Annotated in this window: 47 protein-coding genes and 1 pseudogene (1 of these 48 only partly in view); 30 read left to right on the top strand and 18 right to left on the bottom strand. The window is 71.1% G+C overall.

Features of this window, described 5'->3' with window-relative positions; genetic code table 11:
* Positions 1-54 precede the first annotated feature (54 nt).
* On the bottom strand, positions 55-759 hold the full coding sequence (locus AB0M30_RS18870) for a hypothetical protein (RefSeq protein WP_364585281.1): 705 nt from the start codon (positions 757-759) through the stop codon (positions 55-57).
* A 275-nt stretch (positions 760-1034) separates the two neighbouring features.
* On the opposite strand from AB0M30_RS18870, the gene AB0M30_RS18865 reads away from it, so the two are divergent.
* Together AB0M30_RS18865 and AB0M30_RS18860 are read left to right on the top strand one after the other, a co-directional pair.
* On the top strand, positions 1035-1823 hold the full coding sequence (locus AB0M30_RS18865; protein ID WP_364585280.1) for a hypothetical protein: 789 nt from the start codon (positions 1035-1037) through the stop codon (positions 1821-1823).
* Complete coding sequence (locus AB0M30_RS18860; RefSeq protein ID WP_364585279.1) at positions 1820-3976, top strand: serine/threonine-protein kinase; 2157 nt, start codon at positions 1820-1822, stop codon at positions 3974-3976. Before AB0M30_RS18865 ends, AB0M30_RS18860 begins: the two co-directional genes overlap by 4 nt.
* Here the strand turns inward: AB0M30_RS18860 and AB0M30_RS18855 are convergent.
* On the bottom strand, positions 3954-4376 hold the full coding sequence (locus AB0M30_RS18855) for a hypothetical protein (RefSeq protein WP_103338383.1): 423 nt from the start codon (positions 4374-4376) through the stop codon (positions 3954-3956). The two genes, AB0M30_RS18860 and AB0M30_RS18855, sit on opposite strands and share 23 nt — an antisense overlap.
* A 261-nt stretch (positions 4377-4637) precedes the next feature.
* Between AB0M30_RS18855 and AB0M30_RS18850 the strand changes: the two genes are divergently transcribed.
* From AB0M30_RS18850 to AB0M30_RS18830, 5 genes are all read left to right on the top strand, one after another.
* Positions 4638-5192 carry an AAA family ATPase gene (locus AB0M30_RS18850; protein ID WP_364585278.1) on the top strand — a complete coding sequence of 185 codons (555 nt, stop codon included), beginning with the start codon at positions 4638-4640 and terminating at the stop codon, positions 5190-5192.
* A 702-nt stretch (positions 5193-5894) separates the two neighbouring features.
* Positions 5895-7661, top strand: coding sequence for a glycoside hydrolase family 18 protein (locus tag AB0M30_RS18845; RefSeq protein ID WP_364585277.1), 1767 nt, complete (start codon positions 5895-5897; stop codon positions 7659-7661).
* A gap of 48 nt (positions 7662-7709) precedes the next feature.
* Positions 7710-8462: an IclR family transcriptional regulator gene (locus AB0M30_RS18840; RefSeq protein WP_364585351.1), complete on the top strand. Its 753-nt coding sequence runs from the start codon at positions 7710-7712 to the stop codon at positions 8460-8462.
* Between the two features lie 73 nt (positions 8463-8535).
* Positions 8536-9687, top strand: coding sequence for a 4-hydroxybenzoate 3-monooxygenase (locus AB0M30_RS18835; RefSeq protein ID WP_364585276.1), 1152 nt, complete (start codon positions 8536-8538; stop codon positions 9685-9687).
* A 431-nt stretch (positions 9688-10118) separates the two neighbouring features.
* A complete protein-coding gene (locus AB0M30_RS18830; protein WP_364585275.1) occupies positions 10119-11174 on the top strand; it encodes a LacI family DNA-binding transcriptional regulator in 1056 nt (351 codons plus the stop codon).
* Between the two features lie 43 nt (positions 11175-11217).
* Here the strand turns inward: AB0M30_RS18830 and AB0M30_RS18825 are convergent, their stop codons facing one another.
* Genes AB0M30_RS18825 through AB0M30_RS18815 form a run of 3 tightly spaced genes read right to left on the bottom strand, consistent with a single transcriptional unit; the run spans position 11218 to position 15564 of the window.
* Positions 11218-13200: a HAMP domain-containing sensor histidine kinase gene (locus tag AB0M30_RS18825; protein ID WP_364585274.1), complete on the bottom strand. Its 1983-nt coding sequence runs from the start codon at positions 13198-13200 to the stop codon at positions 11218-11220.
* Positions 13190-13885 (bottom strand): response regulator transcription factor, encoded by a 696-nt coding sequence (locus AB0M30_RS18820; RefSeq protein WP_364585273.1) that lies wholly within the window; start codon positions 13883-13885, stop codon positions 13190-13192. The genes AB0M30_RS18825 and AB0M30_RS18820 overlap by 11 nt, the downstream gene beginning before the upstream one ends.
* 53 nt (positions 13886-13938) lie before the next feature.
* On the bottom strand, positions 13939-15564 hold the full coding sequence (locus tag AB0M30_RS18815) for a DUF885 domain-containing protein (RefSeq protein ID WP_364585272.1): 1626 nt from the start codon (positions 15562-15564) through the stop codon (positions 13939-13941).
* Positions 15565-16117: 553 nt separating this feature from the next.
* On the opposite strand from AB0M30_RS18815, the gene AB0M30_RS18810 reads away from it, so the two are divergent.
* Together AB0M30_RS18810 and AB0M30_RS18805 are read left to right on the top strand one after the other, a co-directional pair.
* A complete protein-coding gene (locus AB0M30_RS18810; protein ID WP_364585271.1) occupies positions 16118-16378 on the top strand; it encodes a hypothetical protein in 261 nt (86 codons plus the stop codon).
* Positions 16379-16482: 104 nt separating this feature from the next.
* Positions 16483-16989: a hypothetical protein gene (locus AB0M30_RS18805; RefSeq protein ID WP_364585270.1), complete on the top strand. Its 507-nt coding sequence runs from the start codon at positions 16483-16485 to the stop codon at positions 16987-16989.
* Positions 16990-17043: 54 nt separating this feature from the next.
* Here the strand turns inward: AB0M30_RS18805 and AB0M30_RS18800 are convergent, their stop codons facing one another.
* The gene (locus tag AB0M30_RS18800) at positions 17044-19635 is read right to left on the bottom strand and encodes an exo 1,3/1,4-beta-D-glucan glucohydrolase (protein ID WP_364585350.1); all 2592 of its coding nucleotides are present in this window, start codon (positions 19633-19635) and stop codon (positions 17044-17046) included.
* A gap of 249 nt (positions 19636-19884) precedes the next feature.
* Here AB0M30_RS18800 and AB0M30_RS18795 point away from each other — a divergent pair, with 249 nt between their 5' ends.
* Positions 19885-20292 (top strand): GNAT family N-acetyltransferase, encoded by a 408-nt coding sequence (locus AB0M30_RS18795; RefSeq protein WP_364585269.1) that lies wholly within the window; start codon positions 19885-19887, stop codon positions 20290-20292.
* 211 nt (positions 20293-20503) lie between these two features.
* Here AB0M30_RS18795 and AB0M30_RS18790 read toward each other — a convergent pair whose 3' ends face one another.
* Positions 20504-20980, bottom strand: a complete 477-nt coding sequence (locus AB0M30_RS18790) for an Lrp/AsnC family transcriptional regulator (protein WP_364585349.1) — start codon at positions 20978-20980, stop codon at positions 20504-20506.
* A 134-nt stretch (positions 20981-21114) separates the two neighbouring features.
* Between AB0M30_RS18790 and pdhA the strand changes: the two genes are divergently transcribed.
* The 5 genes from pdhA to AB0M30_RS18765 are packed head-to-tail and all read left to right on the top strand — an operon-like array spanning position 21115 to position 25938.
* Positions 21115-22191 (top strand): pyruvate dehydrogenase (acetyl-transferring) E1 component subunit alpha, encoded by a 1077-nt coding sequence (gene pdhA, locus AB0M30_RS18785; RefSeq protein ID WP_364585268.1) that lies wholly within the window; start codon positions 21115-21117, stop codon positions 22189-22191.
* Positions 22191-23186 (top strand): alpha-ketoacid dehydrogenase subunit beta, encoded by a 996-nt coding sequence (locus AB0M30_RS18780; protein WP_103338373.1) that lies wholly within the window; start codon positions 22191-22193, stop codon positions 23184-23186. The genes pdhA and AB0M30_RS18780 overlap by 1 nt, the downstream gene beginning before the upstream one ends.
* Positions 23179-24363, top strand: a complete 1185-nt coding sequence (locus AB0M30_RS18775) for a dihydrolipoamide acetyltransferase family protein (protein WP_364585267.1) — start codon at positions 23179-23181, stop codon at positions 24361-24363. Before AB0M30_RS18780 ends, AB0M30_RS18775 begins: the two co-directional genes overlap by 8 nt.
* Positions 24364-24418: 55 nt before the next feature.
* Complete coding sequence (locus tag AB0M30_RS18770) at positions 24419-24967, top strand: hypothetical protein (RefSeq protein WP_364585266.1); 549 nt, start codon at positions 24419-24421, stop codon at positions 24965-24967.
* A complete protein-coding gene (locus AB0M30_RS18765) occupies positions 24964-25938 on the top strand; it encodes a hypothetical protein (RefSeq protein ID WP_364585265.1) in 975 nt (324 codons plus the stop codon). Before AB0M30_RS18770 ends, AB0M30_RS18765 begins: the two co-directional genes overlap by 4 nt.
* A 162-nt stretch (positions 25939-26100) precedes the next feature.
* Here AB0M30_RS18765 and AB0M30_RS18760 read toward each other — a convergent pair whose 3' ends face one another.
* From AB0M30_RS18760 to AB0M30_RS18735, 6 genes are all read right to left on the bottom strand, one after another.
* Positions 26101-26607, bottom strand: a complete 507-nt coding sequence (locus tag AB0M30_RS18760) for a putative immunity protein (protein ID WP_364585264.1) — start codon at positions 26605-26607, stop codon at positions 26101-26103.
* A gap of 38 nt (positions 26608-26645) precedes the next feature.
* Positions 26646-27779 (bottom strand): FAD-dependent oxidoreductase, encoded by a 1134-nt coding sequence (locus AB0M30_RS18755; protein WP_364585263.1) that lies wholly within the window; start codon positions 27777-27779, stop codon positions 26646-26648.
* Complete coding sequence (locus AB0M30_RS18750; protein WP_360179084.1) at positions 27776-28096, bottom strand: bifunctional 3-phenylpropionate/cinnamic acid dioxygenase ferredoxin subunit; 321 nt, start codon at positions 28094-28096, stop codon at positions 27776-27778. The genes AB0M30_RS18755 and AB0M30_RS18750 overlap by 4 nt, the downstream gene beginning before the upstream one ends.
* Positions 28097-28279: 183 nt before the next feature.
* Positions 28280-29938 carry a choline dehydrogenase gene (gene betA, locus AB0M30_RS18745; RefSeq protein ID WP_364585262.1) on the bottom strand — a complete coding sequence of 553 codons (1659 nt, stop codon included), beginning with the start codon at positions 29936-29938 and terminating at the stop codon, positions 28280-28282.
* A 9-nt stretch (positions 29939-29947) separates the two neighbouring features.
* On the bottom strand, positions 29948-31516 hold the full coding sequence (locus AB0M30_RS18740; RefSeq protein WP_364585261.1) for an amino acid permease: 1569 nt from the start codon (positions 31514-31516) through the stop codon (positions 29948-29950).
* A 46-nt stretch (positions 31517-31562) separates the two neighbouring features.
* Positions 31563-33029, bottom strand: coding sequence for an aldehyde dehydrogenase family protein (locus AB0M30_RS18735; protein WP_364585260.1), 1467 nt, complete (start codon positions 33027-33029; stop codon positions 31563-31565).
* Positions 33030-33126: 97 nt separating this feature from the next.
* Here AB0M30_RS18735 and AB0M30_RS18730 point away from each other — a divergent pair, with 97 nt between their 5' ends.
* Together AB0M30_RS18730 and AB0M30_RS18725 are read left to right on the top strand one after the other, a co-directional pair.
* A complete protein-coding gene (locus AB0M30_RS18730; RefSeq protein WP_103338364.1) occupies positions 33127-33705 on the top strand; it encodes a TetR family transcriptional regulator in 579 nt (192 codons plus the stop codon).
* A gap of 272 nt (positions 33706-33977) precedes the next feature.
* Positions 33978-35099, top strand: coding sequence for an aromatic ring-hydroxylating dioxygenase subunit alpha (locus AB0M30_RS18725; RefSeq protein WP_364585259.1), 1122 nt, complete (start codon positions 33978-33980; stop codon positions 35097-35099).
* Here AB0M30_RS18725 and AB0M30_RS18720 read toward each other — a convergent pair.
* Positions 35096-35743, bottom strand: coding sequence for a GntR family transcriptional regulator (locus AB0M30_RS18720; RefSeq protein WP_364585258.1), 648 nt, complete (start codon positions 35741-35743; stop codon positions 35096-35098). The two genes, AB0M30_RS18725 and AB0M30_RS18720, sit on opposite strands and share 4 nt — an antisense overlap.
* Positions 35744-35800: 57 nt before the next feature.
* Here AB0M30_RS18720 and glyA point away from each other — a divergent pair, with 57 nt between their 5' ends.
* The 8 genes from glyA (at position 35801) to AB0M30_RS18680 (ending at position 46375) form a co-directional block, all read left to right on the top strand.
* Complete coding sequence (gene glyA / locus AB0M30_RS18715) at positions 35801-37063, top strand: serine hydroxymethyltransferase (RefSeq protein WP_364585257.1); 1263 nt, start codon at positions 35801-35803, stop codon at positions 37061-37063.
* Positions 37060-38271: a sarcosine oxidase subunit beta family protein gene (locus AB0M30_RS18710; protein ID WP_364585256.1), complete on the top strand. Its 1212-nt coding sequence runs from the start codon at positions 37060-37062 to the stop codon at positions 38269-38271. Before glyA ends, AB0M30_RS18710 begins: the two co-directional genes overlap by 4 nt.
* 10 nt (positions 38272-38281) lie before the next feature.
* Positions 38282-38560 carry a sarcosine oxidase subunit delta gene (locus AB0M30_RS18705; protein ID WP_364585255.1) on the top strand — a complete coding sequence of 93 codons (279 nt, stop codon included), beginning with the start codon at positions 38282-38284 and terminating at the stop codon, positions 38558-38560.
* Positions 38557-41094 (top strand): 2Fe-2S iron-sulfur cluster-binding protein, encoded by a 2538-nt coding sequence (locus AB0M30_RS18700; protein WP_364585254.1) that lies wholly within the window; start codon positions 38557-38559, stop codon positions 41092-41094. The genes AB0M30_RS18705 and AB0M30_RS18700 overlap by 4 nt, the downstream gene beginning before the upstream one ends.
* The gene (locus AB0M30_RS18695) at positions 41084-41554 is read left to right on the top strand and encodes a sarcosine oxidase subunit gamma family protein (RefSeq protein ID WP_364585253.1); all 471 of its coding nucleotides are present in this window, start codon (positions 41084-41086) and stop codon (positions 41552-41554) included. The genes AB0M30_RS18700 and AB0M30_RS18695 overlap by 11 nt, the downstream gene beginning before the upstream one ends.
* The gene (gene purU, locus AB0M30_RS18690) at positions 41551-42393 is read left to right on the top strand and encodes a formyltetrahydrofolate deformylase (protein WP_364585252.1); all 843 of its coding nucleotides are present in this window, start codon (positions 41551-41553) and stop codon (positions 42391-42393) included. Before AB0M30_RS18695 ends, purU begins: the two co-directional genes overlap by 4 nt.
* Positions 42394-42402: 9 nt before the next feature.
* On the top strand, positions 42403-44877 hold the full coding sequence (locus AB0M30_RS18685; protein ID WP_364585251.1) for an FAD-dependent oxidoreductase: 2475 nt from the start codon (positions 42403-42405) through the stop codon (positions 44875-44877).
* Between the two features lie 94 nt (positions 44878-44971).
* The gene (locus tag AB0M30_RS18680) at positions 44972-46375 is read left to right on the top strand and encodes a trypsin-like peptidase domain-containing protein (protein WP_364585250.1); all 1404 of its coding nucleotides are present in this window, start codon (positions 44972-44974) and stop codon (positions 46373-46375) included.
* Here AB0M30_RS18680 and AB0M30_RS18675 read toward each other — a convergent pair.
* A complete protein-coding gene (locus AB0M30_RS18675) occupies positions 46372-46746 on the bottom strand; it encodes a MarR family transcriptional regulator (protein ID WP_364585249.1) in 375 nt (124 codons plus the stop codon). The genes AB0M30_RS18680 and AB0M30_RS18675 overlap by 4 nt on opposite strands.
* Positions 46747-46832: 86 nt before the next feature.
* Between AB0M30_RS18675 and AB0M30_RS18670 the strand changes: the two genes are divergently transcribed.
* Positions 46833-48290 (top strand): MFS transporter, encoded by a 1458-nt coding sequence (locus tag AB0M30_RS18670; protein ID WP_364585248.1) that lies wholly within the window; start codon positions 46833-46835, stop codon positions 48288-48290.
* 85 nt (positions 48291-48375) lie between these two features.
* Positions 48376-49146, top strand: coding sequence for an aminoglycoside phosphotransferase family protein (locus AB0M30_RS18665; protein WP_364585247.1), 771 nt, complete (start codon positions 48376-48378; stop codon positions 49144-49146).
* 66 nt (positions 49147-49212) lie between these two features.
* Here the strand turns inward: AB0M30_RS18665 and AB0M30_RS18660 are convergent, their stop codons facing one another.
* Positions 49213-50613, bottom strand: coding sequence for an MFS transporter (locus AB0M30_RS18660; RefSeq protein WP_364585246.1), 1401 nt, complete (start codon positions 50611-50613; stop codon positions 49213-49215).
* Positions 50610-51071: a carboxymuconolactone decarboxylase family protein gene (locus tag AB0M30_RS18655; RefSeq protein ID WP_103338351.1), complete on the bottom strand. Its 462-nt coding sequence runs from the start codon at positions 51069-51071 to the stop codon at positions 50610-50612. The genes AB0M30_RS18660 and AB0M30_RS18655 overlap by 4 nt, the downstream gene beginning before the upstream one ends.
* A gap of 47 nt (positions 51072-51118) precedes the next feature.
* Here AB0M30_RS18655 and AB0M30_RS18650 point away from each other — a divergent pair, with 47 nt between their 5' ends.
* Positions 51119-52519: a PLP-dependent aminotransferase family protein gene (locus AB0M30_RS18650; protein WP_364585245.1), complete on the top strand. Its 1401-nt coding sequence runs from the start codon at positions 51119-51121 to the stop codon at positions 52517-52519.
* A gap of 238 nt (positions 52520-52757) precedes the next feature.
* Here AB0M30_RS18650 and AB0M30_RS18645 read toward each other — a convergent pair.
* Positions 52758-53524: pseudogene (locus AB0M30_RS18645) on the bottom strand (hypothetical protein).
* Positions 53525-53784: 260 nt separating this feature from the next.
* Here AB0M30_RS18645 and AB0M30_RS18640 point away from each other — a divergent pair.
* Both AB0M30_RS18640 and AB0M30_RS18635 read left to right on the top strand, forming a co-directional pair.
* On the top strand, positions 53785-55365 hold the full coding sequence (locus AB0M30_RS18640) for a substrate-binding and VWA domain-containing protein (protein ID WP_364585244.1): 1581 nt from the start codon (positions 53785-53787) through the stop codon (positions 55363-55365).
* A 79-nt stretch (positions 55366-55444) separates the two neighbouring features.
* A protein-coding gene (locus AB0M30_RS18635; RefSeq protein ID WP_364585243.1) for a hypothetical protein crosses the window boundary here: on the top strand, positions 55445-57152 show its 5' portion. The gene runs 32 nt beyond the window's last position; only the first 1708 of its 1740 coding nucleotides appear in the window; it begins with the start codon at positions 55445-55447; the stop codon falls past the right edge of the window.

The raw sequence follows: 57152 nt of genomic DNA, 5'->3' as shown, positions 1-57152 counted from the left end.
TGTCCGGCTGCCTTTTGACGATAGGCAGCCGGACGGGTGCATGTCAACCGGGGTTCAGCGGAAGCGGATCACCGTGATGCCGGCGAGGACGAAGAACACGAGGATGACCAGCGTGCCGGTCTGCCCGCCGGAGGAACGGGTCACGACCTGGTCGACGGCGCCGGTCAGCCGCACGCCGCACTCGGCGACGACGGTGTGCCGCCCGGCCTCGATGCGGGTGAACTCGACGGGCGCGGTGAAGGCGCCGGAGCCGTCGGTGTAGGCGCTGCCGACCTCGGTGCCGTCCGACATCAGCGTCACCATCCGGCTCGGCAGGCAGCCCGTCCCGGACGCCGAGAGCGGCTCGCCGGGCTTGATGCTCGGCCGGTCGAGCACCAGGTCGCCGGGCTTCGGCGCGGTGCCGGACGTCGTGGGGGTGCCGGGCGTGGCCGGTGGGGTTTCCGGGGTTGTCGTCGGCGGCGTCGTGCTCGTGGCCGGCGTCGGCGGAGTGGGGGTGATCGTCGGTTTGCCCGCGGTCGGGGTCCCCGGCCGGGCCGGGGGCGTGGTCACCGGCGTGGGCGGCGTGGTCGTGGTCGGCGGCGGGGGCGTGGGGGTGGGCGACGCGGTCACGGTGAACCGGCTGCCCGCGCTGAGCGGTCCGCCGGTCCGGGCGTTGGTGCACGTGCCGGTGACCGGGTAGGTGCCGGCCGCGGCACCGCCGGGCACGGTCGCCGCGACCGTGCCGCTCGTTTGCTCGAGGGTCGCGTTCGCCGACCACATCGGCGTGCCGTTCCAGGAAAAGGTGACCGGCCCTTTGCACGGGTAGAAATTCCAGGAAATGGTGAAGGAGCTTCCGGCCTGGCCGCTCGACGGTTTCAAACCAACCGACGATGTGTATTGTGCGTTCGCCGTGCCCGCTCCCGCGAGCAGAAGCAACGTTCCGGCCACGGCGCCGAAAACCAGCCGAACCACGAATCGCATTGGGACGTCCCTCCCCGGTGTGTGCTCGCTGTAGCATTCCGGACCAGTCGGATAACGCAAGTAGGGGATGCCCAATGGGACGTGTCATCGCGGCGGGGGTTGCGTTGGGTTTGTGCGCGGTGCTGCTGGGCGCCCCACCCGCCTCGGCCGCATCCGGCTCGCTCCAGCTGCAGGTGTCGATCGACAAGCGGCCGATCGAGGACGCCACGGTCCCGATCGATCCGGCGAATCAGGTCGAGCTGCAGGTCGTGGCGACCAACTCCGGCAACGCGCCGGTGAAGGTCCGCAGCGTGCGGCTCTCGGGCGTCGCGCTCGCGCTGACGTTCTTCGCCTACGACACGACCGCGCCCTTCGAGGTCCCGGCCCGCGGCTCGGTGTCCCGGACGTTCGTCCTCGACCTCGGTGACCTGGCCGGGCAGGCGACCGGGCTGCTGCCGTCGTCGGTCGAGCTGCTCGACGCCGGGCGCGGCACGCTCGGCGAGGCGACGACGGTCGCCGACGTCCGCGGCTCCTTCTGGTCGGTCTACGGCGTCTTCGGCCTGGCGATGCTGGTGCTGACCATCCTCGCCTGGGTGACCGCGCTGCTGGCGCTGGCCCGGCACCGGCTGGCGCCCAACCGCTGGCGCCGCGGCGTGCGGTTCCTGCCCGCCGGGTTCGGCACCGGCCTGGTCGCGGTGATCAGCCTGTCGGTGCTGCGCCTGGTCCCGCCCGAGCCGGCGATCGAGATCCCGGTGGTGCTCGGGGCGGCGGCGATCGCGTTCCTGCTCGGCTACCTGACCCCGCACCCGGCGCCACCCGCGGTGACCGAGAGTGACGCCACGGTGCAGCTCCCGCTGCCGTCAACGCAGGAATTCACCCGATGAGCGCACCGGCCGAACTGGTCGCCGCCCTGCCGCAGTACGACATCGGGGAGTCGATCGGCGAGGGCGGCATGGGTGTCGTGTTCGCCGGCGTGCACCGGACGCTGGGCCGCAGCGTCGCGATCAAGCAGCTGCCGTGGGACGTGCTCAACCACGCGGCGAGCAGCGAGCTCTTCGACCGCGAGGCGCGGGTGCTCGCCAGCCTGGACCACCCGCACATCGTCCCGGTGTACGACTACGTGCGGACGGGCCGCGAGCACCTGCTGGTGATGGAGCGGCTCGACGGCGGAACGGTGCACAGCCGCTTCCACGGCGGCGGCGTCAGCGGCGAGCAGGCGTGCGCGATCGGGCTGGCGATGCTGGCCGGGCTGCACGCGGCGCACCGGGCGGGCGTGCTGCACCTCGACGTCAAGCCGCGGAACCTGCTGTTCAGCACGCAGGGCGTGGTGAAGGTGGCCGACTTCGGCATCGCCAGGGTGATCAGCGAGGGCGCCACGTTGGTGACGCACGGTGGCGAGATCCTGGGAACACCGGCGTACATCGCCCCGGAGCAGGCCATGGGCAACGCGCTGAGCGCGGCGGCCGACGTGTACGCGGCGGGCACGGTGCTCTACGAGCTGCTGTCGGGCCGGCTGCCGTTCGACAACACCCGCGGCGCGATCAGCATGATGCGCCAGCACATGTTCACCGACCCGCAGCCGATCGCCGGGGTGCCGGCCCCGATCGCCGGCGTGGTGATGCGCAGCCTGGCCCGCGAGCTGGACGCGAGGTACCGCGAGGCGGAGTCGTTCGCGGCGGACCTGGCCGCGGCGGCGACGGTGGTGTACGGCTCGGGGTGGCTGGAGCGGGCTGGGGTCCCGGTGCTGCACCTGACACCCCGGATGATCGCCGGCCTCAATTCGGTGACCGCCCCGGTGCTGCCGGCGGACGCCCGGACGCGGCCGGTGGCCCGGCCCGGGGCCACGCTGGTGGGAGCGCCCGCCGAGGTGGGTGATCCGGGGTGGGCCGGTGGGCCCGGCGCTGGTGCGGCCGGCCCGGGTTCGCCCGGTGGCGGGCCGGATGGGGCCGGCGGCGGGTGGCCCGGTGGTGCGGCCGGCGCCGGAGTGAACGGCTCCGGGAGGCCCGGTGGGCAGGCCGGGCCGGGAGACGCGGCTGGTTCGGGGTGGCCCGGTGGTGCAGGCGGCGCCGGAGTGGCTGGTGCCGGAAGGCCCGGTGGGCCAGGCGGGCCGGGAGACGCGGCTGGTTCGGGGTGGCCCGGTGGTGCAGGCGGCGCCGGAGTGGCTGGTGCCGGAAGGCCCGGTGGGCCAGGCGGGCCGGGAGACGCGGCTGGTTCGGGGTGGCCCGGTGGTGCAGGCGGCGCCGGAGTGGCTGGTGCCGGAAGGCCCGGTGGGCCGGGCGGCGAAGCCTCAAGTGGTTGGCCCGGTGGTGCGACCGGCGCTGCGGCGGACGGTTCCGGCGCCTCTCAAGCCGCCGTGGTGTGGTTGCGGCTGGCCGCCGGAGCTGCCGCGATCGTCCTCGTCGTGCTCGCCCTGCTCAACCCCGCTCGGCTGCCGCACCAAGCTTCCACTCTGGTCCTCGGAGGCGCCTCCGACTCGGCGCCGGTCGAGGTGGATCTCAGCAAGCCGCTGGTCCTGACCGGTCCCGGCAACCCCGGCCACGTCGCGCTCGACCTGTCGGCCGCCGGGATTCCGCTCGGGTCCGCGTCCGCCGAAGCGAAACCCGGCGGCAACGGCTTCACCGCCGAACTCACCCTGCCGGGGATCGCCCGGTGGATCGTCGGCGGCGCCGTCACCGCCGACGTGCGGACCGGTTCGGCCACCCAGACGTTCACGCTGCTCACCAGCCAGCACCCGCTGGCCAGCGCGATGGGCGCGGGCAGCCTCATCCTGGCGCTGTTCGCCCTCGCCTACCTCGAATCGGGGCTGCGCACGATCCGCAACGGCCACCGCTGGCGGGGCGCGGCGGTCGGCGGGCCGGTGCTGGGCCTCCTGTTCGGCGCCGCGGTGTGGCTGTGCGTGACGGTGCTGCGCGTGCACGAGCCGTCGCCGGGGTTCGGGGCCGGGTGCGCCGTGGCGGGCGCGGTCGCGGCCGGGCTGGTCGTCGCGGCGGCGCGGCGCCGGGCGTCCACAGTGGTCAGTCGACCATCCGGACGGTGACGTGCGGGCTGTAGCTCTTGCGCCGGCTCCACCCCTGTTCGGCGCACAGGCTCAGCTGGATCGCGCGGTCGGCGGGCGCCCAATAGCCGGTGCGGACGAAGTAGCCCTCCATCGTGTTCAGCGCGCCGAGGCTCTTGCGCGCCGAGCACATTTCCCAGCCCCACTGGCGCCCGGTCTTCTCGACGCCGTTGCGGCGCACGGAGATCCGCGGGTTGCCGACCGCGCGGATGTCGGCGTCGCCCTCGGTGACGTAGACGACGCCGTCGATCTTGTAGAACCGGTTGTTGTCCAGCAGGGCCACCTGACCGGAGAGGGTGATCCCGACGCGGGCGCCTTCCTCGCCCGTGAGTGTCCAATCGAGACAGAATTCCTGGACCGGAAGTTCCAGCGACTGGGTCATGACGAGTTTCCCCTGTTCTCACTGAGCGTCCCTTTCAGAAGATAGGGATTTTCCGGGCGCCGGGAAGGGGTCGGCGCGATCTTCACCCGAACCGGTTCCGGACTCGGATGGCTTGTGGCGCAGGGGTTTTCCGCCGGCGAGTACGGCGGGTGACAGCGACAGTTCCGGGCGGGTGGTCTTCGGTGCACGGATGGTTACTTGTTACTGTGCGTGAGTCGAAGGTAAAGGAACCATTACCTTCGCCGGGGCGTTGGACGGGACATGAGCGAGCCCACTGTCATCGAGCTCGGCCCGCGCGACCTGCTCGTCGTGGCGGGGCTGCCCGGAGCGGGCAAGACGACCATGCTCCGCCACGCCGCGGCGGGGCTGCCGGTGCTGGACTCCGACCAGGTGCGGGAGCGGCTCGGAGCGGTGGTTCCGCCGGTGGTGCCGTACCGCTGTTACCGGTTGGTCGTGCACGCCTGGCATCGGCTGCGGATAGTCGGGCGGGCGCTCGGTGATGGCCCGATCGTGGTTCATGAGCCTTCGACGCGGGCGTCGACTCGGGTGCTGCTGGCGCTGGTCGGGGTGGTGAGCGGGCGGTCGGTGCGGTTGCTGTTCCTCGATGTGCCGGCGGAGGAGGCTCTGGCGGGGCAGCGGAGCCGGGGGCGGGTGGTGCGGGCGCGGTCGTTCGCGCGGCATGTTCGGCGGGTGGGGAAGTGGCGGGAGGAGTTGCTGGCGGATCGGGTTCCGGTGGGGTGGCGGAGTGTTCAGGTGATCGATCGGGCGCGGGCGGCGCGGACTCGGGTGGTGGCCGAGGTTCTGGTGGGGTGTTGAGGGCTCTTTCGGTTCTTTTGGTGAGGTGCCGCTCTTTTGAGGAGCCGCCGCTCTTTGGGGAGTTTTACTGACTTCCACCGACCCGAACGCCGGATTGTTCAACGGCCGTCACGCCGCGTCAAGGCGGGAAAGCGTGCCTTGACCCGGCGTGCCGGCCGCTGAGGCGGCTGCGTATCGGGTCGGCAGGGGGTGTGGTCGTGGGCTTGGGCCGGTGGGCTCCTCACCTTTGGCATGGCTTTCCGGCGGCAGCCTGCCGTGGCTCGCCGGTGCCGGTGCCGGTGCCGGTGCCGGTGCCGGTGCCACGCCTCCGGCAGCGGTGGCTCGCCCGGCTGCCCGCGCAGCCTGCAGGGCTTACCTTGGCCAGTGCCGCCTCGCCGGTGCAGCTCAGCCGGCCGGCCGCGCCCACTCACCTCAGCTGGCGCCGGGGTCCCATCGGCGCAGTCCATCGCGCCCTCGGCGCTGCCCGCCGGCGCTGCCCGCCGGCGCTGCCCGCCGGCGCTGCCCGCCGGCGCGGCCCGCCGGCGCGGCCCAGCGACCCGCGTCAGCGCTCACGGGCGCCCCCAGCCCCCGGAGCCGGCCCCATGGGAGGCCGGGGAGCATCCGCTGCGGCACAACCATCACCGCCGCCGCAACCCTCCTTTTGGTCTGGACAATTTACATATTGGTCTAGACAATAAGGTCTCTCCCTGACTGGAGGACCCGATGAGGCGTTCCCGACTGTCCGTCACCCTCGCCGCCTTCCTGCTTGCGCTCTCCGGGCTGCTCGCCGTCCCCGCCGAGGCCGCCAACCTCCTCACCAACCCCGGCTTCGAAGCCGGGTCGCTCTCCGGGTGGGCCTGTGCCAACGCGACCGCCGTGAGCACGCCCGTGCACTCCGGCGGCTACGCCCTCTCCGGTACTCCCGTCGGTGCCGATTACGCCCAGTGTGCGCAGACCGTCTCCGTTCAGCCCAACACCACCTACACCGTCTCCGCCTGGGTGCGGGGGAACCCCGTCTACCTCGGCGTCACCGGCGGCCCCTCGACCTGGTCCGGCAACTCGAGCGCCTACAACCAGCTGTCCCTCAGCTTCACCACCGGCAACCAGACCTCCGCCCAGCTCTACCTCCACGGCTGGTACGGCGCCGGCACCTACTACGCCGATGACGTCGTCCTCGATGGTCCCGGTGGCAATACCCCTGGTACGCCCGGTGCTCCCGGTACGCCGCAAGCGACCGCCGTCACCGCCGGCTCCATCGCCCTGAGCTGGGGCGCCAGCGGCGGTACCGTCACCGGGTACCGCGTCTACGAAGGCGGCACCGCCGTCGCCACCGTCACCGGAACGAGTACCACCGTCAGCGGACTCGGCGCGTGCACCACCCACAGCTACACCGTCGCCGCCTACAACAGTGCCGGTGAGTCGCCCAAGAGCGGGACCGTCACGGCCAGCACGAGCGGCTGCGTTGACACCGGCCTGCCCAAGCACGCCCTCGTCGGGTACCTGCACGCCAGCTTCGCCAACGGGTCCGGGTACGTCCGGATGGCCGATGTGCCCGCAGCCTGGGACATCATCGATCTCGCCTTCGGGGAACCGACCTCCGTCACCTCCGGGGACATCCGCTTCACCCGGTGCCCCGCCTCCGAATGCCCGAACGTCGAAAGCGACGCCGACTTCGTCGCCGCGATCAAGGCCAAACAAGCGCAGGGCAAGAAGGTGCTGATCTCCATCGGCGGGCAGAACGGCCAGGTCCAGCTGACGACCACCGCCGCCCGGGACAAGTTCGTCAGCTCCGTCTCCGGCATCATCGACAAGTACGGCCTCAACGGGCTCGACGTCGACTTCGAGGGGCACTCGCTGTCGCTCAACGCCGGCGACACCGACTTCCGCAACCCGACCACGCCCGTCATCGTCAACCTGATCTCCGCGCTGAAGACGCTCAAGGCCAAGTACGGCTCCGGGTTCGTGCTCACCATGGCGCCCGAGACGTTCTTCGTACAGGTCGGCTACCAGTTCTACGGCGGCACGAGCGCCGGTGACGCGCGGACCGGTGCCTACCTGCCCGTCATCCACGCCCTGCGGGACTCGCTCACCGTGCTGCACGTCCAGGACTACAACTCCGGCCCGGTCATGGGGCTCGACAACCAGTACCACAACATGGGCGGCGCCGAGTTCCACATCGCGATGACCGACATGCTCAAAGCCGGCTTCAGCGTGGCGAACACCGGGCAGTTCTTCCCCGGCCTGCGGCCGGACCAGATCGCGATCGGGCTGCCCGCCGCCGTCAGCGCGGGCAACGGCTACACCTCGCCCGCCGACGTCCAGACGGCGGTGAACTGCCTGGTCAAGGGTAGTGGCTGCGGTTCGTACACCCTGCGCGGCGGGACCTCGCCCGGCTTCCGCGGGCTGATGACGTGGTCGATCAACTGGGACAAGTACTACGGCTGGGAGTTCCAGAACAGCCACGAGCCGTTCCTGAACGCCCTGCCGTGACCGTCGGCGGTGTGCCCCGCCGCTTCCGTGGGGCACACTGCTGGCGTGGTGAAACCGCTGCTGGGCGAGTCCGTGCTCTCGCGCGTGGTCCGCATCTTCGAGACGTTCGGGCCGGACGCGCCGGCGTTGCGCGTCACCGATATCGCGCGGGGGGCGAACCTGCACGTCGCGACGGCGTCGCGGCTGGTCGAGGAGCTGGTCGGGCACGGCTGGCTGTGGCGGGACCCCGACCGGAAGATCCGGGTCGGCGTCCGGCTTTGGGAACTGGCGTCCCGCGCCTCGCCGACGCTCGGGCTGCGCGAAGCGGCGATGCCGTTCATGGAAGACCTGCACGCCGTCGTCGGGCACCACACGCAGCTCGCGGTGCTCGAGGACCGCGAGGTGCTGTTCGTCGAGCGGCTTTCGGCGCCCGGGGCGACGCTCAACGTGACGCGGGTGGCCGGGCGGCTGCCGCTGCACGCGTCGTCGTCCGGGCTGGTGCTGCTCGCCCACGCGCCCGCCGACCTGCAGGAACAGGTGCTGGCCGGCCCGCTGGAAGCCTTTCGCCGGACGACGCTGACCGAGCCGGTGCGGCTACGCCGGTTCCTCGCCGACGTCCGGCGGAACGGGTACGCCTTCTGCGCCGGCTTCATCGACGAGGAGACGACGGGGATCGCCGTGCCGCTGCGGGGGCCCTCCGGCGAGGTCGTCGCGGCGCTTTCGGTGATCATGCCCAACGACCGGAACGCGCGCATGCAGATCCCGGCACTGCGGGCCGCGGCGCGCGGGATCTCACGGGCGATGGGGAATTCCTCTCACTGAATGAGAATATACTGGTGGCGGGTGGTGCCGCCGATCCATGCTCGGGCTCTGTCGCGGGAAAGGACGTCCTCCAGTGCGCACCCAAGTGGTCATCGTCGGCGCCGGCCCGGCCGGGCTGCTGCTGTCCCACCTGCTCGGTCTCGAAGGCATCGACTCGGTGCTGCTCGAACGGCAGACCGCGGAGTACGTCCAGGCGCGCATCCGCGCCGGCATCCTCGAGGCGGGGACCGTGGAACTCCTGCGGGACGTCGGCCTCGGCGCCCGCCTCGACGTCGAGGGCATGGAACACCGCGGGATCCACCTGCAGTGGCCGGAGCACCGGCACCACGTCGACTTCACCGGCCTGATCGGACGGTCGGTGACGGTCTACGGGCAGACCGAGGTGACCAAGGACCTGATGGCGGCGCGGGAAAAGGCGGGCCGCCCGGCGTACTACTCGGCCGCCGACGTCACGCTGCACGACGTCACCGGGCAGCCGTCGGTGACCTTTGTGGACGATTCCGGCGTCGCGCGGCGGGTCGAGGCGGACGTCGTGGTCGGCTGCGACGGCTTCCACGGACCGAGCCGGGCGTCCGTTCCGGAACCGCGGGTCTGGGAGCGGGCTTACCCGTTCGCGTGGCTGGGGGTGCTGGCCGACGTCGCGCCGTCGACGGACGAGCTGATCTACGCCTGGCACCCGGACGGGTTCGCGATGCACAGCATGCGCTCGCCGCGGGTGAGCCGGTTCTACCTGCAGGTGGCGCCGGACGAGGACATCGCGCAGTGGAGCGACGACCGGATCTGGACGGCGCTGTCCGAACGGCTCGGCGTGCCGGGGTGGACGCTCGAGACCGGGACGATCACGGAGAAGAGCGTGCTCCCGATGCGGAGCTTCGTGACGACCCCGATGCGGCACGGAAACCTTTACCTGGCCGGGGATGCGGCGCACATCGTGCCGCCGACGGGGGCGAAGGGGCTGAACCTGGCGGTGGCCGACGTCGCCCTGCTGGCGCGGGCCCTGACGGCGTCGTTCGGCGGTGACGACCGGCTCGTGGACGCGTACTCGGAGACGGCGTTGCGGCGGGTCTGGCGCTGCACGCACTTCTCGTGGTGGATGACGTCGATGCTGCACCGCCACGGCGACGACTTCGACGCCCAGCTCCAGCTCTCCCAGCTCCAGCGCACGGTGACGTCGACGCCCGCGAAGACCGAACTGGCCGAAAACTACGCCGGCCTGCCCCTGTAACCGTGTGACGGAAGGGCCGGCACGCGTGATTGAGGCGTCGACACGCGTGATTGAGGGGTCGACACGGCGCGGGTGGCGGCGGGCGGGTGTCGACCCGGCAATCACGCGTGTCGACCCTCCAGGCACGCGTGTCGGCCCTCTGATCACGCGATCTGTCCGGTGGTGACTCTTGACGCCCGGGGGCGGGCGGGCGCACCGTACCTGCGTAGTAATTCGAATTAGCAGCGCGGGGATGGTTCATGCGGGAACTGGGCACCGAGATTTTTGTGGTCGGCGGGGTGGCTGCCGCGCTGGCCGCGGCGAAGCGGGCCGGCGGGTCGTGCTCAGCGAGGAGACCGGGCCGCTCGCCGCGTTCGCCGTGGACGAGAAGTGCGGGGTACTGACCGTGCCGCCGGTAAGGTCTGCCGGACAGCGGCGGGAGGGAGTCACCGATGACGGCGGGTTCGGGCCGGGTCACGCAGGCCCAGGTGGCGCGCCTGGCCGGCGTCTCCCAGGCCGTCGTGTCCATGGTGCTCAACGGCTCCGACAGCCTGCGCATCACCCCCGAGACCCGCGACCGCGTGCAGCAGGTGCTGCGCGAAACCGGGTACACCGTGGACATCATGGGCCGCCGGCTACGCGGCAAGTCCAACCGGATCCTCGGCGTGTTCACCTACGAGTCGGTGTTCCCGTCCGGGGTGGCGGACTTCTACCGGCCGTTCCTGCTCGGCATCGAGGAGGAAGCCGAGGAGCAGGGCTTCGACCTGCTGCTGTTCACCAGTGGTGGCCGCCGCGACGGGCGCCGCCGGATCTACGAGTCCGGCACGAACCGGCTGCGCATCGCCGACGGTTCGATCCTGCTGGGCCGGCACAACGATCCCCAGGAGCTCGCGCAGCTGGTCGACGAGCAGTTCCCGTTCGTGTTCGTCGGCCGCCGCGAGTCGCCGACCGGGCCGATCAGCTACGTCGGCGCCGACTACGTCGCGGCCACCCGTGAGGTCCACGAGTGGCTGTGGGGGCTCGGGCACCGCCGGATCGGGCTGCTCAGCGTGACCGAGGAGAACGAGCCGACGCTCGACCGCCGCGCCGGCTACGAGGCCGCGGCGCGCAAGCACCGGCGGACCCCGCTGGTGTTCCTGGAGGAAGACCCGGCGCTCGCGCTGCGGCAGGTGCGCGACGAGGGTGTCACGGCGTTGCTCGTCGAAAGCTCCGCGATGGCCGACGGCATCCTGGCCTGCGCGCACGACCTCGGCCTCGGGGTGCCCGAGGACCTTTCGCTCGTGGTGCTGGGGGACGCCGACCCGTCGCAGCAGCCGCCGGTGCACGCGGTGCCGAGCACGGTCACGGACTGGTCGATGTTCCGCATCCCGCGCCACGAAATGGGGGTGCACGCCGTGCGCCTCCTCGTCGGGCTGCTGGCGAACCCGAAACCCCGGCAGCTGCTGCTGCCCTGCCTGCTCCACGAGGGTGCCACCACGGCGGGACCCTCCACAAAGCACTCTCGCTGATGGCACCCCGGTCGCGCACTTCGGGAGCGCCGCCGCGACCGCGTCAGGACTGACGATCCGCCGTGGCTCCACGACGATCGCGATCGGCTGGGGCACCGCGCTCGGCGCGACCGTCACGGCCACCGGCGTCACCTTCCTCCGCGACGGGGCCCGGCGGCTGTACGTCCTGCGCGTCCCCCACGGCGGCGTCCTCACCACCGGGACCCGCCTTCGGTAGCCGGACGGTGAACGTCGATCCGGCGTCCACTTCGGACTCGACGGTGACCGTGCCGCCGTGCGCCGCGACGAGGTGGCGCACGATGGCGAGGCCGAGCCCGCTGCCGCCGGTCTGGCGGCTGCGGGACTTCTCGGCCCGCCAGAACCGGTCGAACACGTGCGGCAGGTCCTCGGCGGCGATGCCGGAGCCGGTGTCCGCCACGGCGAGCGTCACCTCGTCCACAGTGGACGAGATCCGGATGGTCACCCGGCCGCCGGGCGGCGTGTGCCGGATCGCGTTCGTCACCAGGTTGCCGGCGACCTGCCGGAGCCGGACCGGATCGGCCGCCAGAGTGGCTTCGCCGAGCGCTTCGACGGTGAGCGTGACACCGCCGGCGGCGGCCCGGTCGGCGTGCGCGGCGGCGACGTGGCCGGCCAGCTCCGCCGCGTCGAGGGGCTCGGGGTGCAGGCGCAGCTGCCCGGCGTCGGCCGCGGCGAGGTCCTGCAGGTCGTCGACGATGTGCTGCAGCAGCACGGTCTCCTCGAGCAGCGACGCGCTCAGGGCCCGGTCGAACGGCAGGTGCCCGTCTTCGGCGGCCTCCAGCCGGCCGCGGATGACGTTGAGCGGGTTGCGCAGCTCGTGGGCGATGTCGCTGACCATCGCCTTGCGCTGCTCCTCGATGCGCTCGCGCCGGGCGGTGAGGTCGTTGAACGCGGCGGCGAGGTACCCGACCTCGTCGCGGGACTTCACCGGGGCCGGCCGGTCCTGCTGCGCGGCCTCGGTCAGCGCCCGCAGCGGACGGGACAGCCGCCGCGCGACGAGCGCGGTGAGCGCGACGGCCAGCGCCAGCACGCCACCGGTCACCGCCAGGATCCGGGTGAGGTTCTCCCGCGACAGCGTGAACGTCGGCAGCGGTGACCCACCCGGGCCGAGCGTGAACAGCAACGCGGGCGGCGCGACGTACGGCGCGAGCTGCTCGCGGCGGGCCGAGTCGAGGCAGCCCTGGACCGGCCGCTGATCGGGGACGTCGAGCACCTCCAGGTCGCGGTCGATCTTCACCGGGTCGCCGCCCTGGTTCTGCACGCAGCGGTTGACGGTCTCGTTCAGGCTCGTCAGCGCGGCCTGCTCGGTCGGGGTGGGGGCGGCCAGCTCGAAGAGCCCGCACTTGCCCGCGTAGTAGCGGACGGAAAGCGGGTCGAGCCCGGTGAGCTGGGGCCGCCCGCTCGGCGAGTCGTGGACCTGACCGGGCAGGCCGACCGCGGCGAGGCAGGCGGTGGCCTTGTGGGCCAGCACGGTGAGCTCCTCGCGTTCGGACGGGGGCAGCTTGAACGGGCCGGTCGCGCGCGGGTCGATGCCGCTCGTCCCGGCCTCGGGCAGCAGCACCGGGTCGACGTGCAGGGGATCGACCGACGCGGTCGCCTTGACCGGCAGGGTGACCGGCGCGCCGCCGGAATCGCCGAGGACGCGCCGGTCGAGGGTGGTCAGCACGACCCGGCGGCCGGTCTGTTCCGACAGCGTCCGCAGCCGGGGGCCGACCTGGTCCCACGTGTGGTTCGCCGCGGCGAAGCCGAGCAGCTCGGTGTAGATCGTCGCGTCGCCGGAGAGGGCCTGGCCCTGCTCCTGCTGGATCGCGCGGGTGGTGGTCTGCACGGCCAGCCACGCGGTCGCCGCGATGGAGGCGAGCGCGATGAGCAGGGAGACGGCGCTGAGCCGGACGACCAGGCTGCGCCGCCTCGGGAAGCTGCGCTTCTGCGCCTTCGGCCGAGAAGCGCGCCTCGGGCTGTGCTGATGCGCCCTCGGCTGAGAAGCGCGCCTCGGGCTAGGCGTCATTTTCCGCCGTCAGCTTGTAGCCGACCCCGAAGACGGTCCGCAGGTGGACGGGCTTCTGCGGGTCCGGCTCGATCTTCTTCCGCAGGTTGAGCACGTGGACGTCGATGATCCGGGTGCTGACGAACCGGTCGTCGCCGCGGGTCAGTTCGAGCAGCTGCCGGCGGGTGAACACCCGGCCCGGCTGCCGGATCAACGTCTCGAGCAGCTGGAACTCGCCCGGAGTGGTCTCCACCGGCCGGTCGCCGACCGAGACTTCGTGCCGCACCGGGTCGAGCCGCAGGCTGCCCGCGCGCAACGCGGTGTCGGGCGGTTCGCGGCGCCCGGCGGTCCGCCGCAGCAGCGTCCGGACCCGGGCCATCAGCTCGCGCGGGCTGTACGGCTTGGTCAGGTAGTCGTCGGCGCCGAGGTCGAGGCCGAGCAGCAGGTCGTCCTCGGTGGCGCGGGCGGTCAGCATCAGCACCGCGACGTCGGACTCCTGCCGCAGGATCCGGCAGACGTCGAGGCCGTCGACCTTCGGCATCATCACGTCGAGGACCAGCAGGTCGGGGCGGTCGCGCCGGGCCTCGTCGAGCGCCGCCCGGCCGTCCGGGGCCAGCACCACGGTGTGCCCTTCGCTTTCGAGGTAGAGCCGGAGGACCTCGGCCTGCTTCTCGTCGTCTTCCGCGACCAGTACACGTGCGCACACGGCGTCGAGGGTAGGCGTCCTGACACGGTGGTCACCCGATCCTGACCGGATCTTCACACCTTGGGGCCGCCGGCCCAGGCCCGCACGACGTCCTCCAGCACCTTCAGCGGCAGCTGCCCGCCGCCGAGCACCACGTCGTGGAACTCCTTGATGTCGAAGGCGGCGCCGAGCCGTTCCTCGGCGAACCGGCGCAGGCGCACGATCTCCAGCCGTCCGGTCATGTAGGCCAGGGCCTGGCCGGGGCTTTCGATGTACCGGTCCGTTTCGGACTGCACTTCGACCTCGCTGAGCACCGTGTGCGCCCGCAGGAACTCGACGCACTGCTGCCGCGTCCAGCGCAGGGCGTGGAGACCGGTGTCGACGACCAGGCGCGCGGCGCGGACGGAGTCTTCGACCACCATGCCGAGCCGCATCACGTCGTCGGAGAACAGGCCCATCTCGTCGGCCAGCCGTTCGGTGTAGAGGGCCCAGCCTTCGCTGAAGGCGGAGATCACGGCGATGCGCCGCAGCCGGGGCAGCTCGGTCAGTTCCTGCGCCAGCGATTCCGCGAAGTGGTGGCCGGGAACGGCTTCGTGGAACGCCACGGTCTCGGCGATGAACCGGTCGCGCGTGTGCACCTCGTGCGTGTTGGTGTAGTAGGTGCCCGGCCGCGAGCCGTCGAGCGCGGGCGGCATGTAGTACGCCGCCGCGGCGACGGGCGCTTCGGCTTCCGGCACCGCCCGGACGACGCACTCGGCGTCCGGCACCCTGTCGAACCAGCCCGGCGCCGCGGCGGTCGCGCGGGCGACGGCGTTCCGGGCGGTTTCGAGCATCTCCCCGGCGTCGCGCCAGCGGAGGCTTTCGTCGCTGCGCAGCCGCCGGCGCACCTCCGCCGGGTCGATCGACCCGAACACGCGGCCGCCGATCTCGGCGTACTCGGCTTCGAGCCCGGCCAGCACGTCGAGGCCCAGCTGGTGCAGTTCGGCGGGGGTGTGGCCGGTGGTCGTGTGCGTGCGCGCCAGGGCCGCGTAGTGCGTTTCGCCGTCTTCGAGCCAGCAGAGCCCCGGCTGGTCGTCGGACCGGCCCCGCCCGGCGACTTCGGTGGCGAGGAACTCGCGGTAGCGCTTGAGGGCCGGCCGGACGGCCCCGGCCACCAGCTCGTCCCGGCGCGCACCGCGGTCTCCGGTGAACGGGCTGTCCTGCGCCAGGAAGCGGTCCAGGAAGCCGAGAGCGTTGTGCGCCATCCGGTCCACCGGCGTCCGCCCGGCCCGCAGCCCGGCGCGTTGGCGTTCGGCGAGTGCTTCGTAGAAGGCGGGGAACGCGGCCAGCCGGGTCAGGAAGTCGTCTTCGGCCTGCTCGCCGGCGGGCGCCAGCTGCGGCAGGAAGATCGGGAGGGACATGCCGACGGCGAACATCGGATCGGCGAGGGTGAATTCCACGTCGTTCGCAGCCAGCCGGGCGAGCACGGCTTCCGCCTGCTGGACGACGACGCCCAGGGTGACGCGGTCGGGGTCCGTCGAGGTCTTCGCCCGGGCGAGGATGCCGGCGGCCCGGGCGCGGAGGCGTGCGTGGCCGGCTTCGCTCGGATCGGGCAGGTCGGCGTCGTGGCCGGGGATGCCGACGAAGGTCGCTTCGAGCGGGTTCCAGGCGCCCAGGACGTGGAGGAGTTCGTCGGCGAGGGTGGTCGCTTCGGAGGTCATTCGTCCATCGTGCCGGAACGGAACCGGGCCAGGAGCGTGCGCGACGGGATGGCTTGGACGCAGGTGGCCGTCAAGTCTTGAAGGTTCACGCGGAACCTTCAAGACTTGGACGATGAGACGTCGTGCCACCGACGCTCTCTCAGGTTCCGTGCTCCGACTTCACCATCTCGACCGCGGAACCGTGCGCCGAACTGGTCGGCACACCGCCTGCACGGTAATCGGGTTACGCCCCGAGGACAATACTGGTCTATACCGAAAAGGGCTGCCGTGCAGGCTCGAACATACTCTGAAGTGCGGAAACATTGTCGGAGTTGCCGCGTTGTGTGGACAACGGCTTGGACACTCCGGGCTCTTTGGACGCGTTCTTCGATCGATAGGTGCGTCGGGTCGGATCCAGGTGCGAGTATCGAGACGTTCCTGCCGTGCGGTGCCGTTCAGGCAGGAAACGTCCGGCGTCGAGTGCCACCTCGCGTCCGACGTGGGACCCGAGTCTCCGACTTCACCTACTCGACCGTAGCTCTCGGCACCTGAGGGCGACACTGGAGAATCGATCATGCGGAAGAATCAGTTCTGGCCATGTATGGTCGTCGCGGGTGACAGGCTTGGTTCGGTGTCCCGTGGTGCCGTCTTCGTGATCATGATTTTGATCTGGCTGGTGGGGTGCTCGGTCGGCAAGGAGCTGGTGCCGGCCTTTTTCATCACCGTTGCCGGTGTCGGTGTCTCGATCGATTGCGGCGCTCGCGTATCGCTGGCGCTGCAGTGGGATCTGCGGCTTTCTCCGGTACCCGGCGACGGCCCGGCGGGCACCGAGTGAGCCTCGGGATGGCGCAGGGATGGCGGCGCCCGTTGCGATCGACCAGGCTTGAGCTGCGCCGTGACGCCACAATCGCCCTTCAGCGCGGTCCGGATACTCTCCGGGTGTCGGAAAGGGTGGCGTTGGAGCCGGGAGAATTGGCCCTCGCCACCGTGCCGGAATTCCTCGCGGTCCTGCGAATTGTGCTCGAACGGTCCGGCCTGACGGCCGGGCAAGTAGCAGCCAAGACATCGATCGCCCGGAGTTCCGCGTACAACCTGGTGGCGAGCTCCAGGACCGGCTTGCCGGTCGATCCGGACCAAGTTTGGCTGTTCTTGGGGGGCTGCGGCCTCCGGCTGGAGCAGATCCACACGATCATGCAGGCTTGGCAGCGGTTGAAGGTCGAGCGTCGCAGGCACAGCGCGGTGACCGACCTCAAGCCGGACCGAACCGGAACGGCGACGCGCCTCTGTGGTGCGGATGTCGGGGTCGACGGATGCATCGAACACCTCCAGCTCGCCCGGGCGGCCGGCGACCTGGATGACGCGGTCGTATGGGCACGGAAGCTCAAGCTGGCCCTGTTGGCCGAGCGCGCTGACTCGGGGAGGGGAGCAGCGGTAGTCCTTGAGTGAACCCTGCCGGAACGGAACCGGGCCGGGAGCGGATCGCTCCCGGCCCGGTCGCCGTCAGGTCAAGCTCGAACAGGATCTCGCGTCCGGATCCTGAGCCCCCTTCGGTACCCACCGCACGTTCGCGAACGAAGCCTGGAACGTGCCGTCGGTGTAGACCAGGAACGGGGTGTTGATGTGCTCGAAGTCCAGCCCGTTGTTGAAGCAGGACACCGGGATCTTCACCGTCGTCTTCGGGCCGCCCGCCAGGTCGGTGAACAGCTTCGTCGCGTTCACCTCGGAGAAGCACGGGTAGACGCAGTGCATGCTGATCACCGCCCGGTTGGCCGGTGCCTGCTGCACGACCGTGTCGAACTCCAGAGCGGCGTCGGCGTTCAAATAGCCGCGCAGGTCGTTCGTGCCCGCCGTGTTCTGCATGTACAGCTGGGCCGCACCCGCGCCGGTCCAGGTCGCCTTGAGCCCGTCGGCCTGCACGTTGACGTCCGCCGGGACGACGTTGATCTCGCTGTGCGCCGCCGTGCCGTCCGGGCCGATCACCGTGCCGCCCCAGTTCTCCGCCGAGCCGATCTGGCTCGTGTACGGCGGGACGTCGGTGCGGTCGAAGATCGACAGGTCCTGGGTCGCCGTCCCGCCGCCGCCGGTCGAGGTGCAGGACGCCGGCCCGGAGGTCTCGTCCAGCTGCCCGACCGTCACGCGCTGCCCGGATTTGAGGCCGTAGCCGAGCTTGAACAGCGGGTCGTAGCCCGGCGACCACGGGTTGAGCGGCGACTGGCACGCGCTCTTCGGCCACGAGTACGACAGCGTGCCCTGGTAGCCGGTGCCGTCCTTGCCCTTGACCAGCATGTCGGCGACGCCGCCGCCCTCGGTGCCGGGCAGCCAGGCCGCCACGAACGCGTCGGAGCGGTTGATCTCCTTGTTCATGTACAGCGGGCGGCCGCCGACGTACACGGTGACGACCGGCGTGCCCTTGCCGCTGACCTTGTCCAGCACGGCCAGGTCCTCGGGGTAGAGCTTCGACGCCTCGAGCGACTTGCGGGTCAGGTCGCCGACGCCCTCGGCGTACGGCGTCTCGCCGATGACGGCGATGACCGCGTCGAAGCCCTTGGGGTCGACGGTCCCGGTGGCGTCGAAGGTGACGTTCGCGTCGCCGAGGTCCTGCTTGATGCCCGTCAGGATCGAGGTGGCGTTCGGGAAGTCGGCGTTGGTGTTGCCGGTGCCCTGCCAGCTGAGCGTCCAGCCACCCGTCTGGTTCGGGATGTTGTCGGCGCTCTTGCCGACCACCAGGACCTTCGACGCCGGCTTGAGCGGCAGCACGTTGCCGTTGTTCTTCAGCAGCGTCTGCGACTCGCGGACGGCGTCGCGGGCCAGCCAGTTGTCCTTCAGCGCCTCGTCGGAGTTGGCGTAGGAGCGGTCGGACGGCTTCTGCGACTCGAACAGGCCGTCACGCAGCTTGACGCGCAGGATGCGGGTGACGGCGTCGTCGATGCGCGCCATCGGGATCTGGCCGCTCTGCACCTGGGCGACGGTGTTGGTGATGAACGCCTTCCAGTCGTTCGGCACCATCACGATGTCGATGCCGGCGTTGATCGCCTGCGGGCACGAGGAGTTCGTGCAGCCGGTGACCTGACCGATGCCGTTCCAGTCGGAGACGACGAGGCCGTCGAAACCGATCTTGCCCTTGAGGATCTGGTTCAGCGCCTTGTCGCTGCCGTGCAGCTTGCCCTCGGTGATGCCGAGGTCGGCGTTGGTCCAGCTGTTGAACGACACCATCACGGTCTGGGAGCCGGCGGCGAGCGCGCCGTAGTAGCCCTGGCCGTGGATGTTGATCATGTCCGCTTCGGACGAGGGGTTGACGCCCTGGTCCTGGCCGTTGATCGTGCCGCCGTCGCCGATGAAGTGCTTGGCGGTGGCGATCACGCCGTTGTAGCCGATGCGCTTGGTGGCGCCGTCCTGGAGGCCGTCGATGGCTTCGAAGCCGTACGCGCGGGTGATGCGCGGGTCCTCGGAGAAGCCTTCGTACGTGCGGCCCCAGCGGTCGTCCTGGACGACGGCGAGGGTGGGCGAGAAGGCCCAGTCCTGGCCGGTGGAGCGGATCTGCCGGGCGGTGGCGCCGGCGACGTCGCGGACCAGGCACGGGTCGTGCGCGGCGCCGAGGCCGATGTTGTGCGGGAAGACGGTGGCGCCGTAGACGTTGTTGTTGCCGTGCACGGCGTCGATGCCCCAGATGACGGGGATCTTCGTGCGGCTGGTCTTGGAGGCGTCCCAGTAGGAGTCGGCGAGGTTCAGCCAGTCCTGCTGGGTGGCGTACTTCTTCCCGCCGGGCCACGAGCCGCCGCCGTTGAGGACCGAGCCGATGGCGTACTGGCGGACCTCGTCGGGGGTGATGGCGGCGATCTCGGGCTGCGTCATCTGCCCGACTTTTTCTTCCAGGGTCATGCCCTTGAGGATTTCGGCGATCCGCTGCTCGTCGCCGGCCTTGCCCTTGAGCCGGCTGTCGACCTTCGGCCAGTCCGCCAGGGTCGGCAGGCTCTTTTCGATCTTGGCGCAGCCGTCCTTGTCCTTGGCCGGCTGGCCGATGACCGGCTGGGGCACTTCGGCGGCCTGGGCCGGCGTCGCCTGGGCGATCCCGCCCAGCAGGCTCAGGCTCATCAGCGTGACGAGCGAACTTCGGCGCGCACGAGACCACGCGCGGGATCTTCTGGCCATGGACTGGTCCATTCTGCGATGAACGGCGGACCGGCCGATCCTCACCGCGCGACGGGGAGGGCGTCAAGGGTTTCGATTATTTGCAGGGCGTGTTAATTCTCGACATAAACTAAGAGTCGCTCGGTGGTGGGGTCACTCCTATCGCGTAATGCGCTTGCGGTCAAGAGCACTGAGGGGCAAGGGTTTTGCCCCATGGACATCCGCCGTGTGGTCTCACTCGATCCGCTCCTGGCGGCCGGGCACCTGTTCGACGAGCCCCCGCGGCGGGACGCCGCCGAGCGCTTCCTCGCCGCGGAAGGCCACCACCTGCTGGTCGCGTACGTGGACGACGTCCCGGCGGGCATGGTGACCGGCGTGGAGATGACCCACCCGGACAAGGGCACGGAGATGTTCCTGTACGAACTGGGCGTCGACGACGGCTTCCGCGGGCAGGGCCTCGGCCGGTCGTTGGTGACGGCGCTCGGGGAACTGGCTCGCGAGCGCGGGTGTTACGGCATGTGGGTCGTCACGGAAGGGGACAACGCGCCGGCGAAGGCGACCTACCGCGCGGCCGGCGGAGCCGCCGAGGAAGGGCAGGTGGTGCTCACGTGGACGTTCTGAGAGCCCCGCCGGCCGGATGAACTTCGCGGCGCGGCCGGCATCCGGGGCGATCCTGGGACGACGGCGGACCAGGCCGGGGCGGTGACGGCAGTGGTGGCCGGTTCTGGCCGGATCTCGATCTCGACCTCGGCGGCGCGATCTCGATGGACCTGAAGCTGCACGACTGAGGCCTCCGCAACGCCGGCTTCGCCCGGGCCCGGCAGCCGACGGCTCAGCTCAGCACCGAGCCCGGCAGTTCCTCGAAGATCAGCCAAGTCCGCGTCGACCGCACGCCCTCCAGCGCCTGCAGCCGCTCCAGCACCACGTCCCGCAGGGTCGAGTTGTCCGGCGTCCGGACCAGCAGCAGGATGTCGAAGTCGCCGCCCACCAGGGCCACGTGGTCCACGTACGGGATCTCGTGCAGGTCCGTCGCCATCGTGCGCCAGGACGTCTGCTCCACCGTCACCATGATGTACGCCGACGTGCCCAGGCCCGCCCGGCGCGGGTCGATCCGCGCGCCGAAGCCGGTGATCACCCCCTCCGTCATCAAGCGCTCCAGCCGCGCGTACGCGTTCGTCCGCGAGATGTGGAGTTTTTCCGCCAGCGCGCGCACCGCGAGACGGCCGTCCGCGGACAGCTCCGCCAGCATCGCCCGGTCGACGTCGTCCAGGGCCGGGACCGTTCGTCCCGGCAGACCCCCGTGAGCCAGGACACCGGTGGACGTTTGGGCGCCCGATGGCCCTCCTGGAGACAGTTTGTCGCTCATTTCCGCCAACCCTTGAACAGAACACCGCCGAGAACGACCATTTCAGCATCATATGTCTGGGAGAGGTGGTGTGCGCCATGGCTGTGGAGACCCTGCTGCCGTCCGCTACCCCGGTGCGGTTCGTCGCCGAAGACGGGAGCCGGGCCGGCGAGCACGGCGCGTACGGCGAACCCGCGGGAGAACGGCTCAAGGAGGCCTACCGGCTGATGGTCCGGGGCCGCCGGTTCGACGTCCAGGCGACCGCGCTCACCAAGCAGGGCCGGCTCGCCGTCTACCCCTCCAGCGCCGGCCAGGAGGCCTGCCAGGTCGCCGCGGCGCTCGCCCTCGAAACCCGGGACTGGCTCTTCCCGACCTACCGCGACTCCGTCGCCCTCGTCGCCCGCGGCCTGAAGCCCGGCGAAGTCCTTACGCTCCTTCGCGGCGACGCGCACTGCGGCTACAACCCGGTCGAGACGCGCGTAGCGCCTCAGTGCACTCCGCTCGCGACGCAGACGCTGCACGCCGTCGGCCTCGCGCACGCGATGCAGCGACGCGGCGAAGACGCCGTCGCGCTCGCGCTCATCGGGGACGGCGCCACCAGCGAAGGCGACTTCCACGAAGCGCTCAACTTCGCGGCCGTCTTCAAGGCGCCCGTCGTGTTCTTCGTGCAGAACAACCGCTTCGCCATCTCGGTGCCCTTCGAGAAGCAGAGCGCCGCCGCCGCGCTGGCGTACAAGGGCATCGGCTACGGCATGCGCTCGGAGCAGGTCGACGGCAACGACGCCGTCGCCGTCCTGGCCGTCCTCGACGACGCGGTGAAGCACGCGCGCGAAGGCAAGGGGCCGGTCCTCGTGGAGGCCCACACCTACCGCATCGACGCCCACACCAACGCCGACGACGCCACCCGCTACCGCGACGCCGAAGAAGTCGCGAAGTGGCGCGAAGCGGACCCGCTCAAGCGGCTGGAAACGTTCCTCAAGAGCCAGAACCTGCTGCAGGACAGCGAAATCGACCGGTTCGCGGCCGACGCCGAGGTGTTCGCCCAGTCCGTCCGCGACACGCTGAACGCCGAGCCCGAGCTCGACCCGCTGTCGCTGTTCGACCACGTCTACGCCGAGCCGACCCGCCAGCTGGAAGCCCAGCGGGCCGCGCTCGAAGCCGAACTGGAGGCCTGATGACGACCACCATGGCGCAGGCCCTCAACGCGGCCCTGCGAGACGCGCTCAAGGACGACGACCGCGTCCTCGTGTTCGGCGAGGACGTCGGCACGCTCGGCGGCGTCTTCCGCGTCACCGACGGCATCACCGCCGACTTCGGCGAGGACCGCTGCTTCGACACGCCGCTCGCCGAGTCCGGCATCGTCGGGTTCGCCGTCGGGATGGCGATGGGCGGGTTCCGGCCGGTCGTCGAGATGCAGTTCGACGCCTTCGCCTACCCGGCGTTCGAGCAGATCACCTCGCACGTGGCGAAGCTGCGCAACCGCACCCGCGGCGCGCTCTCGCTGCCGATGGTGATCCGCGTGCCCTACGCCGGCGGGATCGGCGGCGTCGAGCACCACTGCGACTCCAGCGAGGCCTACTACACGCACACGCCGGGCCTGCGCGTCGTCACGCCGGGCACCGCGCAGGACGCCTACGACCTGCTCCGCGACGCCATCGAGTCGCCCGACCCGGTGGTCTTCCTCGAACCGAAGTGCCGCTACTGGTCGAGCGAAGAGGTCACCTTCACCCGCTCCGGCCCGGCCATGGACCGGGCCGTGGTCCGCCGCCACGGCAAGGACGTCACGCTCATCGCGTACGGCCCGATGGTCGCCACCGCGCTGGAAACCGCCGACGCGGCGAAGGCCGAGGGCTGGGACGTCGAGGTCGTCGACCTGCGCTCGCTGTCGCCGTTCGACGACGAGACCGTGACGGCTTCCGTGCGCCGCACCGGGCGGGCCGTGGTGGTCCACGAAGCCGCGGGCTTCGGCGGCTACGGCGCCGAGGTCGTCGCGCGCGTCACCGAGCAGTGCTTCCACCAGCTCCACGCGCCCGTCCTGCGGGTCACCGGGCTCGACATCCCGTACCCGGCGCCGAAGCTCGAGCGCCACCAGCTGCCCGACGTCGACCGGATCCTCGACACGATCGCGCGCCTGCAGTGGGACGACACGCCGGTGGTGGCCGGTGCCTGACTTCCTGCTGCCGGACCTCGGCGAAGGCCTGACCGAGGCGGCGATCGTGGACTGGCGGGTCAAGGTCGGCGACACCGTCGACGTCGACCAGGTCGTCGTCGAGGTGGAGACGGCGAAGGCGGCGGTCGAGGTGCCGGTGCCGTTCGCCGGCGTGGTGTCCGCGCTGCACGGCGAGCCGGGACAGCTGCTGCCGGTCGGCGCGCCGCTGCTGAGCGTCGGCGGGTTCGCCGAACCCGGGGTCACGACGTCTTCGGGCAGCGGCAACGTCCTGATCGGCTACGGCACCGCGCCGACGACGCGGCGCAAGCGCGCGCGGCGTCCGGTGAGCACCACCGCGCCCACGCGGCCGAAGCAGGCGCCCGGCGTGATCTCGCCGTTCGTCCGGAAGCTGGCCGCGGACAACGGGATCGACCTCGCGAAGGTCACCGCCACCGGCGCGGACGGGATCATCCGCCGCGCCGATGTCGAAGCGGCGTTGAAGAAGCCGGTCGCGAAGGGCGAGCGCATCCCGCTGACCGGGGTTCGCAAGGCCGTGGCCGACAAGCTCACGGCGTCCCGGCGGGAGATTCCCGAGGCCACGGTCTGGGTGGACGTCGACGCGACCGGGCTGGTCGCCGCCCGCGCGGCGTTGAACGCCAAGACCGACCGGCCGGTCAGCCTGCTCGGGCTGATCGCGCGGTTCGCCGTCGCGGGGCTTCGCCGGTATCCCGAGCTGAACTCGCGCGTCGAAGGCGGCGAAATCGTCCTGCTCGACGAGATCCACCTCGGGTTCGCCGCGCAGACCGACCGCGGGCTGGTCGTGCCGGTGGTGCGGGACGCGGGGGAGCTGTCCACCCGGGACCTGTCGGCGGCGATCGGCGAGCGCGCCCGCACGGCCCGGGACGGCAAGCTCGCGCCCGCGGACCTCACCGGCGGCACCTTCACGGTGAACAACTACGGCGTCTTCGGCGTCGACGGCTCGGCCGCGATCATCAACCACCCCGAGGCGGCCATCCTCGGCATCGGCCGGATCATCGACCGGCCGTGGGTCGTCGACGGCGCGCTGGCGGTGCGGAAGATCTGCGAGCTGACGCTGGCCTTCGACCACCGCGTCTGCGACGGCGGCACGGCGGGCGGGTTCCTGCGGTTCGTCGCCGACTGCGTGGAGTCACCGGTCACCGCGCTCGGAGACCTCTGACGACTCACCGGCCGCCTTGGCCGGTGGTGACGGTGGTCGCACTTAAAGTGGTCGCGTGACGACACCGGCCCAGCACGACCGCGACCTGGCGGAGGGCCGCGTCGCCCGGCTCAAGCAGGACCTGCGGGACGGCCTCGCGACCCCGCCCGCGGACGTCGAGGAGATGGACGGGCTCGTCGCGACGGCCCACCGGCTGCTCGACGCCGAGCTGGCGTTCGACGAGGCCAGGCGGCGCCTCGCCGACGCCGAGCTCGAGTCCCGTCACGCGGCGACGCAGCGCGCGGTCGTCTGGTTCGCGGCCGCGCCCGTCCTGGTGCCGCTGGCCGCCGCGGCGCTGGTGCTGTTCGAGGTGCTTTCGCCGGTCTGGCTGCTGGTTCTGGTGCCGCTGTTCGGCGCGGGCCTGTGGATCGGCTTCGCCCCGGTCCGCCGGGCCGGAGCCGTGATCCGCGAGCGCACGCGGGCGGCGTGGGCGGGCACGGTCACGGCGCTGGCGCTGGCCGGTGCCTTGCTCCCGTGGACCGCGGCCGCCGTCTTCACGATCCTGGCGGCGCTGGGTGCCGCGGGCACGATCGCGCTGCTGTGGCGGGAAAGCCGGCTCCCGTGAGCCACGGCTACGCGACCTACGGCGACGATCCCGAGTTCTCGGACGAGTACCTCGAGACCGCCGATCCGGCGCGCCGCGACCTGGACGAGCTGTTCGCGGCGGTCGACGGGCTGCGCGCGGCCGACGACCGCCTGGGTCAGGACGTCGCCGAACTGACCGAGCGGCTCGAAAGCGGCGGCCCGGACCGCCAGGACGACCGGATCGACCTGCTCGCCCGGCAGCTGGAGCGGCTGCGGCAGCAGGTCCGGGTCCTGGAGCGCGCGGTGCGCGTGGCCGACGGGGTGCCGCAGGCGGACCTGGACGACGTCGGCGCGGAGACGCGGGCGCTCGCGGCCGAGGCGGCGCGGTGGGACGACCTGCACAAGGAGCTCGTCACCAAGGAGCAGCGGGCCCGGTACGCGGAGGAGATCGCGCACCTGGACGCGGTGCGCGGGGCGCTTTCCCGGTGCGACGCCGACCTCCTGGACGTCATCGGCGTCTTGGCCTCGACGGACCGCGCGTCCCGGGCACGCGGCGACGCGGAGTCCCGGCTGCGCGCGCTGGCGACCCGGCGCCGGACGTTGCTGGACGAGGAGATCCCGGCGGCTTCGGCCGCGGCGGAGAAGGCGCGGCTGGCGTTGCGCGAGGCGGACGCGGTCGAGGCGCGGGTGGTGCCCCAGCTGGAGCGGTCCGAACGAGCGTGGCACGACCTGCAGGTGCGGTTGCGCACCCGGATCACCGACGCGCTGGGCTCGAACGTCCTGCTGCCGACGTGGTTCGGGAACGCGCTGGGTGTCGCCCCGCCGTCCGGCACAACGGGTGACGCCTGGATCCGGACGGCCGCGTCAGTGCTGGCGTACCGGGTGACGTTCGGGGTCACGGAACCGGCGCTCCCGCTGGGCCCGCCGGCCCCGGAGGAGGCGGACACCACGGAACGCCGCTGGACCTGGCGGGCCAGGCTGGAGTCCGATTTGGACGACCTCGCCCTCTGAAGGCCGTGCTCAACCAGGCATCTCGCGTGATCAAAGAAGCATCACCCGTGATTGGACGGGCATCACGTGTGATTGGCGGGCATCAGGAGTCATGCCCCTTCAATCACGGGTGATGCCCTCTCAATCACGGGTGATGCCTCTCCAGACACGGGTGATGCCCCTTCAGGCACGGGTGCGGAGGGCGGACTCCAGCTGGCGGTGCAACTCGCCCAGGCGGGTTTTGCCCGGTTTGCCCGGTGGGAAGCGGTGCAGGAGGGCGCTCACCTCCGGTGGCGCCTGCGCGAGGGCCCACTCGATCTCGGCCGGCGCGGAATCGCCGGCGAGTTCGCGGGCCAGGGCGGCCTGCTGGGCCGGGCCCACGATGTGCTTCACCTGGTGTGGCGACGCCAGGGGATGCAGGTACGCCGCCCCGGCCGCGGCGACCGCCGCGCGGGCTGCGGCGGAGGCGACCGGGTCGGTGGTTGCGCCGGCCGCTGCCAGTGCCGCCCACGCCGCCGTGCGCAGGGCCTTGGTGCGCGGGGCGCCCGAAGCGAATTCTCGCGCCGCGTCGATCGCCGCGGCCGGGCGAAGGTCACCCGGGACGCGGGACTCGTACAGCGGCAGGACCCGGGACGCGCAGGCCGCGGCCCAGCCCGTCAACGCGCGTAGTTCGTCAAGACTCAGCTCCACCCCCGTGAAGCGTATCCTTGAACACCCGGTTGAGACTTTCAGACGGTCGCCGGGCGGCGCAGGGCCTGTCGGCGCAGGCGGTTGAACAGCTTCGCGTTGTTCAGGGCGAAGACGCCCACCGTCGAGCCGTCCCGCGAGAACGTCGCCACGAACGAAGACGACGACGGGTCGCCGTCCACGAACGAAAGCGTGTCGTCCGGGCGGGGGTGCCCGGCCAGCTGCAAGGTCCCCGAATACTGGTCCGACCAGACGTATCCGCTCGGGGTGTAGGTGCGCGCGCTGTGCCCGGCCAGCAGGTTGGCGACCGCGACCGGTGCCTGCTCGGACGCGTTCGTCCAGTGCTCGTGCCGCTGTCCCGCGTACCGGGCCACGTCGCCCACCGCCACGACCTGAGGCAGCGAAGTGACCAGTCCCGCGTCGGTGTGGACGCCGTTGCCGACCGTCAACCCCGAGCCCGCCAGCCACTCGGTCGCCGGCGTCATCCCGACACCGACCACGACCACGTCGGCCGGGACGAGCGCACCGGAAGCCAGCTCGACGCCGGCCGGGGTGAGGCCGGAAACCTGGACGCCGCAGCGCAGGTCCGTGCCGTGGTCGAGGTGCAGCCGGGCGCAGACCGCGGCCAGCGACGGGCCCAGGACCGGCGCCAGCGGCGCGGCCAGCGCCTCCAGGACGACGACGTCGAGCCCCAAAGAACGGCAGGTCGAGGCCACTTCGGCCCCGATGAACCCGGCTCCGACGATGGCCACGCGCACCCCGGGCACCAGAGCGGACCGCAGAGCGAGTGCGTCGTCGACCGTCCGTAGCGTGTGGGCGCCCGCGAAGCCTGGCAGCCGGCGCGCCCGGCCGCCGGTGGCGATCACGACGCCGTCCGCGTGCACCGACGTGCCGTCCGAAAGCAGCACGCGCCGGTTGGCCGGCTCCAGCGCCGTCGCCCGGACGCCGAGCCGGAAGTCCAGGGCCAGCGACGCCAGATCGCCCGTGTCGAGCAGCTCCAGCGACTCCCGTGACGCCGTCCCGGCCAGGAAGGCCTTCGACAGCGGCGGCCGGTCGTAGGGCAGGTGCGGCTCGTCGCCGATCAGCACGATCCCGCCGTCGTACCCCTGTGCGCGCAGCTCCTGCGCCGCGCGGACCCCGGCGAGTGAAGCGCCGACGACCGCGACGCGCTTCACGCGGCGTCCTCGTCGGCCACGCCCCGGACGTAGATGACGCCTTCGTCGACGACCACGGCGTACGTGCGCACCGGGTCCTTCGCCGGCAGGCAGGTCGGCATGCCGGTGCGCAGGTCGAACAGCGCCGCGTGCAGCGGGCACTCGACGAAGCAGCCTTCGAGCCAGCCGTCGGCCAGGGAGGCGTCCTGGTGCGTGCACGTGTCGCCGATGGCGTACAGCTCGCCGTCCTCGGTGTGGAACACCGCGATGGCGGGCGGCCCGGGGATCCGGACCGACTCTCCGGGGGGCAGTTCGTCCACCGTGCACGCGCGCATCATGGGTCCTCCGAGACTGTTGCGCATAGGGGAACATCAACTGTGATACGCAACAAAGTCTGAATCCCCCGGAGGACGTCGTCAAGGGGGTACGCCCGGGTAGTTTTCGTTACCGGATAACGGGTATTCCGGGCACGTCGAAGGCCCGTACCGGGGATGGCGGTACGGGCGCTGCGACGCCGGAGGCTAGTTCTCCCCGTGCCGGTAGAACGGCAGCTTGAGCGGGGCCAGCGGGGTGTTGCCGAGGATCAGGTCGGCGGCCTTCTCGGCGGTCATCATCACCGGGGCGTAGATGTTGCCGTTGGTGATGTAGGGCATCACCGACGCGTCGACCACGCGCAGGCCCTCGGTGCCGTGCACCCGCATGGTCTCCGGGTCGACGACGGACATGTCGTCCACACCCATCTTCGTCGTGCACGACGGGTGCAGCGCGGTTTCGGCGTCCTTGGCGACCCAGTCGAGGATCTCTTCGTCGGTCTCCACGGACGGTCCGGGCGAGATCTCCCCGCCGTTGTACGGCTCCAGCGCGGGCTGGTTGAGGATCTTCCGCGCCACCCGCACCGCTTCGACCCATTCGCGGCGGTCGTTCTCGGTCGAGAGGTAGTTGAACTTGATGGCCGGGTGCTGCCGCGGGTCGGTCGAGGTGATCTTCACCGAGCCGCGGGTGTCGGCGTACATCGGGCCGACGTGCACCTGGTAGCCGTGCCCTTCCGTGGGCGCCGAACCGTCGTAGCGGATCGCCACCGGCAGGAAGTGGAACATCAGGTTCGGGTACTTCACGTCGTCGTTGGACCGGACGAACCCGCCGCCTTCGAAGTGGTTGGTGGCGGCCGGCCCGGACCGCAGGAACAGCCACTGCGCGCCGATGTAGGGCCGCTTCCACTTCGCCAGCGACGGCTGCATCGACACCGGCTGCTTGCAGGTGTACTGGATGTACACCTCGAGGTGGTCCTGCAGGTTTTCGCCGACGCCCGGCAGGTCCTTCACGACGTCGATGCCGAGCTTCTCCAGGTCGGCGGCGTTGCCGACACCGGAGAGCTGCAGCAGCTGCGGCGTGTTGATCGCCCCGCCGCAGAGGATGATCTCCTTGCCGTACACCTCGGCCGGCACGCCCCGGCCCTGCGCGTACTCGACGCCGACCGCGCGCGTGCCGTCGAAGAGGATCTGCGAGACGAACGCGCGGGTCTTCACCGTGAGGTTGGGCCGGTCCATCACCGGGTGCAGGTAGGCGCCGGCCGCTGACAGCCGCCGTCCTTTCCGGACGTTCCGGTCGAAGGGCGCGAAGCCCTCCTGCCGGTAGCCGTTGACGTCGTCGGTGCGCGGGTAGCCCGCTTCCTCGGCGGCGTCGAAGAAAGCCGTGAACAACGGGTTCGAAGCCGGGCCGCGTTCCAGTTCCAGCGGACCGTCGTGGCCACGCCACTGCCCGTCCGGCGCATCGGCGAGGCAGTTTTCCATCCGGTTGAAGTACGGCAGGCAGTGCGCGTAGTCCCAAGTGGACATCCCGGGGTCGGCGCCCCAGCGCTCGTAGTCCATCGGGTTGCCGCGCTGGAAGATCATCCCGTTGATGCTGGACGACCCGCCGAGCACCTTGCCGCGCGCGTGGTAGATGCGACGGCGGTTCATGTACGGCTCGGGTTCGCTGCGGTAGCCCCAGTCGTAGAACTTCGACCCGATCGGGAAGGTCAGCGCGGCGGGCATGTGGATGAAGACGTCCCACTTGAAGTCCGACCGGCCCGCCTCCAGGACGAGGACCTTGTTCGCCGGGTCCGCGGAGAGCCGGTTCGCCAGCGCGCAGCCCGCCGAACCACCGCCGACGATGACGAAGTCGTAGGTATCGGTGCTCATGCGTCCTCCTCAGCCGGGCAGGGTGTCCGGGGCGTTGTCGGGCATGTGTTCGGGGCTCGTGTGCGCGGAGCCCCAGGTGTGGCGCCGGACGTAGAGCATGATCGCACCGATGATCACGATCAGCCCGGTGACGATCACCGCGCCCCACTGGAAGTACCAGTGGTCGGAGCCGTAGACCTCGGCCCGCGGCCAGATCAGGTTGATCGTCATGGCCGCGCCGTAGACCACGGCGACCAGGTTCACCAGCGTGCCCCAGCGGCCCAGCTTGAAGTACGGGCCGTGGTCCGGGCGCGGCCAGCCGCCGCGCAGGCGGCGCACCAGCATCGGGCCGGTGACCATCAGGTAGGGGATGTAGAACAGGATGATCGCCGTCGAGGTCAGGATGAAGAACGCCCGCTGGTTGCCGAGATTGATCAGCAGCACGACGACGGTGAGCCCGCCGGTGAGCAGCGCCGGCAGCACCGGGGTCTTCGAGCGCGGCGAAACCTTCGCCATGGCCTTGCTGAACGGCAGGCGGCCGTCGCGGGCCATCGCCCAGGTCATCCGGATCGCCGCGGTCTGCACGGCGAGGCAGCAGACGGTGATCGCGATCGCCGAGCAGATCAGGAAGGCGTCGCCGAGCCCCTCGCCGAGGGTGCTCTTCAGCAGGTACGGCATGCCGGACGTGCTGAGCTCCTTGGCGCTCAGGTCGCCGACGGCCATCATGCCGAACAGCATGATCAGCCCGCCGACGATGAACGCCGCCGTGATCGCCCGGAGGATCGCGCGGGGCGCGTGCCGCCGCGGCTGGGTGGTCTCCTCGGCCAGCGAGCCCGCGGTGTCGAAGCCGTAGAAGACGTACGCGCTCATCAGCGACGCCACCAGGAACGCCCCGAGATACCCGAACGAGTGACCCTCACCGGTGCCGGCGGTGTCGAAGACCAGGCTGGGGCCGCGCTTGATGTGGATGGCCAGCGCGATCACCAGCAGGACGCTCGCGCCGAGCTCCACCGCGACGCCGAAGTTGTTGATCTTCGCCATCAGCTTGACGCCGATGATGTTGACGATCGTGGCGAACACGACCAGCACCAGGGCCAGGATGATGGCGTTCTGCGCGCCGCCCGGCGTCGACGTCAGGCCGGCGTCTTCGTCGCTGCCGACGAGCTGGAACGCGGTCGACACCTGCGGCAGGATGATCTGGTACGCCACCGCGACGGCGGCCGCCGTCACGATCGCGCCGATGATCATGATCCAGCCGGCCAGCCACGACGTCACCGGTTTCGCGATCTGCTTGGCCCACTGGTAAACCGAGCCGGCGAGCGGGAACTGCCCGGCGAGCTCGGCGAAGCACAGGGCCACGGCGGCCTGGCCGACGAAGACCAGCGGCCACGTCCAGATGAACGCCGGTCCGCCCGAGCCGAAGCCGAAGAAGAACAGCTGGAACACGCCGGTCAGAATGGAGATGTAGCTGAAGCCGGCGGCGAAGCTGGAGAACGAGCCGAGCGAGCGCTCCAGCTCCTGGCGGTAGCCGAACTTTTCGAGGTCGGAGTTGTCGTCGGCAGCAGGCCCCCCGCCCGCCGGTATTTCCTGGGTGGTCATGGCAGCGTCCTTAGGTGTGAGAGTCTCACGGGTGGTGGGGGAAGCTTCAGCCTTTGAACCAGCGCTGCGGAACGGGATCGATGTTCTGGTAGATGTGCTTGCTCTCCTGGTACTCGGCCAGCCCGGACGGCCCGAGTTCGCGGCCGATGCCCGATTTGCCGAACCCGCCCCACTCCGCCTGGGGCAGGTAGGGGTGGTAGTCGTTGATCCACACGGTGCCGTGGCGCAGGGCCCCGGCGACGCGCTGGGCGCGGGACGCGTCCGACGTCCACACGGCTCCGGCGAGCCCGTACTCGGTGTCGTTGGCCAGCGCGATCGCGTCAGCCTCGTCGGTGAAGCGTTCCACGGTGACGACCGGGCCGAAGACCTCTTCCCGGACGATCGTCATCTCCGGGGTGCAGCCGGAGAACACGGTGGGACGCAGGAAGAAACCGCTTTCGTACTCCGGTCCTTCGGGGCGCTTGCCGCCGGCCCGGAGCTGGGCGCCCTCCGCGAGAGCGCTTTCGATGTAGCCCTCGACCTTGGCGCGGTGCTGCGCCGAGACGAGCGGACCCGTTTCGGTCTCCGGGTCCAAGCCGTCGCCGACCCGGATGCGGTCGGCACGCGCGGCGAGGTCGGCGACGAACCGATCATGGATGCCATCTTGGACGATCAGCCGCGCGCCCGCTGAACAGACCTGTCCGGAATGGACGAACGCCGCCATCAGGGCGTAGTCGAGCGCCGTTTCGTAGTCGGCGTCGGCGAAGACGACGTTCGGGTTCTTGCCGCCGAGTTCGAGGGCGACCCGGCGGACGCCCTTCGCGGCGGCGGTCATGATCTTCTCGCCGGTCGCGTAGCCGCCGGTGAACGAGACCAGGTCCACGGCCGGGTGCTCGACCATCGCCGCGCCGACGCGGCCGTCGCCGAGCAGCAGGTTGACGACGCCGGGTGGCGTGCCGGCTTCTTCGAGCAGGGCGACCAGCTTGATCGTGGTCAGCGGGGTGACCTCGCTGGGCTTGAGCACCACGGTGTTGCCCGCGGCCAGCGCCGGCGCGACCTTCCAGGACATCTGGAGCAGGGGGTAGTTCCAGGGCGCGATGAGCGCGCAGACGCCGACCGGTTCGTGCGCGATCCGGCTGACCACGCTCGCGCTGCCGGCGTCGACCAGGCGTCCGGCGTCCTTGTCCGCGAGGTCGGCGTAGTAGCGGAAAACGTTGGTCACGTCGTCGATGTCGATGCGGCCTTCGCCGAGGGTCTTGCCGGTGTCGAGGCTCTCGGTGCGGGCCAGTTCCTCGCGATCGCGGACCAGGAGGTCGGCTGTGCGGCGCAGCAGGGCGCCGCGTTCGGTGGCGGTCGTCCGCCGCCACGGACCTTCGTCGAAGGCCCGCCTCGCGGCTCTGACCGCGGCGTCGACCTCTTCGCGACCCGCTTCGGCGACGGTCTCGATGACCTGGCCGGTGGCGGGGTTCAGCACGTCGGAGCGGGTGCCGGCGGACGCGTCCGCCCAGATCCCGTCGATGTGGAGGTCTTTCATGCGGCCCTTCCCGGATCGGTAGTGGCTGCTCGGCGCGTTGAGTGCGTACATTTGTACGCGAAGCGTGTACAGATGTCCACAAGGGGGCTCGACACCGATGTCGAACACGGAACCCGCCGCGGCCCGGCGTCGCGGCCCGAACGACCCGGAACGGCGGGCGCGGATCGCCAAGGCCGCGATCGAGGTCGTCGCCCAGCGGGGGATCGACGGCGTCACCCACCGGGCCGTCGCGGCCGCCGCGGGCGTGCCGCTGGGCTCGACGACCTACCACTTCGCGACCCTGGACGACCTGCTGGAAGTGGCCCTGGTCGAGGCGGCGGAGAAGAACGTCCACGCGCTGAAGGAGTGGGAGTCGGCGCTCCCGCCGGACACCGACTTCGCCGCGGCCCTCGCCGACCTGGTCATGGGCTACATCAACGAGCAGTACCGCGACACGGTGGTCGAGTACGACCTCTACGTGGCCGCGCTGCACCGGCCCCGGCTGCGCAAGGCGAGCGCGGCGTGGGACGACGCCCTGATCGCCTTCTTCGGCTCCCGCACGGACCCGCTCACCGGCCGCCTCCTCGCGGGCTTGTTCTGCGGCCTCCTGATGCAGGCCGCCCTGGCCGACCCCCGCCCCACCCGCGAGGAGATCGAAACCCTCTTCCGCCGCGCCATCACCGGCCCCGCCGCGTGACGGAAACGCCGACACGCGTGATGGGGAAGCCGGCACGCGTGATTGAAGGGTCGACACGGCGGGGCCGCGTGTCGACCCTCTGATCACGCGTGTCGACTGTTCAATCACGCGAGTTGACCCTTCGGTCACGCCGTGTGGGTGAAACCCGTGGCGGGGCACTGAAAAACTTGGGTTGACAGGGGGTTGGGCGGGAGTCACTCTGGTGCGGAGTGTGCAACGTGACGCGTTCTGCGCAACTGCTCCCGTCCTGATCCGCGGAGAGGACCACGCCGGTGACCACAACCGATCTGCCGCCGAGCCTGCTCGCCACCTTGCCCGGCAGCGCCTACACCGATCCGGCGGTCTTCGCGCTGGAGCAGGCGAAGATCTTCGAGGCGGACTGGTTCTGCGCCGTGCGCAGCGCGGACCTCGCCGGTCCCGGGGCGTTCGAGACCGTGCAGATCGGCAAGGAGAGCGTGCTCGTCTCGCGGGGCCGGGACGGCAAGCTGAACGCGTTCCTCAACGTCTGCCGCCACCGCGGTGCCCGGCTGTGCACCGCGGAGAGCGGCACGGTCAAGCGCGCCTTCCAGTGCCCGTACCACGCCTGGACGTACGGGCTCGACGGCAAGCTGATCGCCGCGCCCAACCTCACCGGGATGCCGGACGTCGACCGGACCGAGTTCGGCCTGACGAAGGTCCACCTGCGCGAGTGGCTCGGCTACGCCTGGGTCTGCCTGGCCGACGAGCCACCGTCGTTCGAAGACACCGTCGTCGGCGCGGTCACCGAACGCCTCGGCGGCGCCGAAGAGATCGACGCCTACGGCATCGACGGCCTCGCGCTGGGCAAGCGCATCGAGTACGACGTGAAGGCGAACTGGAAGCAGATCATCGAGAACTTCATGGAGTGCTACCACTGCGCGACGATCCACCCGGAGCTCACCGAGGTGCTCCCGGAGTTCGCCGACGGTTACGCGGCGCAGTACTACGTCGGCCACGGCGCCGAGTTCGGCGGTGACATCAAGGGGTTCACGATCGACGGCTCCGAAGGCGTCGACCGGCTGCCCGGCGTCACCGAGGCCCAGGACCGCAAGTACTACGCGATCACCGTCAAGCCGGGCGTCTTCGTCAACCTGGTCCCGGACCACGTGATCCTGCACCGGATGTTCCCGCTCGCCCCGGACCGGACGCTGGTCCGCTGCGACTGGCTCTACCTGCCCGAAGTCGTCGAGTCCGGGCGCGATCTGACCCGCTCGGTGGAGCTGTTCCACCGCGTCAACCTGCAGGACTTCGAGGCGTGCGAACGCTGCCAGCTCGCGATGGACTCGCGCTCCTACGTCAACGGCGGGGTGCTCGTGCCCAGCGAGCACCACATCGGCGCCTTCCACGACTGGGTCCGCGCGCGCCTGGCGGTCTAGATCAACGCCCGGATGGCGGCCTCGAAGCCGGCGACGTGCTCGAGCGTGAGCGCGGCGGCCTTCTCGGCGTCACCCTCGATGATCGCGGTGAGGAGCGGGACGTGCTCGTCGACGTGGCCGGCCATCCCGGACAGCCGGGGCACGAACACGCACCAGATCCGGGTCGCGAGGTTGTCGTACCGGATCAGCGTGTCCTCGAGGAACGGGTTGTGCACGCACCGGTAGATCGCCCGGTGCAGGGCGAGGTCGGTGCGCAGCAGTTCGGCGTTGTCCCGGCCCGGGGCGCCCGCGTCGAGCTGCGCGCGCAGCTCGGTCAGGGCCGCCCGGTCGGCCTCGGTCGCGCGCCCGGCCGCGGCGGCCGTCGCCATCGGCTCCAGCGTCCGCCGCACCTCGGAGATGTGCGCGAGGTCGGAGATGTTGACGTCGGTGGCGAACGTCCCGCGCCGCGGGTAGGCGACGACCAGGCGTTCGGACTCCAGCCGTTTCAGGGCCTCGCGGATCGGCGTCCGGCCCATGCCGAGCGTGCTGCCGAGCTCCTCCTCGTTGAGCGGGGAGCCCGGCGGGATGTCCAGCATGACCAGGCGATCACGCACGAAGCGGTACGCCTGTTCGGCCAGGGATGGGGGATTGACCTGGGGGTGCACGCCGCTTAGCCTACATCGACGATTGATATATCAGAAGTCGACCACGGAAGGTTTCCGATGCCCTCGATGCTCAACCGCTCCTTGGCCGACTACGACCCGGCGGTGGCCGAAGCGATCGGCGCCGAGCTGCGCCGGCAGCAGACGACGCTGGAGATGATCGCCTCCGAGAACTTCGCGCCGGTCTCCGTCCTGCAGGCCCAGGGCTCGGTGCTGACCAACAAGTACGCCGAGGGGTACCCGGGCCGTCGCTACTACGGCGGCTGCGAGCACGTCGACGTCGTCGAGCAGCTCGCCATCGACCGGGTCAAGGCGCTCTTCGGCGCCGGGTTCGCCAACGTCCAGCCGCACTCGGGCGCGCAGGCCAACGCCGCCGCCATGGCCGCGCTGCTCAAGCCCGGCGACAAGATCCTCGGCCTGTCGCTGGCCCACGGCGGCCACCTGACCCACGGCATGCGGATCAACTTCTCCGGCCTGCTCTACGACGTCGCCGCGTACGAAGTGTCCGAAAAGGACTACCGGGTGGACATGGCGGAGGTCGAGCGGCTGGCGACGGAACACCGGCCGAAGCTGATCATCGCCGGCTGGTCGGCCTACCCGCGGCAGCTCGACTTCGCCCGCTTCCGCGAGATCGCCGACGAGGTCGGCGCGTACCTGCTGGTCGACATGGCGCACTTCGCGGGGCTGGTCGCCGCGGGCCTGCACCCGTCGCCGGTGCCGCACGCGCACGTCACGACGACCACCACGCACAAGACCCTCGGCGGCCCGCGCGGCGGCGTGGTGCTCACCGACGACCCGGCGCTCGCGAAGAAGGTCAACTCGGCCGTCTTCCCCGGTCAGCAGGGTGGCCCGCTCGAACACGTCATCGCGGCCAAGGCGGTCGCCTTCAAGATGGCGGGTGAGCCCGAGTTCGCCGAGCGCCAGCAGCGGACGCTGCGCGGGGCGAAACTCCTGGCCGAGCGGCTGCTCGCCGAGGAGGACATCTCCGTGCTGACCGGCGGCACCGACGTCCACCTCGTGCTGGTCGACCTGCGGAACTCCGAACTCGACGGCAAGCAGGCCGAAGACCGGCTGCACGAGGTCGGCATCACGGTGAACCGCAACGCCGTCCCGTTCGACCCGCGGCCCCCGATGGTGACGTCGGGTCTCCGCATCGGCACCCCGGCGCTGGCCACCCGCGGCTTCGGGGACGCCGAGTTCCGCGAGGCCGCCGACGTCATCGCCGAGGCGCTCCGGCCCGGCTACGACGCCGACAAGCTGCGGGCCCGCGTCACCGCGCTCGCCGAAGCCTTCCCGCTGTACCCCTCGGAGGAAACCCGATGACCGACCTGCCGGAGCACCCGGACTTCCTCTGGGACAACCCCGAGCCGAAGAAGGCCTACGACGTCGTCGTGGTCGGCGGCGGTGGGCACGGCCTCGCCACGGCGTACTACCTGGCCAAACAGGGCATCACCGACGTGGCCGTGCTGGAGAAGGGCTGGCTCGCCGGCGGGAACATGGCCCGCAACACCACGATCATCCGCTCGAACTACCTCTGGGACGAGAGTTCCGGCATCTACGAGCACTCCCTCAAGCTGTGGGAAGGGCTCGAGGAGGACCTCGGCTACCCGATCCTGTTCAGCCAGCGCGGGGTGCTCAACCTGGCGCACAGCCTGCAGGACGTCCGGGACAGCGTCCGCCGCGTGGAGGCCAACAAGCTCAACGGCATCGACGCCGAGTGGGTGGACGCCGACGGCGTCAAGGAGATCTGCCCGATCGTCAACACCTCGCCGGACGTCCGCTACCCGGTGCTCGGCGCGACCTTCCAGCCGCGCGCGGGCATCGCGAAGCACGACTACGTGGCCTGGGGTTTCGCCCGCGCCGCGCACGAGCTGGGTGTCGACCTCATCCAGAACTGCGAGGTCACCGGCATCTCCACAGTGGACGGACGGGTCACCGGCGTCGAGACGACCCGGGGCCGGATCGCGGCGGGCAAGGTCGGGCTGTGCGCGGCCGGGCACACGTCGGTGCTGGCGAAGATGGTGGGCCTGGACCTGCCGCTGACGTCGCACCCGCTGCAGGCGCTGGTGTCCGAGCTGCTGGAGCCGATCCACCCGACGGTCGTCATGTCGAACGCCGTGCACGTCTACGTTTCCCAAGCGCACAAGGGCGAGCTGGTGATGGGTGCGGGCATCGACAGCTACCACGGCTACGGCCAGCGCGGCTCGTTCCACATCATCGAGCAGCAGATGGCGGCCGCGCTGGAGCTGTTCCCGGTGTTCGCGCGGGCGCACCTGCTGCGGACGTGGGCGGGCATCGTCGACACCAGCCCGGACGCCTCGCCGATCATCGGCCTCACGCCGGTGGAGAACCTGTTCCTCAACTGCGGCTGGGGCACCGGCGGCTTCAAGGCCACTCCGGGTGTCGGGGACGTCTTCGCGGCGACCATCGCGCGGGGGAAGCCCCACGAGTACGCCGAGCCCTTCGCCCTCGACCGGTTCACCACCGGTGCCCTCGTCGACGAGCACGGCGCCGCCGCCGTCGCGCATTAGGAGCTCTGACATGCAACTGATTCCCTGCCCCTGGTGCGGGCCGCGCGAGGAAGCCGAGTTCCACTACGGCGGCCAGGCGCACGTCGCCTACCCGGCCGACCCGTCGGCACTGTCCGACGAAGAGTGGGCCAAGTTCGTGTTCTTCCGCGACAACCCGAGTGGCCCGTTCGCCGAACGCTGGAGCCACTCCGCCGGGTGCCGCCGGTGGTTCAACGCCGTCCGCGACACCCGCACCCACGACCTGCAGGCGGTTTACCGCCTCGACGAGCCCCGGCCGGTGATCTCGTGACCCGGCTGTCCGGCGTCCCGCTGAAGTTCACCTTCGACGGCCGCGAGCTGACCGGTTTCCTCGGTGACACCCTGGCTTCCGCGTTGCTGGCCAACGGCATCCACCGGGTCGCGACCAGTATCAAGTACGGCCGGCCGCGCGGCATCGCCGGCGCCGGCGTCGAGGATTCGAACGCGCTGGTGCAGATCGAAGCGCCGTTTCCGGAGCCGATGCTGAGCGCGACGACGGTCGAGCTGTACGACGGCTTGGTCGCTCGTGGTCTGTCCGGCCAGGGCCGCTTGGCCGCCGAACCGGACCCGGCTCGCTACGACGCCAAGCACGCCCACTGTGACGTCCTGGTCATCGGTGCCGGTCCCGCCGGGCGTGCCGCCGCGGCCGCCGCGTCCGGCCGGGTCCTGCTCGTGGACGACCAGCCCGGCGGTGAAGCTCCCGACGGAGTCCGGTTCCTCTCACGCACCACGGCGTTCGGGGTCTACGACGACGGGTTCGTGCTGGCCCTGGAACGCCGGGGTGAGCCCGCGGCTCCCGAACGCATCTCGCGGCAGCGGGTCTGGCGGATCCGGGCGAAGCGGATCGTCATCGCGACCGGCGCCCACGAGCGGCCGATCGTGTTCCCGGACAACGACCGTCCCGGCATCATGCTCGCCTCGGCCGCCCGCACGTACCTGAACCGGTACGGCGTGCTGGCTGGGCAGCGCGTGGTCGTGTTCACCACCAACGATTCCGCGTACGACGCCGCCGCAGAACTGGCCGACGCCGGGGCCGAGATCGTGCGGATCGTCGACGTTCGCGCGGGCTACGGCATCATCGGCACCGACGGCGACGAGCACATCACTGCCGCGCACGTCGCGAAACTCGGCGAGACGCGTGGTGAGCGGGTCGAGTGCGACCTGCTGCTCGTGTCCGGCGGCTGGAACCCGGCCGTGCACCTGTTCAGCCAGGCCCGAGGCAAGCTCCGGTACGCGGCCGAGCTGGGCGCGTACGTCCCGGACGGTGACCTGCCGACGGTGCGTGTCGTGGGCGCGGCCGCGGGTGAAGGCCTGCCGGAGTCGAAGACCCTCTGGCAGGTGCCCGCGCCCGAGTCCGAAGTGGACACCAGGTTCGTGGACCAGCAGCGCGATGCCACCGTGTCGGACATCCTGCGCGCCACCGGCGCCGGGCTGCGCTCGCTGGAGCACATCAAGCGCTACACGACCATCGGCACCGCGCACGACCAAGGTAGGACCTCCGGCATGCTCGCCGCCGGCATCACCGCCGAAGCCCTCGGTGTCGACTTGGCGACCCAGCGCCCGACGACGTTCCGGCCGCCGTACACCCCGGTCTCGTTCGCCGCGCTCGCCGGGCGGGACCGCGGTGAGTTGCACGACCCCGTGCGCGTCACGACGATCCACCCGTGGCACGTCGAACACGGCGCCGAGTTCGAGAACGTCGGCCAGTGGAAGCGGCCGTGGTACTACCCGCGGCCCGGCGAGTCGATGTCCGACGCCGTCCGGCGCGAATGCCGCGCGGCCCGCACCGACGTCGCCCTCATGGACGGGTCCACGCTGGGCAAGATCGACGTCCAGGGCCCGGACGCCGGCTGGTTCCTCGACATGCTCTACACGAACATGATGAGCACCCTCAAGGCCGGCCGGATCCGCTACGGCGTGATGTGCGGCGTCGACGGCATGGTGATCGACGACGGGACGGTGATCCGCGTCGGCGAGGAGCGGTTCCTCGTCACCACGACCACCGGCAACGCGGCGAAGATCCTCGAGTGGATGGAGGAGTGGCTCCAGACGGAATGGCCGCACCTGAACGTCTTCGCGACCTCGGTCACCGAACACTGGACCACCGTCCCGCTGGTCGGGCCGCGTTCGCGGGAAGTCCTCGGCCGCTTGGCGCCGGATCTCGACGTGTCCAACGAGGCCTTCGGGTTCATGACCTGGCAGGACGCCGAAGTCGCCGGGCTCGCGGCGCGGGTCTGCCGGATCAGCTTCTCCGGCGAGCTGGCGTACGAAATCAACGTGCCCTCGTGGCACGGGCCCGCGCTCTGGCAGTCCATAGTGGACCAAGGGGCCACGCCGTACGGCACCGAGACCATGCACGTCCTGCGCGCCGAAAAGGGCTACCCGATCATCGGCCAGGACACCGACGGCACGGTCACCCCGCAGGACCTCGGCCTGTCCTGGGCCGTGTCGAAGAAGAAGGCCGACTTCATCGGCAAACGCAGCTTCGCCCGCGCCGAGAACAACCGGCCGGACCGCAAGCAATTCGTCGGCCTGCTGCCCCTGGATCCATCGATTCTGCTGCCGGAAGGGTCGCAGATCATCGAATCGGAGGCCGTGCCGGAACCGCCGGTGCGGATGCTCGGCCACGTCACCTCCAGCTACGACAGCGCCGCCCTCGGCCGGACCTTCGCGCTGGCCCTGGTGCGCTCGGGCCGCGAGCGCGTCGGCGAGACGCTGTACGTGCCGGTCGGGGACCAGGTGGTGCCGGTGACCGTGACCGAATCCGTGCTCTTCGACAAGGAAGGAGCCCGCCGTGACGGTTGAGGCGGTCGAAGAACCGTTCCGCACCCAGCTCACCGTGCGCCTCCGCGAGGGACGCAGCCTGCTCGGCGCCGACCTGCCCGGACCGTGCACCTTCACCAGCGGCAGTGGCGTCGACATCCTCTGGATGGGCCCCGACGAGTACCTCGTGCTCGCCGACCCCGGCCGCCAAGCCGAACTGGAAGCCGCGCTGCGGGACGAGGGCGCGGCGGCCGTCACCGACGTCTCGGCGCAGCGCAACGTCTTCCGGCTCACCGGCTCGCACGCCGCCGACGTCCTGGCGCACGGGTGCTCGATCGATCTGGAGGTGTCGCCGCCGGGAACGTGTGTCCAGACGTTGCTGGCGCGGACCGGGATCGTGCTGATGGTCCGGGAAGAGGGCTTCACGATCCTCGTGCGCCAATCGTTCTCGGACTACTTCACGGCTTGGCTGGCCGACGCGAGTCTGGAGTACGTTTCGTGACCTTCACCCTGACGCTCAAGTGCCCGGAACGCTCGGGCATCGTGCACGCCGTCACGACGTTCCTGGTCGGGCAGGGCTGCGACATCGTCGAGCACCAGCAGTTCGACGACGACGTCCGCGGCTCGCTGTTCCTGCGCACGTCCTTCACCCGCAGCGAACAGACCACAGTGGACGATCTGACCCGCGCGTTCGCCCCGGTGGCCGGTGACTTCGGCATGGAGTTCGGCTTCTCCGACGGGACGCCGCCGCGAATCCTCGTCATGGTGTCGAAGTTCGGGCACTGCCTCAACGACCTGCTGTTCCGCTGGCGCGCGGGCGGCCTCGGCGCCGAGATCGCGGTGGTCGTCTCCAATCACGAGGACCTGCGGCCGATGGCCGAGGCGGCCGGTGTCCCGTTCGTGCACGTCCCGGTCACCCCGGACACCAAACCGGAGGCCGAGCAGCGGCTGCTCGACCTGGTCGGGGAGTACGAAGCAGACTTGATCGTGCTCGCCCGGTACATGCAGGTGCTGTCGAACGAGCTGTGCCAGAAGCTCGAAGGCCGCGCGATCAACATCCACCACTCGTTCCTGCCCGGGTTCAAGGGCGCCAAGCCCTACCACCAGGCCTACGACCGGGGCGTGAAGTACGTCGGCGCGACCGCGCACTACGTCACCCCCGACCTCGACGAGGGCCCGATCATCGAGCAGGAAGTGCAGCGCGTCGACCACACGTACTCGCCGCGCGAGCTGGTGACCGTCGGCCGCGACGCCGAAGCCCTCGCCCTCTCCCGCGCGGTGCGCTGGCACTGCGAACGCCGCGTCCTGCTCAACGGCAACAGCACCGTCGTCTTCCGTTAGGAGCCCGCCATGACCGCACCGCGAGTAGTCATCATCGGCGCCGGCATCGTCGGCGCGAACCTCGCCGACGAGCTGACCGCCCGCGGCTGGACCGACGTCACCGTGCTCGACCGGGGCCCGCTGCCGCGCACCGGGGGGTCCACCTCGCACGCGCCCGGGCTGGTCTTCCAGACCAACGCGTCCAAGGCGATGACGGACTTCGCGCAGTACACCGTCGAGAAGATGCTGGCCCTGGACTGCTTCCTCCAGGTCGGCGGCATGGAGGTGGCCACCACCCCGGCGCGCTGGGAGGACCTCAGGCGCAAGCACGGCTGGGCGACGTCGTGGGGCGTGGCCGGGCAGCTGATCGACGCCGCCGAGTGCGTCGAGCGGTGGCCGCTGCTCGACGGTTCGCGGATCTTCGGCGCGCTGCACGTCCCGACCGATGGCCTGGCGCGGGCCGCCAAGGCCGTCGGGGTGCTGGCCGAGCGGGCGGGTTCGCGCGGCGCGAAGTTCATCGGCTCCACGCGGGTGACCGACGTGCTCCAAGACGGCGGGCGCGTCACCGGCGTCCGGACCGACCAGGGCGACTTCCCGGCCGACGTCGTCGTGTCGTGCGCCGGGTTCTGGGGCCGCGAGATCGGCGCGATGGTGGGCATGGACGTCCCGCTGCTGCCGCTGGCCCACCAGTACGCCAAGACCGGGCAGGTCGCGGAACTCGTCGGGCGCAACGGTACCGATGGGTTCTCGGCGGGAAAGAGTGCCTCGAACCGCGACGAGGTCGAGGCGAGCCTGCCGATCCTGCGTCACCAGGACCAGGACCTGTACTTCCGCGAGCACGTCGACCGGCTCGGCATCGGCTCCTACGCCCACCGCCCGATGCCGGTCGACGAGTCCACTCTGGATCCGTCGGTGACCGAGACGGCGATGCCGTCCATGCTGCCCTTCACGGAGGACGACTTCGCGCCGTCGTGGGAACAGAGCCGGCTGCTGCTGCCCGCGCTGCGCCAGACGAAGGTCGAAGAGGGCTTCAACGGGATCTTCTCCTTCACCCCGGACGGCCAGTCGCTGGTCGGCGAGTCGGCCGACGTCCGCGGGTTCTGGCTGGCCGAGGCGATCTGGGTGACGCACTCCGCGGGCATCGCGAAGGCGGTCGCCGAACTGCTCGTCGACGGACATTCCGAAGTGGACACCCACGACATCGACGTCCACCGCTTCGAGGAGGTCCAGCTCGCGCCTTCGTACGTGAGCGAGACGGCGCAGCAGAACTTCGTCGAGGTCTACGACATCCTGCACCCGTTGCAGCCCAAGCTGTCCCCGCGTGACCTGCGGGTGACGCCGTTCCACGCGCGGCAGCGCGAGCTGGGCGCGGTGTTCCTGGAGGCGGCCGGCTGGGAGCGGCCGCACTGGTTCGAGGCCAACGCGCCGCTGCTGAAGCAGCTGCCGCACGAATGGCTGCCGCCGGCGCGGGACGCCTGGTCGGCGCAGTTCCACTCGCCGATCGCGGCGGCCGAGGCGTGGCACACGCGCAACGGCGTCGCGCTGTACGACATGACGCCGTTGAAGCGCGTGGAGATCAGCGGACCCGGGTCACTGGCGTTCCTGCAGTCGCTCACCACGAACCAGCTGGACAAGTCGGTGGGTTCGGTGACGTACACGCTGATGCTCGACTCCGCGGGTGGCGTGCGCAGTGACGTCACGGTCGCGCGGCTGGAGCCCGAGGTGTTCCAGGTCGGGATCAACGGGAACATCGACGTCGACCACTTCGTCAAGCACGCGCCGCCGGGTGTCCGGGTCCGGGACACCACCGGCGGCACGTGCTGCATCGGCGTCTGGGGACCGCTCGCCCGTGACCTCGTGCAGCCACTCTCGCAAGAGGACTTTTCGCACCAGGGGCTCAAGTACTTCCGGGCCCGCAAGGCGCGGATCGCCGGGGTGCCGGTGGTCGCGATGCGACTGTCCTATGTGGGCGAACTGGGCTGGGAGATCTACACGAGCGCGGACAACGGCCTCCGGCTGTGGGACGCGCTGTGGGCGGCCGGGCAGCCGCTGGGGGTGATCGCGGCCGGGCGGGCGGCGTTCAACAGCCTGCGGCTCGAGAAGGGCTACCGGCTGTGGGGCACGGACATGACCACCGAGCACGACCCGTACGAGGCCGGGCTGGCCTTCGCCGTGCGTCCCGCGAAGGGGGACTTCCTGGGGCGGGAGGCGATCGAAGGCCGGAGCGAGGAGACGGCGTCGCGGCGGCTGCGGTGCCTGACGATCGACGACGGCCGCACGGTCGTGCTGGGCAAGGAACCGGTGTTCGTCGACGGCGTGGCTTCGGGTTACGTCACGAGTGCCGCGTACGGGTACACCATCGGGCAGCCGATCGCCTACGCGTGGCTCCCGGCGTCGGCGGACATCGGCAGCAGCGTGGAGATCGAGTACTTCGGCCGCCGGGTCGCGGCCACCGTGGCCGCCGAGCCGCTGGTCGACCCCGGCATGGAACGGATCCGGCGGTAATCCACAGCAAGTCCACGGAAGCGCGACAGGAAATTCTCAGGAAGGAGGCGTTAGCTGGGACGAGCCGGAGGCTTGTCGAGAGCTGGAGCTGTGCATGAGCGAGTACGACCGAGGACCGCGGGGCGGCGGCGAGTACCCGTACGGCTACGGCCAGGGTGGCTACTCGCCGGACTACTACGGCCAGAACGGCTACCCGCAGGACCAGGGCTACCCCCAGCAGCAATACGACCAGCAGCCGTACCCCCAGCAGCCTTACGACCGGCAACAGTACGACCAGCAGCCGTACGACCAGCAGCAATACGACCAGCCTCGCGACCAGTGGGGACGTCCGTACCCGCCGTACACGCAGCCGAACTACTCCTACCCGCAGCCCGCCTACCAGCCGCCGCCGCGCCGCCGTCATCCGCTGCGCGCGCTGACGGTCGCGATCGTCGCGATCGCGCTGGCCGTGGTCGCCGGGCTCGGGATCGGGCACCTGATCTCGGGGGTGAACGCGCCCACCGCGGGCGGCAACCAGAACTTCGGCTTCTCCGGGCAGCCCAGCGCGGCCAAGACGGTGCTCGACCCCGACGCCGTGGCGGCCAAGGTCAACCCGGCCATCGTGAACATCAACACCGAGCTCGGCCTGCAGGGCGCGGCCGCGGCGGGCACCGGCATCGTGCTCACCGCCGACGGCGAGGTGCTGACCAACAACCACGTCGTCGCGGGCGCGACCAGCATCAAGGTCACCAGCATCGGCACCGGTGACACCTACAAGGCCGAAGTCGTCGGCTACGACCGCACCGAGGACATCGCGGTCCTGCAGCTGCAGGACGCGTCCGGGCTGCCCACCGCGACCATCGGCGACTCGGCCAAGGTGCAGGTCGGCGACCAGATCCTCGGGCTGGGCAACGCCGGCGGCCGCGGTGGCGACCCGGTGCCCGCGCCGGGCACGGTGACGGCGCTGGACCAGTCGATCACCGCCTCGGACGAGTCCAGCGGGTCCTCCGAGCAGCTGACCGGGCTCATCCAGGTCCGGGCGAACATCGAGTCGGGGGATTCCGGCGGCCCGCTCGTAAACGCGGACGCCCAGGTCATCGGCGTCGACACCGCCGCGTCCACCGGCTACCAGCTGAACGGGCGCCGCAGCGGCGGGGCCGGCCAGGGCTTCGCCATCCCGATCAACCAGGCCGTCGACATCGCCCACAAGATCGTCGCCGGGCAGGCGTCCGACAAGATCCACATCGGCAAGACGGCGTTCATCGGGGTCTCGGTGACCGACGGACAGGGTGGCGCCAAGGTCCGCGAGGTCGTCCAGCGCGGGCCGGCGCAGAAGGCGGGCCTCGCGGCGGGCGACGTGATCACGGCGATCGACGGCAGGCCGACCGGCTCGGCGACGGCGTTGACGAACGTGATGGACACCCACCACCCGGGTGACCAGCTGACGTTGACCGTGACGAGCGCCGCCGGCGGTCAGCGGCAGCTCCAGGTCAAGGCCATCGAAGGCCCGGTCGGCTAGCGCAAGGTTTCCCGCAGCACTTCGCGGTGGGTTTGCTTGGCCGCGAGGTACTTCTCCCGGCCGGCCTCGGTGATGGTGACGAAGATGCCGCGCCGGTCCACCTCGCACAGCGCGCGCTCGACCAGGCCCTCCTTTTCCAGGCGGGCGACCAGCCGGGACGTGGCGCTCTGGCTGAGGTGGATGGCCTCGGTGAGGTCCGCCGACCGGCACTTGGATTCGCCGGTGGCGACGCGCTCCAGCGCTTCGAACTCGTTCGCGCCGATGCCGTGGCGCTCCTGCAGGCGGCACTCCAGCGCGCTGAACACGGCCGAGTAGCGGGCCAGCAGCTCGTGCCACTCCTGGACCAGTTCCTTCTCGGCGACGTCGCTCACGGCGACCAACTTAGCATGCACGGGCATCAGATGCAAACACATTAAATGCTTGGACATTAGATGCGCGTGCATGTAATGTCGCCGCCATGAGTTCTTCCGTGTCCTTGTCCACCACCTCGACCCGGTGGGACGCACGTCTCTGGGGTGTCCTGCTCACTGTCTCGATCGTCATCGGCCTCGACGCGCTCGACGTGTCGATGGTCGGGGTCGCGCTCCCGGCCATCCAGGCCGACCTCGGCCTGTCCACCAACGCGCTGCAATGGGTCGTCAGCGGCTACGTGCTCGGCTACGGCGGGCTGCTGCTGCTCGGCGGCCGCACCGCCGACCTGCTCGGCCGCCGCCGCGTGTTCCTCGTGGCCGTCGCGATCTTCGCGCTGGCCTCGCTGCTCGGCGGCCTCGTCGACGACGGCGCGCTGCTCATCGCGAGCCGGTTCATCAAGGGCCTGGCCGCCGCGTTCACGGCGCCGGCCGCGTTGTCCATCATCACCACGACGTTCCACGAGGGCCCGGCCCGCAACAAGGCGATCAGCATCTTCGCCGTGTTCGGCGCCAGCGGCTACTCCGCCGGTCTCGTGTTCTCCGGCCTGCTGACCGAGGTCGGCTGGCGCTGGACGTTCCTGCTGCCCGCGCCGATCGCGCTGGTGGCTTTGGTCGCCGCGTGGAAGCTGATCCCGTCGTACCGCGCCGAAACCGGCGGCGGCTACGACTTCCCGGGCGCCATCACCGGCGCGGCCGGTTCGCTGCTGCTGGTGTTCGGCGTGGTCGAGGCGCCGGAGGTCGGCTGGGCCGCCCCGCGCACGCTGATCACCTTCGCCGTCGCACTGGCGCTGCTGGTGACGTTCGTGGTCATCGAAAAGCGCAGCCGCCACCCGTTGCTGCGCCTGGGCATCCTGAAGTCCGGCCCGCTGGCCCGGGCCAACCTCGGCGGTGCGCTGTTCTTCGGCGCGTACATCGGCTTCCAGTTCGTCGTGATGCTGTACCTGCAGCGGGTGCTGGGCTGGTCGGCGCTGCAGACGGCGCTGGGCTTCCTGCCGGCGGCGCTGATCGTGGCGTTCGGTTCCCCGCGCATCGAGCCGCTGATCGACCGGCTGGGCACGCCCCGCACGATCTTCGCGGGCGTGGTCGCGCACGTCATCGGCTACGCGCTGTTCCTGCGCGTCGACGAGCACTCTGGGTACGCCGGCAGCGTGCTGCCGAGCATGATCCTGCTCGGCATCGGCTTCACGCTGGCGTTCTCGTCGCTCAACATCCAGGCCACGGCGGGCGTCCCGGACAACGAGCAAGGCTTGGCCGGCGGTCTGCTGAACACGTCACTGCAGGTGGGGGGAGCGATCGGCCTGGCGGTGGTGACTGCGGTCCTGACCGCCAACGGCGGCCGCGAGGCTTCACCGGCGGCGTTGCTGACCGGGCTGACCCCGGCGTTGACCGTGGTCACCGGGATCGCGGTGCTGGGCCTGCTGGTCGCGGCGAGCGGTCTGGCCGCCCGGAAGCGGCCGGTCGAGGAACCGGTCGTCGAGGAAGATCTGCTCGCTCTCGCGGACTGAGCCGGCTGATCGGGAAACGCGGAAGGACCACCATCGTCGGGGATGGTGGTCCTTCCGCGTTCGAGCGGCTGGGTAGCGTGAACCGGTGCCGAGCGAGGAAGTGATGCAGGACGGCGCCCATCGCCGGGTGGTGCGGATCGGCGACACCGTCCGCAGGCCCGCCCAGCCTTGGACGCCCACCGTCCATGCGTTGCTGCGGCACCTCGAGGATGTGGGGTTCGCCTATGCGCCCCGACCGCTGGGAATCGGCGACGAGGGTCGCGAGGTCCTCACCTACATCGACGGTGACTCCGGACCGTCGGGCTGGGCCAAGGTCGTGGACGACCCGGGCCTGGGCAATTTCGCCCGGCTTCTGCGCGACTACCACGATGCCTGCGAGAGCTTTTCGCCTCCGCCAGGCGCGACCTGGTCCACGGACGCAGGTGTTTCCGGCGACGACGAGGTTGTCTGCCATGGGGACTTCGGCCCCTGGAACGTCGTCTGGCAGGGCAACCGGCCGGTGGGAATCATCGACTGGGACTTCGCCCGCCCGGCGCCACGCTTGCACGACGTGTCCTACGCACTGGAGTACGTGGCCCCGTTCCGCGACGATGCCGAGTGCCTGCGCTGGCTGCACTACCCGGCGCCGCCCGACCGCCGCCGGCGGCTGGAGCACTTTTGCGGTGCGTACGGTCTCGACTCGACCGTGGGGATCGTCGATGCCGTCATAGCCCGACAGCAGGACAATGCCGACCTCGTGCGCCGGCTGGCCGAGCAGGGGCACGAGCCCCAGGCCACGTGGGTCGCCGACGGGCTGCTGACCGAACTCGACCACAGGATCGGCTGGAGCAAGGCGCACCGGCATCTGGTCGAGTAGCCGATTCGCCCGTCACCGGCCGCACTTCCGGCCGTCAGGGTGTCGCCGTGCGAATCGGGGGGCTGCTCAGGCCGGGACGGCCACCGCGTGCCGTGGGGCGTGGAAGCGCAGGGCCGTCACCGCCGTCACCGCGATCCCGGCCGCCGCCAGCAGCACCGCCGTGCGGAGACCGTCCACTGTGGCCATTCGGAGCGCCTCGCCCGACAGCCCGTGGGTGCCCGCGTTCGCCACCGCGACGAACACCGCCAAGCCCACCGAGCCGCCGACCTGCTGGGCCGTCGACGCCACTCCGGACGCCACTCCCTGGTCGGCCGCCGGGATCCCGGCCGCCGCCGCGCCGAACATCAGCGTGTAGCCCGCGCCCTGGCCCAGGCCCAGCACGACCAGGGCCGGCACCAGCGCCAGGTAGGACGCGTCCAGCGTCATCGACAGCCCGAGCGCCACCGCCCCGGCGCCGCCGACGACCAGGGAACCCACCAGCGTCATGCGGGTTCCGTAACGGGTCGCCAGCCGGCCCGCGACCTGGGAGCCGGCCGCGATCGCCACCATCGGCACGCCGAACGCCAGTCCCGTCGCCAGTGCGCCGTAGCCGTGCACGCCCTGGAAGTACCCGGTCAGGAAGTACAGCAGCGTGCCGAACGTGCCCATGTACAGGAACGTCACCACCACGCCGGTGCCGAGGTTGCGGTCGCGCAGCAGCCGCGGCGGCAGCAGCGGGTCGCGGCCCCGGCGTTCGATCGCCGCGAACGCGGCCAGCAGCGCGAGCCCCGCCGTCGCCGTCCCGAGGACCACGGCCGACGTCCAGCCCAGCTCCGGGCCCTCGACCAGGGCGAACACCACCAGGGTCGTGCCCAGGGTCGCGGTCAGGGCGCCGGCGAGGTCGAACCGGCGGCCGGGCTCCCGGGCCGGATCCCTGGCCAGCAGTGGGAAGGCGAGCACGGCGGCGGCCGCGGCCAGCGGGACGTTCACGAAGAACACCGCCGCCCAGCCGAACGCCTGCGTCAGCACCCCGCCCAGCAGCGAGCCGAGGATCATGCCGCTGCCGCCCGCCGTACCCCACACCGCGAACGCGCGGTTGCGTTCGCGACCGGCCGCGAACGACGTGCTGACCAGCGTCAGCGTCGCCGGGAAGAGCAGCGCGCCGCCCAGGCCCTGGCCGGCGCGGGCCGCGACGAGCAGGCCGGGGTCCCCGGCCAGCCCGCCGGCCAGCGACGAACCCGCGTAGAGCGCGCACCCCAGTGCGAAGACCCGGCGCGGGCCGAACAGGTCGCAGGCCCGCCCGCCCAGCAGAAGCGCCCCGCCGAAGGCCACGGCGTAGGCGCTCACCACCCACTGCAGGCTCTGGGCGCCGAACCCGAGGTCACGGCCGATGTCCGGCAGTGCCACGTAGACGATGTTGTAGTCGAGGGAGATGATCAGCTGCGCGAAGGCCAGCAGGGCCAGCACCGCGCTCGGGCGGCGGCTCATCGGGCCACTCGCTCGTCCGTGCCCGGCACCTTCGCCGTGGTGATGGCGATGCGGTTCCACGTGTTGATGGTGAAGATCAACGCGAGCAGCTGGGCCAGTTCTTCCTCGCCGAACTGCTCGAGCGCCCCGGCGTAGACGTCGTCGGGGACGCCGCCTTCGTGGATGAGCGTGACCGCTTCGGTCAGCGCCAGCGCGGCGCGCTCCTTTTCGCTGAAGAAGTGCCCGGCCTCGTGCCACACGGCGACCATGTGCAGCCGCTCCTCGCTCTCGCCGGCCTTGCGGGCGTCGGAGGTGTGCATGTGCAGGCAGTACGCGCAGCGGTTGAGCTGCGACGCGCGGATCTGGACCAGCTCGACCAGTGCGGGGTCGAGCCCGGCGCGGGCGGCGGCGTCGAAGCCGATCAGGGCCTTGAAGGCCTTCGGGGCGGTCTTGGCGAAGTTGATGCGGGAGTTCGTCATGACCAGAAATCTAAGGCCGGTTTGACCTCCGTGTAGGGTGCATTTCCATGGCAAAAGCGTGGGTCAATTCCGGAGAGCGGCTCGGCGCCGACCTGCACCTGGAGCTGACCGGGCCCGGCGGCAAGCGCGCCGCGCTCATCGCCGCCCTGCGCGACGCCGTCCGCGCCGGGCGGCTCGCCCCGGGCACCCGGCTGCCGCCCTACCGGTCGCTGGCCGCCGACCTCGGCCTGGCCCGCAACACCGTCGCCGACGCCTACGCCGAGCTGGTCGCCGAAGGCTGGCTCACCGCCGTCCAGGGCTCCGGCACCCGCGTCGCCGAGCGCGCCGAACCCCTCAAACCGGTCCGGGCACCGGCTCCGACGCCGCCGGCACCGAAACCGGCGTACCACCTCCGGCAGGGCCAGCCGGACGCGACGTCGTTCCCGCGCACCGAGTGGCTCGCCGCCGCGCGCCGCGCGCTCAACGTGGCCCCGCACGACGCTTTCGGCCCCGGCGACCCGCGCGGCCGCCCGGAACTGCGGACCGCCTTGGCCCAGTACCTCGCGCGGGCCCGTGGCGTGCGGACGTCACCGGAGCGGATCGTCGTGTGCTCGGGGTTCGCCCACGCCCTGCGGCTGCTGTTCCCGGCCGTGCTGGCGGGACCGCTCGCCGTCGAGTCCTACGGCCTCGCGTTCCACCGCTCGATCTTCGCCGCCGCCGGCGTGCCGACGATCCCGCTGGCGCTGGACGAACACGGCGCGCGCGTCGAGGACCTCGACGTCCCGGCGGTGCTGCTGACGCCCGCCCACCAGTTCCCGACCGGCGGCCCGCTGCACCACGACCGCCGCACCGCGGTCGTCGGGCACGTCCGCGCGACCGGCGGCGTGCTCATCGAGGACGACTACGACGGGGAATTCCGCTACGACCGCAAGCCGGTCGGCGCGGTCCAGGGCCTCGACCCCGAGCACGTCGTCTACGCCGGTTCGGTCAGCAAGAGCCTCTCGCCCGCGGTGCGCCTGGGCTGGCTGGTGCTACCCGGCCACCTCGTCGACCCGGTGCTGGCGGTGAAGGGCGAGCGCGAGGCGTGGGCGGGCGTGCTCGACCAGCTGACCCTGGCCGAGTTCCTGACGTCGGGCGCGTACGACCGGCACATCCGCCGGATGCGCCAGCGCTACCGCCACCGGCGCGACCAGCTGGTGGCGGCCCTCGCCGAGCGCGCACCCCACGTGACACCGACGGGCATCGCGGCCGGCCTGCACGCCGTGTTGCGGCTCCCACCGGGAACCGAGAAGGCCGCACTGAAGGCGGCGGCCTGGCAGGGACTGGCCCTGGACGGCCTGGCGGCGTTTCGCCACCCGGACAGCACGATGTCCACAATGGACGGATTGGTGGTCGGCTACGCGACACCACCGGAACACGCTTACCCCGCGGCTCTCGACGCACTGTGCCGTGCACTCCCGCCCGCGTGAGACGGCTTGGTCGGCTCCCGGCGCAAGTTCGGTGGTGTCGGCGGCACACGTTGCGCGCTCCTGGGCGGACACAGCGGACACAACGGCACCGCCCGAGCGCGCCTGCCCCGGCGGCTGTCGATGTGTTGTGCCGCGCGCTGCCGCCCGCGTGAGGTGGCTTGGTTGGCTTCCACCGCAAGGGGGCACATCCAGCGCGGCCCACGACGCACTGTGCCGCGCGCTGCCGCCCGCCTGACAATTACCCGACGATGTCGATTTCGAAGGGCTCGGCCGCGCTGTAGTTGATGTCGGCCCACACCGCGCCCGGCAGGTCGTAGCGCCGGTGGGAAGTCAGCTTCGAGTCGTACCCGTCCGTCTTGGTGGGGTTGTGGCCGACGCCCTGGTGGTCGCTGCCCCAGGCGTAGATGTCGCCCACCCACATCGGGTTCGCGAAGCCGTCGCCGCCGCGGCGGGGCTGCCGGACAGGAAGACCCGGACCGCGTTCTCCGCGGCGTTCGGCGGGGTGACGGTGATGCGCTCCATGATCTCCACTCCACTCGAAAGGCCGTCCACTCCGGGCCAGTAGTCGGCGACGGACGACAGGTCGTAGCCCGGGGCGACGTTCCCGCGGTACTGCTTGGCGACCGCGCCGGCGGGGATGGCGGGATCGCCGTCGTAGTGGGCGATCCAGTAGTGCGGCTCGGCGACGCCGGCGGCGGAGAGCGCCGCCCGCACCGATGGCCAGGTCGAAAGGTTGCAGTAGATCGTCGGGTCCGCGCCCGCCGCGCGGCGCATCCGGACCCAGCCCGGCGCCTCGGCCGGGGTGGCGTCGCCGGGCTCGACGTCGAGGACGTGCCCGTCGTTCGTGCCGGCCTTCTTGGCGATGGTGACCTTGACCGCGCGGGGGAAGCGTGCCCAGTCCGCCGGCGTCCAGGGGGCCAGCTTGATCCGGTCGATGTAGCCCGCGACCATCCGGGCGTCCGCGGGGATGTTCGCGGCCGTCACCGCGTCGTACATCGTGCGCACGGGTTCGGCCTCCGTTCGGTGCCGCATCGCCGGGGAAAGGACGGCGGAATCGTTTTCACGAGCCGTCATCGTGCAATTACCCGCGTGGGATGGTCGTCAAGCGAAAAGCGCGACACCGTATGGTGAATCACCAAAACGGCCGCACCCGGGCCGCCCTTCACCGCGGGCTCACGCGCCGATGGTGACGTTCTGCTTCCGGTACTGGCTTCCCGCTCACCCGGCTGGCAAGCTGCCAGCACCTCACGAGGGAAGGACGTGCATTGGCGGCACACCCGGCGCGGGCCCGGCGCATCGACGCCCGGGTCATCGTCCTGAGCGCGCTGCTCGTGGTCGCGCTGCTCGCCTGGGCCGGGTTCGACTACCTGAAGAACCGGCTGGCCGGCAGCGGCTGCGACACCACCACCCCGGTGCACCTCACGGCCGCGCCGGACATCGCGCCGGTGCTCACCGGGCTCGCGCGAACCGTCCCGGAGCGGGACTGCTACTCCGTCGAGGTCACCGCGAGCCCGTCGACGGCCACCGCGACCGCTCTCGAAGCCAACGGCGCGAACGGCCCCGACGTCTGGGTGCCGGAGTCGAGCACCTGGCTGCTGCAGGCCCGCGACGGCGGCGCGTGGAACCTGCCCGAGTCCGGCCAGCCGGTGGCGAGCTCGCCGGTGGTGCTGGCGCTGACCGACGACGTCGCGAAGCAGGCCGGCTGGCCGGGGAAGTCGCCGTCGTGGTCGGACGTGCTCGCCGCGAGCCCGGTCGGGCTGCCCGATCCGAGCCGGGACCCGGCCGCCATCGGCGCGCTGATCGGCCTGCAGCAGGTGACCAAGGACGCGCCCGACCCGGCCGCCGCCTTCACCGAGGAGATCCGCCGGCTTTCGGCGGTGAAGCAGCCGTTCACCGCGTGGCCGGCGTCGGAGCAGTCGGTGCTGGCTCGCAAGCTCGTCGCCGCCTACCCCGCGGCCGGCGTGCCGAGCTTCGACTACCCGTACGTCGTGCTGCCGCGGGCCTCGGAGGCCTCGCGCTCGGCGGCCGAGCGGTTCCTGCGGCTGCTGCTCGACCAGACCGCCACCAAGGCGTTCGCGGACGGCGGGTTCCGGACGCCGTCCGGGCAGCTGCTCGGCGACCGGCCGCGCGACACCCGCACGAACGCCGCACCGCGCCCGGCCGGGCCGCCCACGCCCGAAGCGATGTACGGCGTGCTGCAGGCGTGGGCCGGGGCGAACCTCAGCGCCCGCGTCCAGGTCCTGCTCGACGTCTCCGGCTCGATGGCCGCCACCGTGCCCGGCACCGGCCGCAGCCGGATGGCGCTCACGCTCGAAGCCGCGACGCAAGGGCTCGGGCTGTTCAAGCCGACGACCGAGATCGGTCTCTGGCTGTTCTCGACCAAGCTGGACGGCGCCAAGGACTACAAGGAACTGCTGCCGATGCTGCCGATCTCGCAGCAGCTGGCCTCGGGCGGGGTGGCGAAGCTGCAGGCGGTCAAGCCGAAGCCCGGCGGCGCGACCGGGCTGTACGACTCGATCCTCGCCGCCTACCAGAACGCCCGGCAGAGCTGGCAGCTCGGCCGGATCAACGTCGTCGTCGTGCTCACCGACGGCCGCAACGAGGACGACGACTCGATCGGGCTGCCCGGCCTGCTCGCCGAGCTCGGCCGGCTGCAGGACCCGCGGAAACCGCTGCCCGTGATCGGCATCGGCATCGGCCCGGACATCGACGCGAGCGAGCTGCGGCAGGTCTCGGCCGCGACCGGCGGCGAGTCCTTCACCACGCCCGACCCGCGCAAGATCTCCGACGTCTTCTACCAGGCACTGAGCAAGCTCATGTGCCAGCCGCCCGCCTGCAAGAAGTGAGGACGCCATGATTTTTGGGGCCGAGCCCCAAACCCCAGCCGGGGGGCAAGCCCCCCTGGACCCCCCAAAGCAGGGGTGGGTGCAGATCGAAAAGCCCGCGCCCCGGGTGGTCCGAAGACCGTCGGCGCTGGTGCTCGCCGCGTTCGTCGCCGGCGTGGTGCCGTTCGCCTTCCACACCTGGGCGGCGCTGCACGGCAACTTCGCCCAGGACGACTTCGTCATGACCTACCGGGCCGCCTTCGCCGGGCCGTTCGACCTCGGCTACCTGTTCCAGGACTACCACGGGCACCTGATGCCCGGCGGGTTCTTCCTCGCGGCCGTGATGACGTGGTGGGCGCCGCTGAACTTCCCGCTCATGGTGCTGCCGCTGCTGCTGATGCGGGCCGTGGCGACCGTGCTGTTCTGGTGCCTGCTGGTGCGCTGCTTCGGCCGTCGCTGGGCGATCCTGGTGCCCTTCACCGTGTTCACCGCCTCGACGTTGTTGCTGGTCCCGCCGCTGTGGTGGGCTTACGGTTCCCAGATCGTCCCGGTGGTGCTGGCGGCCGCCGGCGCCCTGTACTGGCACGTCCGCTACCTGCGCGACGGCGGCCGGTGGTGGATCGGCACGTTCGCGTGGACGCTCTTCGGGCTGGCCTTCTACGAGAAGGCCGTGGTGGTCCCGGTGCTGCTGGCCGGGGTGACCGTCCTGCTCGGACAGTCCTTCCGCGACCGGTGGCGCTACTGGGCGGGGCACGCGGCGCTGCTCGCCGCGTTCGTCGCGGGCTACCTCGCGCTGACGTCGAGCCAGGTGGCTCCCGGCGGTCCGCCGATGACCGCCGGCACCGTCGCCGACCTGACCGGCCGGATGCTCGGCGACACCTTCCTGCCCGGGCTGGCCGGCGGGCCGTGGTCGGGGCCGGGTCCGGGGGCGACCTGGGCGCCCTCGCCGTTCGCGGTCGTGGTCCTGCTCTTCGCCGCGGCCGTGGCGCTGCTGGTGGCCGGCGCGCGCGTGGGCGGCCGCCGGGCTTGGCGGGCGTGGGCGCTGCTCGGGCTGCTGTTCGCGGTGGACGTCGGGCTGCTGGCGCTGACGCGGCTGCGCGAAGTCGGCCCGGCCGCCGGTGACGACCCGAGGTACCTCGCCGAGCTGGCGTTCGTGGCCGCTCTGTGCGGAGCGTTCGCTTTCCTCACGCCTGATGAGGTTGGGCCATCCGGAGTCACGCGTGAGCGGCCGATCGCGCTAACCGTCTGCGTGCTTCTGCTCGTCAGTTCCGCGATCGGGTTTTCCCGGCTCGCCCCGGCGATGCGGTTCGACCATTCCGGGCAATACCTCGCCAATGTGCGCGCGGCCGTCGCGGCGGATCCGGATCTGGTTTTCTACGACACGTTCGTGCCGTCCGATGTGGTGCACGAATGGTTCGGCGCGGACTCGCAGGCGTCCCGGGTCGCCGGCCTGGTGCCCGGCACGCACTTCGACCAGCCGACGAACCGGATGCACCTGCTCGACGCCACCGGTACCCCGCACCTGATCACCGGGGTGGCCGCGGAGTCCCGCGGCGCGGCGGGGCCGGTGGCGGACTGCGGGTACACGGTCGGCGAAACGCCGCTCAGCATCCCGCTCGACAAACCGATGCTCGGCCGGCACCTGCTGAAGATCGACTACTTCACCCGCGACGGTGGTGAAGGCCTGGTCGACCGGACACCGGTGTGGTTCCAGCCCGGGCTGCACTCGCTGTACCTGCCGGTGGACGGCCTCTTCGACCACATCGGCGTGCGGCTGTCGAGCCCGGGTGCGCCCGTGTGCGTCCCCA

Source organism: Amycolatopsis sp. NPDC051716, assembly GCF_040681595.1.
Lineage (GTDB): Bacteria > Actinomycetota > Actinomycetes > Mycobacteriales > Pseudonocardiaceae > Amycolatopsis.
Note: the sequence above shows the minus strand (reverse complement) of the source record. Positions and strands in the feature narration are given on the sequence as shown.

What these genes read in the sequence shown, in the direction of transcription:
- AB0M30_RS18870 (WP_364585281.1), bottom strand. Translation starts at nt 759, where the DNA reads ATGTGGTCGGCGAACGCGACCCTCGAGCAAACGAGCGGCACGGTCGCG.
- AB0M30_RS18865 (WP_364585280.1), top strand. Translation starts at nt 1,035, where the DNA reads ATGGGACGTGTCATCGCGGCGGGGGTTGCGTTGGGTTTGTGCGCGGTG.
- AB0M30_RS18860 (WP_364585279.1), top strand. Translation starts at nt 1,820, where the DNA reads ATGAGCGCACCGGCCGAACTGGTCGCCGCCCTGCCGCAGTACGACATC.
- AB0M30_RS18855 (WP_103338383.1), bottom strand. Translation starts at nt 4,376, where the DNA reads ATGACCCAGTCGCTGGAACTTCCGGTCCAGGAATTCTGTCTCGATTGG.
- AB0M30_RS18850 (WP_364585278.1), top strand. Translation starts at nt 4,638, where the DNA reads ATGAGCGAGCCCACTGTCATCGAGCTCGGCCCGCGCGACCTGCTCGTC.
- AB0M30_RS18845 (WP_364585277.1), top strand. Translation starts at nt 5,895, where the DNA reads ATGAGGCGTTCCCGACTGTCCGTCACCCTCGCCGCCTTCCTGCTTGCG.
- AB0M30_RS18830 (WP_364585275.1), top strand. Translation starts at nt 10,119, where the DNA reads ATGACGGCGGGTTCGGGCCGGGTCACGCAGGCCCAGGTGGCGCGCCTG.
- AB0M30_RS18825 (WP_364585274.1), bottom strand. Translation starts at nt 13,200, where the DNA reads ATGACGCCTAGCCCGAGGCGCGCTTCTCAGCCGAGGGCGCATCAGCAC.
- AB0M30_RS18815 (WP_364585272.1), bottom strand. Translation starts at nt 15,564, where the DNA reads ATGACCTCCGAAGCGACCACCCTCGCCGACGAACTCCTCCACGTCCTG.
- AB0M30_RS18810 (WP_364585271.1), top strand. Translation starts at nt 16,118, where the DNA reads ATGCGGAAGAATCAGTTCTGGCCATGTATGGTCGTCGCGGGTGACAGG.
- AB0M30_RS18800 (WP_364585350.1), bottom strand. Translation starts at nt 19,635, where the DNA reads ATGAGCCTGAGCCTGCTGGGCGGGATCGCCCAGGCGACGCCGGCCCAG.
- AB0M30_RS18795 (WP_364585269.1), top strand. Translation starts at nt 19,885, where the DNA reads ATGGACATCCGCCGTGTGGTCTCACTCGATCCGCTCCTGGCGGCCGGG.
- pdhA (WP_364585268.1), top strand. Translation starts at nt 21,115, where the DNA reads ATGGCTGTGGAGACCCTGCTGCCGTCCGCTACCCCGGTGCGGTTCGTC.
- AB0M30_RS18780 (WP_103338373.1), top strand. Translation starts at nt 22,191, where the DNA reads ATGACGACCACCATGGCGCAGGCCCTCAACGCGGCCCTGCGAGACGCG.
- AB0M30_RS18750 (WP_360179084.1), bottom strand. Translation starts at nt 28,096, where the DNA reads ATGATGCGCGCGTGCACGGTGGACGAACTGCCCCCCGGAGAGTCGGTC.
- betA (WP_364585262.1), bottom strand. Translation starts at nt 29,938, where the DNA reads ATGAGCACCGATACCTACGACTTCGTCATCGTCGGCGGTGGTTCGGCG.
- AB0M30_RS18740 (WP_364585261.1), bottom strand. Translation starts at nt 31,516, where the DNA reads ATGACCACCCAGGAAATACCGGCGGGCGGGGGGCCTGCTGCCGACGAC.
- AB0M30_RS18735 (WP_364585260.1), bottom strand. Translation starts at nt 33,029, where the DNA reads ATGAAAGACCTCCACATCGACGGGATCTGGGCGGACGCGTCCGCCGGC.
- AB0M30_RS18730 (WP_103338364.1), top strand. Translation starts at nt 33,127, where the DNA reads ATGTCGAACACGGAACCCGCCGCGGCCCGGCGTCGCGGCCCGAACGAC.
- glyA (WP_364585257.1), top strand. Translation starts at nt 35,801, where the DNA reads ATGCCCTCGATGCTCAACCGCTCCTTGGCCGACTACGACCCGGCGGTG.
- AB0M30_RS18710 (WP_364585256.1), top strand. Translation starts at nt 37,060, where the DNA reads ATGACCGACCTGCCGGAGCACCCGGACTTCCTCTGGGACAACCCCGAG.
- AB0M30_RS18705 (WP_364585255.1), top strand. Translation starts at nt 38,282, where the DNA reads ATGCAACTGATTCCCTGCCCCTGGTGCGGGCCGCGCGAGGAAGCCGAG.
- AB0M30_RS18685 (WP_364585251.1), top strand. Translation starts at nt 42,403, where the DNA reads ATGACCGCACCGCGAGTAGTCATCATCGGCGCCGGCATCGTCGGCGCG.
- AB0M30_RS18680 (WP_364585250.1), top strand. Translation starts at nt 44,972, where the DNA reads ATGAGCGAGTACGACCGAGGACCGCGGGGCGGCGGCGAGTACCCGTAC.
- AB0M30_RS18670 (WP_364585248.1), top strand. Translation starts at nt 46,833, where the DNA reads ATGAGTTCTTCCGTGTCCTTGTCCACCACCTCGACCCGGTGGGACGCA.
- AB0M30_RS18660 (WP_364585246.1), bottom strand. Translation starts at nt 50,613, where the DNA reads ATGAGCCGCCGCCCGAGCGCGGTGCTGGCCCTGCTGGCCTTCGCGCAG.
- AB0M30_RS18655 (WP_103338351.1), bottom strand. Translation starts at nt 51,071, where the DNA reads ATGACGAACTCCCGCATCAACTTCGCCAAGACCGCCCCGAAGGCCTTC.
- AB0M30_RS18650 (WP_364585245.1), top strand. Translation starts at nt 51,119, where the DNA reads ATGGCAAAAGCGTGGGTCAATTCCGGAGAGCGGCTCGGCGCCGACCTG.